The organism is Stutzerimonas frequens (assembly GCF_024448335.1).
GTDB lineage: Bacteria > Pseudomonadota > Gammaproteobacteria > Pseudomonadales > Pseudomonadaceae > Stutzerimonas > Stutzerimonas frequens.
In genome coordinates, this window is record NZ_JAMOHM010000006.1 from 1 (window position 1) to 55,627 (window position 55,627).

Annotated in this window: 56 protein-coding genes and 1 tRNA gene (1 of these 57 cut by a window edge); 31 read left to right on the top strand and 26 right to left on the bottom strand. The window is 61.5% G+C overall.

The genetic code is table 11. The annotated features are described in order from the left end of the window. Positions 1–51: 51 nt before the first annotated feature. Positions 52–528: a DUF4124 domain-containing protein gene (locus tag NAO55_RS10055; RefSeq protein WP_102840762.1), complete on the bottom strand. Its 477-nt coding sequence runs from the start codon at positions 526–528 to the stop codon at positions 52–54. A 340-nt stretch (positions 529–868) separates the two neighbouring features. Between NAO55_RS10055 and mgtE the strand changes: the two genes are divergently transcribed. From mgtE to NAO55_RS10075, 4 genes are all read left to right on the top strand, one after another. Further along, on the top strand, positions 869–2,311 hold the full coding sequence (mgtE, locus tag NAO55_RS10060) for a magnesium transporter (protein ID WP_063541350.1): 1,443 nt from the start codon (positions 869–871) through the stop codon (positions 2,309–2,311). A 140-nt stretch (positions 2,312–2,451) separates the two neighbouring features. Beyond that, the gene (locus NAO55_RS10065) at positions 2,452–2,688 is read left to right on the top strand and encodes an OadG family protein (RefSeq protein ID WP_102840763.1); all 237 of its coding nucleotides are present in this window, start codon (positions 2,452–2,454) and stop codon (positions 2,686–2,688) included. 22 nt (positions 2,689–2,710) lie between these two features. Further along, the gene (gene oadA, locus NAO55_RS10070) at positions 2,711–4,498 is read left to right on the top strand and encodes a sodium-extruding oxaloacetate decarboxylase subunit alpha (RefSeq protein WP_063541352.1); all 1,788 of its coding nucleotides are present in this window, start codon (positions 2,711–2,713) and stop codon (positions 4,496–4,498) included. Positions 4,499–4,508: 10 nt separating this feature from the next. Then, positions 4,509–5,645, top strand: a complete 1,137-nt coding sequence (locus NAO55_RS10075; protein WP_102840764.1) for a sodium ion-translocating decarboxylase subunit beta — start codon at positions 4,509–4,511, stop codon at positions 5,643–5,645. A gap of 618 nt (positions 5,646–6,263) precedes the next feature. On the opposite strand, the gene NAO55_RS10080 is transcribed toward NAO55_RS10075, so the two are convergent. The 3 genes from NAO55_RS10080 to NAO55_RS10090 all read right to left on the bottom strand — a co-directional run bounded on the left by NAO55_RS10080 (position 6,264) and on the right by NAO55_RS10090 (position 7,246). Then, positions 6,264–6,590: an Arc family DNA-binding protein gene (locus tag NAO55_RS10080; RefSeq protein WP_102840952.1), complete on the bottom strand. Its 327-nt coding sequence runs from the start codon at positions 6,588–6,590 to the stop codon at positions 6,264–6,266. Between the two features lie 207 nt (positions 6,591–6,797). Further along, complete coding sequence (locus NAO55_RS10085) at positions 6,798–6,983, bottom strand: PA3371 family protein (protein WP_102840765.1); 186 nt, start codon at positions 6,981–6,983, stop codon at positions 6,798–6,800. 50 nt (positions 6,984–7,033) lie between these two features. Continuing rightward, positions 7,034–7,246, bottom strand: a complete 213-nt coding sequence (locus tag NAO55_RS10090) for a hypothetical protein (RefSeq protein WP_102840766.1) — start codon at positions 7,244–7,246, stop codon at positions 7,034–7,036. Between the two features lie 273 nt (positions 7,247–7,519). Here NAO55_RS10090 and NAO55_RS10095 point away from each other — a divergent pair. Continuing rightward, positions 7,520–7,596 (top strand) — tRNA-Arg (locus NAO55_RS10095). Positions 7,597–7,657: 61 nt separating this feature from the next. Here the strand turns inward: NAO55_RS10095 and NAO55_RS10100 are convergent. The 4 genes from NAO55_RS10100 to flgA all read right to left on the bottom strand — a co-directional run bounded on the left by NAO55_RS10100 (position 7,658) and on the right by flgA (position 10,167). After that, complete coding sequence (locus tag NAO55_RS10100) at positions 7,658–8,404, bottom strand: flagellar brake protein (RefSeq protein ID WP_102840767.1); 747 nt, start codon at positions 8,402–8,404, stop codon at positions 7,658–7,660. 67 nt (positions 8,405–8,471) lie between these two features. Then, positions 8,472–8,942, bottom strand: coding sequence for a flagella synthesis protein FlgN (locus NAO55_RS10105; RefSeq protein ID WP_102840768.1), 471 nt, complete (start codon positions 8,940–8,942; stop codon positions 8,472–8,474). A gap of 42 nt (positions 8,943–8,984) precedes the next feature. After that, positions 8,985–9,311 carry a flagellar biosynthesis anti-sigma factor FlgM gene (gene flgM / locus NAO55_RS10110; RefSeq protein ID WP_102840769.1) on the bottom strand — a complete coding sequence of 109 codons (327 nt, stop codon included), beginning with the start codon at positions 9,309–9,311 and terminating at the stop codon, positions 8,985–8,987. 112 nt (positions 9,312–9,423) lie between these two features. Next, positions 9,424–10,167 carry a flagellar basal body P-ring formation chaperone FlgA gene (gene flgA, locus NAO55_RS10115; protein ID WP_063541359.1) on the bottom strand — a complete coding sequence of 248 codons (744 nt, stop codon included), beginning with the start codon at positions 10,165–10,167 and terminating at the stop codon, positions 9,424–9,426. A gap of 91 nt (positions 10,168–10,258) precedes the next feature. Between flgA and NAO55_RS10120 the strand changes: the two genes are divergently transcribed. From NAO55_RS10120 to NAO55_RS10205, 18 genes are all read left to right on the top strand, one after another. After that, positions 10,259–11,191: a chemotaxis protein CheV gene (locus tag NAO55_RS10120; RefSeq protein WP_102840770.1), complete on the top strand. Its 933-nt coding sequence runs from the start codon at positions 10,259–10,261 to the stop codon at positions 11,189–11,191. Positions 11,192–11,223: 32 nt separating this feature from the next. Next, positions 11,224–12,051 (top strand): protein-glutamate O-methyltransferase CheR, encoded by an 828-nt coding sequence (cheR, locus tag NAO55_RS10125; protein ID WP_102840771.1) that lies wholly within the window; start codon positions 11,224–11,226, stop codon positions 12,049–12,051. Between the two features lie 195 nt (positions 12,052–12,246). Continuing rightward, positions 12,247–12,651: a flagellar basal body rod protein FlgB gene (flgB, locus tag NAO55_RS10130; RefSeq protein WP_102840772.1), complete on the top strand. Its 405-nt coding sequence runs from the start codon at positions 12,247–12,249 to the stop codon at positions 12,649–12,651. A gap of 11 nt (positions 12,652–12,662) precedes the next feature. Next, a complete protein-coding gene (gene flgC / locus NAO55_RS10135; RefSeq protein ID WP_063541363.1) occupies positions 12,663–13,106 on the top strand; it encodes a flagellar basal body rod protein FlgC in 444 nt (147 codons plus the stop codon). Between the two features lie 18 nt (positions 13,107–13,124). Continuing rightward, the gene (gene flgD / locus NAO55_RS10140; protein ID WP_063541364.1) at positions 13,125–13,808 is read left to right on the top strand and encodes a flagellar hook assembly protein FlgD; all 684 of its coding nucleotides are present in this window, start codon (positions 13,125–13,127) and stop codon (positions 13,806–13,808) included. A gap of 30 nt (positions 13,809–13,838) precedes the next feature. Further along, positions 13,839–15,182, top strand: a complete 1,344-nt coding sequence (flgE, locus tag NAO55_RS10145) for a flagellar hook protein FlgE (protein ID WP_102840773.1) — start codon at positions 13,839–13,841, stop codon at positions 15,180–15,182. Between the two features lie 194 nt (positions 15,183–15,376). Next, positions 15,377–16,117 carry a flagellar basal-body rod protein FlgF gene (gene flgF, locus NAO55_RS10150; protein WP_102840774.1) on the top strand — a complete coding sequence of 247 codons (741 nt, stop codon included), beginning with the start codon at positions 15,377–15,379 and terminating at the stop codon, positions 16,115–16,117. A gap of 35 nt (positions 16,118–16,152) precedes the next feature. Then, positions 16,153–16,938, top strand: coding sequence for a flagellar basal-body rod protein FlgG (gene flgG, locus NAO55_RS10155; RefSeq protein WP_013982233.1), 786 nt, complete (start codon positions 16,153–16,155; stop codon positions 16,936–16,938). Between the two features lie 81 nt (positions 16,939–17,019). Continuing rightward, positions 17,020–17,730 carry a flagellar basal body L-ring protein FlgH gene (gene flgH / locus NAO55_RS10160; protein WP_102840775.1) on the top strand — a complete coding sequence of 237 codons (711 nt, stop codon included), beginning with the start codon at positions 17,020–17,022 and terminating at the stop codon, positions 17,728–17,730. 11 nt (positions 17,731–17,741) lie between these two features. Continuing rightward, positions 17,742–18,842 (top strand): flagellar basal body P-ring protein FlgI, encoded by a 1,101-nt coding sequence (locus tag NAO55_RS10165; protein WP_180981650.1) that lies wholly within the window; start codon positions 17,742–17,744, stop codon positions 18,840–18,842. Between the two features lie 10 nt (positions 18,843–18,852). Beyond that, positions 18,853–20,031 carry a flagellar assembly peptidoglycan hydrolase FlgJ gene (gene flgJ, locus NAO55_RS10170; RefSeq protein ID WP_102840776.1) on the top strand — a complete coding sequence of 393 codons (1,179 nt, stop codon included), beginning with the start codon at positions 18,853–18,855 and terminating at the stop codon, positions 20,029–20,031. 3 nt (positions 20,032–20,034) lie between these two features. Then, positions 20,035–22,113, top strand: a complete 2,079-nt coding sequence (flgK, locus tag NAO55_RS10175) for a flagellar hook-associated protein FlgK (protein WP_102840777.1) — start codon at positions 20,035–20,037, stop codon at positions 22,111–22,113. An 11-nt stretch (positions 22,114–22,124) separates the two neighbouring features. Further along, positions 22,125–23,438, top strand: a complete 1,314-nt coding sequence (flgL, locus tag NAO55_RS10180) for a flagellar hook-associated protein FlgL (protein WP_102840778.1) — start codon at positions 22,125–22,127, stop codon at positions 23,436–23,438. Positions 23,439–23,560: 122 nt separating this feature from the next. After that, positions 23,561–23,875: a ComEA family DNA-binding protein gene (locus NAO55_RS10185; RefSeq protein WP_063541489.1), complete on the top strand. Its 315-nt coding sequence runs from the start codon at positions 23,561–23,563 to the stop codon at positions 23,873–23,875. Positions 23,876–24,248: 373 nt separating this feature from the next. Beyond that, on the top strand, positions 24,249–24,695 hold the full coding sequence (locus NAO55_RS10190) for a YkvA family protein (RefSeq protein WP_063541370.1): 447 nt from the start codon (positions 24,249–24,251) through the stop codon (positions 24,693–24,695). Between the two features lie 154 nt (positions 24,696–24,849). Continuing rightward, on the top strand, positions 24,850–25,176 hold the full coding sequence (locus tag NAO55_RS10195; RefSeq protein WP_102840779.1) for a helix-turn-helix domain-containing protein: 327 nt from the start codon (positions 24,850–24,852) through the stop codon (positions 25,174–25,176). After that, positions 25,173–25,550 carry a hypothetical protein gene (locus NAO55_RS10200; RefSeq protein ID WP_102840780.1) on the top strand — a complete coding sequence of 126 codons (378 nt, stop codon included), beginning with the start codon at positions 25,173–25,175 and terminating at the stop codon, positions 25,548–25,550. The genes NAO55_RS10195 and NAO55_RS10200 overlap by 4 nt, the downstream gene beginning before the upstream one ends. Positions 25,551–25,552: 2 nt before the next feature. After that, entirely contained in the window at positions 25,553–26,020 is a 468-nt protein-coding gene (locus NAO55_RS10205; protein WP_102840954.1) for a tetratricopeptide repeat protein, read from the top strand. On the opposite strand, the gene NAO55_RS10210 is transcribed toward NAO55_RS10205, so the two are convergent. Further along, positions 25,987–27,780 carry a bifunctional diguanylate cyclase/phosphodiesterase gene (locus NAO55_RS10210; protein WP_102840781.1) on the bottom strand — a complete coding sequence of 598 codons (1,794 nt, stop codon included), beginning with the start codon at positions 27,778–27,780 and terminating at the stop codon, positions 25,987–25,989. The genes NAO55_RS10205 and NAO55_RS10210 overlap by 34 nt on opposite strands. A 93-nt stretch (positions 27,781–27,873) precedes the next feature. Continuing rightward, positions 27,874–29,961 (bottom strand): carboxy terminal-processing peptidase, encoded by a 2,088-nt coding sequence (locus tag NAO55_RS10215; protein WP_102840782.1) that lies wholly within the window; start codon positions 29,959–29,961, stop codon positions 27,874–27,876. Positions 29,962–30,136: 175 nt separating this feature from the next. Between NAO55_RS10215 and NAO55_RS10220 the strand changes: the two genes are divergently transcribed. Beyond that, on the top strand, positions 30,137–31,099 hold the full coding sequence (locus NAO55_RS10220) for an NAD(P)H-quinone oxidoreductase (protein WP_102840783.1): 963 nt from the start codon (positions 30,137–30,139) through the stop codon (positions 31,097–31,099). Between the two features lie 49 nt (positions 31,100–31,148). Here NAO55_RS10220 and NAO55_RS10225 read toward each other — a convergent pair whose 3' ends face one another. From NAO55_RS10225 to minC, 5 genes are all read right to left on the bottom strand, one after another. Beyond that, positions 31,149–32,438: a M18 family aminopeptidase gene (locus NAO55_RS10225; RefSeq protein WP_102840784.1), complete on the bottom strand. Its 1,290-nt coding sequence runs from the start codon at positions 32,436–32,438 to the stop codon at positions 31,149–31,151. A 92-nt stretch (positions 32,439–32,530) separates the two neighbouring features. Further along, positions 32,531–33,166, bottom strand: coding sequence for an RluA family pseudouridine synthase (locus NAO55_RS10230; RefSeq protein ID WP_102840785.1), 636 nt, complete (start codon positions 33,164–33,166; stop codon positions 32,531–32,533). Positions 33,167–33,226: 60 nt separating this feature from the next. Beyond that, positions 33,227–33,484, bottom strand: coding sequence for a cell division topological specificity factor MinE (gene minE, locus NAO55_RS10235; RefSeq protein ID WP_003301267.1), 258 nt, complete (start codon positions 33,482–33,484; stop codon positions 33,227–33,229). After that, on the bottom strand, positions 33,481–34,296 hold the full coding sequence (gene minD / locus NAO55_RS10240; RefSeq protein ID WP_049340340.1) for a septum site-determining protein MinD: 816 nt from the start codon (positions 34,294–34,296) through the stop codon (positions 33,481–33,483). Before minD ends, minE begins: the two co-directional genes overlap by 4 nt. 95 nt (positions 34,297–34,391) lie before the next feature. Further along, the gene (gene minC, locus NAO55_RS10245; RefSeq protein WP_102840786.1) at positions 34,392–35,117 is read right to left on the bottom strand and encodes a septum site-determining protein MinC; all 726 of its coding nucleotides are present in this window, start codon (positions 35,115–35,117) and stop codon (positions 34,392–34,394) included. Positions 35,118–35,275: 158 nt separating this feature from the next. Here minC and NAO55_RS10250 point away from each other — a divergent pair, with 158 nt between their 5' ends. Further along, positions 35,276–36,220, top strand: coding sequence for a lipid A biosynthesis lauroyl acyltransferase (locus NAO55_RS10250; RefSeq protein WP_102840787.1), 945 nt, complete (start codon positions 35,276–35,278; stop codon positions 36,218–36,220). A 72-nt stretch (positions 36,221–36,292) separates the two neighbouring features. Here the strand turns inward: NAO55_RS10250 and NAO55_RS10255 are convergent, their stop codons facing one another. The 4 genes from NAO55_RS10255 to NAO55_RS10270 form a co-directional block, all read right to left on the bottom strand. Next, positions 36,293–37,135, bottom strand: coding sequence for a pirin family protein (locus tag NAO55_RS10255; RefSeq protein WP_102840788.1), 843 nt, complete (start codon positions 37,133–37,135; stop codon positions 36,293–36,295). Between the two features lie 94 nt (positions 37,136–37,229). After that, the gene (locus NAO55_RS10260; protein ID WP_013982255.1) at positions 37,230–37,985 is read right to left on the bottom strand and encodes an MlaA family lipoprotein; all 756 of its coding nucleotides are present in this window, start codon (positions 37,983–37,985) and stop codon (positions 37,230–37,232) included. A gap of 4 nt (positions 37,986–37,989) precedes the next feature. Further along, positions 37,990–39,282 (bottom strand): alpha/beta fold hydrolase family protein, encoded by a 1,293-nt coding sequence (locus tag NAO55_RS10265; protein WP_102840789.1) that lies wholly within the window; start codon positions 39,280–39,282, stop codon positions 37,990–37,992. Between the two features lie 218 nt (positions 39,283–39,500). Beyond that, entirely contained in the window at positions 39,501–39,722 is a 222-nt protein-coding gene (locus NAO55_RS10270; RefSeq protein WP_013982257.1) for a DUF2061 domain-containing protein, read from the bottom strand. Between the two features lie 279 nt (positions 39,723–40,001). Between NAO55_RS10270 and NAO55_RS10275 the strand changes: the two genes are divergently transcribed. From NAO55_RS10275 to NAO55_RS10295, 5 genes are all read left to right on the top strand, one after another. Continuing rightward, on the top strand, positions 40,002–40,316 hold the full coding sequence (locus NAO55_RS10275) for a DUF485 domain-containing protein (protein WP_023445032.1): 315 nt from the start codon (positions 40,002–40,004) through the stop codon (positions 40,314–40,316). Next, a complete protein-coding gene (locus NAO55_RS10280; protein WP_063541384.1) occupies positions 40,316–41,971 on the top strand; it encodes a cation acetate symporter in 1,656 nt (551 codons plus the stop codon). Before NAO55_RS10275 ends, NAO55_RS10280 begins: the two co-directional genes overlap by 1 nt. A gap of 235 nt (positions 41,972–42,206) precedes the next feature. Next, positions 42,207–43,016 carry an SDR family oxidoreductase gene (locus NAO55_RS10285; RefSeq protein WP_102840790.1) on the top strand — a complete coding sequence of 270 codons (810 nt, stop codon included), beginning with the start codon at positions 42,207–42,209 and terminating at the stop codon, positions 43,014–43,016. A gap of 114 nt (positions 43,017–43,130) precedes the next feature. Then, positions 43,131–44,261 (top strand): MFS transporter, encoded by a 1,131-nt coding sequence (locus NAO55_RS10290; RefSeq protein ID WP_102840791.1) that lies wholly within the window; start codon positions 43,131–43,133, stop codon positions 44,259–44,261. A gap of 112 nt (positions 44,262–44,373) precedes the next feature. Beyond that, positions 44,374–44,802, top strand: coding sequence for a hypothetical protein (locus tag NAO55_RS10295; RefSeq protein ID WP_011912607.1), 429 nt, complete (start codon positions 44,374–44,376; stop codon positions 44,800–44,802). A gap of 12 nt (positions 44,803–44,814) precedes the next feature. On the opposite strand, the gene NAO55_RS10300 is transcribed toward NAO55_RS10295, so the two are convergent. From NAO55_RS10300 to NAO55_RS10320, 5 genes are all read right to left on the bottom strand, one after another. Beyond that, positions 44,815–45,042 carry a YheU family protein gene (locus NAO55_RS10300; RefSeq protein ID WP_063541387.1) on the bottom strand — a complete coding sequence of 76 codons (228 nt, stop codon included), beginning with the start codon at positions 45,040–45,042 and terminating at the stop codon, positions 44,815–44,817. A 43-nt stretch (positions 45,043–45,085) separates the two neighbouring features. Then, complete coding sequence (locus NAO55_RS10305; protein ID WP_102840955.1) at positions 45,086–47,830, bottom strand: hybrid sensor histidine kinase/response regulator; 2,745 nt, start codon at positions 47,828–47,830, stop codon at positions 45,086–45,088. A 195-nt stretch (positions 47,831–48,025) separates the two neighbouring features. Then, positions 48,026–49,225, bottom strand: a complete 1,200-nt coding sequence (locus tag NAO55_RS10310; RefSeq protein WP_102840792.1) for an osmoprotectant NAGGN system M42 family peptidase — start codon at positions 49,223–49,225, stop codon at positions 48,026–48,028. A 118-nt stretch (positions 49,226–49,343) separates the two neighbouring features. Continuing rightward, the gene (gene ngg, locus NAO55_RS10315; protein ID WP_102840793.1) at positions 49,344–51,083 is read right to left on the bottom strand and encodes an N-acetylglutaminylglutamine synthetase; all 1,740 of its coding nucleotides are present in this window, start codon (positions 51,081–51,083) and stop codon (positions 49,344–49,346) included. 135 nt (positions 51,084–51,218) lie between these two features. Further along, the gene (locus tag NAO55_RS10320; protein WP_102840956.1) at positions 51,219–52,991 is read right to left on the bottom strand and encodes an N-acetylglutaminylglutamine amidotransferase; all 1,773 of its coding nucleotides are present in this window, start codon (positions 52,989–52,991) and stop codon (positions 51,219–51,221) included. A gap of 176 nt (positions 52,992–53,167) precedes the next feature. Between NAO55_RS10320 and NAO55_RS10325 the strand changes: the two genes are divergently transcribed. Continuing rightward, a complete protein-coding gene (locus NAO55_RS10325; RefSeq protein WP_102840794.1) occupies positions 53,168–53,641 on the top strand; it encodes a MarR family winged helix-turn-helix transcriptional regulator in 474 nt (157 codons plus the stop codon). A gap of 6 nt (positions 53,642–53,647) precedes the next feature. On the opposite strand, the gene NAO55_RS10330 is transcribed toward NAO55_RS10325, so the two are convergent. Then, on the bottom strand, positions 53,648–55,408 hold the full coding sequence (locus NAO55_RS10330; protein WP_102840795.1) for a S8/S53 family peptidase: 1,761 nt from the start codon (positions 55,406–55,408) through the stop codon (positions 53,648–53,650). A gap of 3 nt (positions 55,409–55,411) precedes the next feature. Continuing rightward, positions 55,412–55,627 carry the 3' portion of an L-histidine N(alpha)-methyltransferase gene (gene egtD / locus NAO55_RS10335; protein ID WP_063541395.1) on the bottom strand. 747 nt of this gene lie beyond the right edge of the window, so only the last 216 of its 963 coding nucleotides appear in the window; its start codon lies beyond the right edge, outside the window — the gene reads right to left on this strand; its stop codon occupies positions 55,412–55,414.

Genomic DNA, 55,627 nt, shown 5'->3' on the forward strand with positions numbered 1-55,627 from the left:
AATCAAGAAAGGGCCTGCAGCGATGCAGGCCCTTTTTTATTTCCGTGTCCCCTATCGTCCGCCCGTTACGCAACCGTGCTCGTCGAAGCTGACTGTGCGCAGCTGGCCGCCGCTGTCGCGGAAGCGCAGGCGTGTCTTGCCGTTGTTGCTGGTGACGCTTTCCGGACTGCCCAGCGCGCTTTCCACGTCACTACGCGTCATGCCTGCGCGGATCTGCTTGCTGATGATTGCGCTGCGCCGCTCGCTTCCTGTCACCCGGTTGCCGCAACCATCTTCCTTCTGCGCAACGATCTCCAATCCTTCCGCCTCCCTACGAGTAGCGCGTTTCCTGGGAACTGCCATGGGCACGGCCTTGCCGGAGCTCGGTGTCGGGCTCACAGCCTTTTGCCGATGCTGACGCTGGTCTTCTGGGCACCCCTGCTGACTGAAGGTCACGTGTCCGGACTGGTCGGTGCAGCGGTACACCATTGCCGAAAAAGCCGGATTTGCCAGCAGAAGCAGGCCCGTACAAATAAACAGTGCTTTCATTTCGTCCTCCTTGACTAAGCAACTGTACTGCAGGCTACTCAATAAAAAGCGCCCTTGGCATCTGTGTCTCCTTGTCTCGTGAAGACGTCGACAGAACGTCGGCTTTGTCGAGTTAGGCGAGCCGTTCATGCGCGTCGCATGCGGATCGCCTGGAATGGCTGTAGTTGAGCGCATCGGCTGCGCCGTCGCGATGTTATGATTGCTGCATCTGCCCTCAGGGTTTGTGGAACAACCTTCCCGTATGGACTTACCCAGTAGTCGCTCACGTTTCCCGATTGCCAATCAGCTATTGATTGAATGATTTCCCCTGGCGCGCTCTCGGCCGGGGGTGGAGTGCGCCATGACAGAAGTAGAAGCAAAAAAGCCTCAAGAAACCCTGCAGGATCGCCTGGCGCAGGTGGTCGAGCTGCTGCAGCGTCATCGGCTTGGTGAAGACGGTGGGGTTCGTCAGGATGGTCAGCCGGCAGTTCTGAGTGAGGATTATGACCAAGGGCTGATTCTTGCCGAGCTGCAGCGCAAGCTCGATGAGCTGCACCCTGCCGACGTCGCCCACATTCTCGAAGCCTTGCCGCTCGAAGAGCGACTGACTGTCTGGCAGCTGGTCAAGGCCGAGCGTGATGGCGACATTCTGCTCGAGGTTTCCGACGCGGTCCGTGAAACGCTGATCGCAGACATGGACGACCACGAGTTGCTTGCTGCGGCCAAGGAAATGGACGCAGATGAGCTGGCGGATCTAGCGCCCGAACTGCCGCGCGATGTCGTTCATGAACTGATGGAAAGCCTCGACGCGCAGCAGCGTGAGCGAGTGCGTTCGGCCCTGTCTTACGAGGAGGATCAGGTCGGTGCGTTGATGGACTTCGAGATGGTCACCATTCGCGAAGACGTCAGTCTGGAGGTTGTGCTTCGCTACCTGCGTCGCCTGAAGGAACTCCCCGGTCATACCGACAAACTGTTCGTGGTCGACTACGACGGCGTGCTCAAGGGTGTTCTGCCGATCAAGCGCCTGCTGGTGAACGATCCAGACAAACAGGTCGCCGAAGTGATGGCAAGTGATCCGGTCACCTTTCATCCGGACGAGGACGCCTATGACGCGGCACAGGCATTCGAGCGCTATGACCTGGTCTCCACGCCGGTTGTCGATAAGGGCGGCAAGCTGATCGGCCGACTGACTATCGACGAGATGGTCGACCTCATTCGTGAGGAGAGTGAAAGCGAAGTGCTCAACATGGCCGGTCTGCGCGAGGAGGAGGATATCTTCGCCTCGGTCTGGAAATCGGTACGCAACCGGTGGGCCTGGCTGGCGGTGAACCTGGTAACGGCGTTCGTCGCCTCGCGAGTGATCGGCCTGTTTGACGGCTCCATCGAGAAGCTGGTTGCGCTGGCGGCGCTGATGCCAATTGTCGCAGGCATCGGCGGCAACTCCGGCAACCAGACGATCACCATGATCGTTCGCGCCATGGCGCTGGATCAGGTGGGTACCGGCAACACTGCGCGGCTGCTGCGCAAGGAAGTTGGAGTCGGGCTGGTCAACGGGCTTGTCTGGGGTGGCGTCATCGGTGCGGTGGCTTGGTGGCTATACGGTAGCTGGTCTCTGGGGGTCGTGATGACCGCCGCAATGACGCTGAATCTGCTGCTGGCCGCCTTGATGGGGGTGCTGATTCCGATGACTCTTGCGCGTCTCGGGCGTGATCCGGCAATGGGGGCAAGCGTGATGATCACAGCCATGACCGATAGTGGCGGGTTCTTCATTTTTCTCGGATTGGCGACGATTTTTCTGCTGTAGCGCGACTTTTCGCGTCTTGTAGGGGTTTGCCTTGTTTCTCTGTTTCGGGCTAAGGTTCGGCCGTTTCGCGTGTCGCGAAACCTGTCCGAACCAACGCAGCGAATAACAAGCAGCTCGAGCTGCTGACAAGGGAACTCCCGATGACCCCCAGCCAACTTCTGCTCGAAGGCGTCGAACTCATGCTATTCGGCATCGGTTTCGTCTTTGCTTTCCTCGTTCTGTTGATCCTCTGCATTCGCCTGATGTCCTACCTCACCGGTCGCTTCGTAAGCGCCCCGGAGCCTCAGCTAGCGGCTGCGCCAGTCACCATCGCGGATGCGGATACGCTCGCGGCGATCAAGGCCGCCATTCATCAACACCGCGCGCGCCGCGGTTGACTCTGGAAAGGGAGTTCCTTCCATGACCATTGCTAAACAGCCACTCGGCATCACCGACGTGGTGCTGCGTGATGCGCACCAGTCCATTCTCGCCACGCGCGTCCGCCTGGAAGACATGCTGCCGATCGCAGCCAAGCTCGACCAGGTCGGGTTCTGGTCGGTTGAGAGCTGGGGAGGCGCTACGTTCGACGCCTGTATTCGCTACCTGGGCGAAGACCCCTGGGAGCGTATTCGTGAGCTGAAGAAGGCGATGCCCAATACGCGTCAGCAGATGCTGCTGCGCGGGCAAAACCTGTTGGGCTATCGTCACTATGCCGACGATGTAGTGGAAAAGTTCGTCGAGCGCGCAGCGGTCAACGGCGTGGACGTGTTCCGTGTATTCGATGCGATGAATGATCCGCGTAATCTGGAAACGGCTCTGCGCGCGGTGAAGCAGCAAGGCAAGCATGCTCAGGGCACAATTTCCTATACCACCAGCCCGGTGCATACGCTGGACATGTGGGTCGATCTGGCTAAGCAGATCGAGGACATGGGTGCCGACTCTGTAGCAATCAAGGACATGGCCGGCATCCTGACGCCCTATATGGCGTTCGAGCTGGTCTCGCGCCTTAAGGCCAGCCTGGCAATCCCCGTCCATATGCAGTGCCATGCCACTGCCGGCCTGTCGTCCGTCGCCATTCTCAAAGCCGTGGAGGCAGGTATCGACAATGTCGACACCGCAATCTCCTCCCTGTCGATGACCTATGGCCACTCCCCGACGGAGTCGGTGGTCGCCATGTTCCAGGGCACCGAGCGTGATACCGGGCTCGACCTGGAACTGCTGGAGGAAATTGCCGCTTACTTCCGTGAGGTGCGCAAGAAGTATGCGAAGTTCGAGGGTAACCTCAAGGGCGTCGACTCGCGCATCCTGGTCGCTCAGGTGCCGGGCGGGATGCTCACCAACATGGAAAGCCAGCTCAAGGAGCAGGGCGCTCAGGACAAGTTCGACCAAGTGCTGGCCGAGATTCCGCGTGTGCGCGAAGACCTTGGCTTCATTCCGCTGGTGACGCCAACTTCGCAGATCGTTGGCACCCAGGCGGTGATCAATGTACTGACCGGTGAGCGCTACAAGTCGATCACCAAGGAAACCGCCGGTGTGCTAAAGGGCGAGTACGGTGCGGCGCCGGCGCCATTCAACGCCGAGTTGCAGGCGCGTGTGCTTGACGGTGCCGAGGTCATAACCTGCCGTCCTGCAGATCTACTGCAGCCGGAGATGGAGCGGCTGGCAGCCGAACTCGAGGGGCTGGCTCGCGAGAAGAACATCAAGCTGGCTGAGGATGCCATCGACGACGTCCTGACCTACGCATTATTTCCACAGATTGGCCTGAAGTTCCTCGAGAATCGCGGCAACCCCGCGGCGTTCGAGCCGGCACCCACCGGCAGCGAACCGCCGGTGCGCGAGCCGGGCAAGCCGGAGGTTTACACCGTCGAGGTCAACGGCAAGTCGTTCGTTGTGCAGGTCAACGACGGTGGTGACATCGAAGGCATCAAGCCGCTCGGTGCTGATCCTGCTACCGGCGCTGCCAGTGCCAACTCGACCGCGGCCGTTCCGGCTGGTGGAGAGCCGCAGCCGGCACCGCTGGCCGGTAACATATTCAAGGTGCTGGTGCAGCCTGGGCAGCTCGTCCAGGAGGGTGACCTGGTGGTGATTCTCGAAGCCATGAAAATGGAAACCGAGATCCGAGCGTTCAAGGCCGGCACTGTTGCTTCGGTCAACGTCAAGGTTGGCGACGCGGTTTCGGTCGGCGACAGCTTGCTGAGCATCGCTTAAGGGGAGTTGCATGGATAAGTTGCTCAAGCTGTGGCAAGGGACCGGTCTCTATCACCTGGAGCCCGGGCAGGCATTGATGATTCTCGTCTGTCTGGGGCTGATCTACCTGGCCATCCGCAAAGGCTTCGAACCGCTGCTGCTGATTCCGATCGGTTTCGGCGGCATCCTGGCGAACATTCCGGTGGCCAACATGGGGGAGGGTGCCGGCATCCTTCACCTGTTCTATGAAGTCGGCCTGCCGACCAGCGTGTTCCCGCTGCTGATCTTCATGGGTGTCGGAGCGATGACCGATTTCGGTCCGATGCTCGCCAACCCGAAGACGCTGTTGCTTGGGGCTGCGGCGCAGTTCGGCATCTTCGCTACGCTGCTCGGTGCGTTGGCGCTTACCGCCGCCGGTATTCCGGGTATGGAGTTCACCTTGCGTGAGGCCGCTTCCATCGCGATCATCGGCGGCGCAGATGGCCCCACCTCGATTTTCGTGACGTCCAAATTAGCGCCTGAGTTACTCGGCCCTATTGCCGTCGCGGCTTACTCCTACATGGCGCTGGTACCGCTGATACAGCCGCCGATCATGCGCGCCATGACGACGAAGGAAGAGCGCGCCATTGTCATGACGCAGCTACGACATGTGAGTCAGGTCGAGAAGATCGTCTTTCCGCTGGTTCTGTGTTTGCTGGTGGGCCTCTTGCTGCCTGATGCAGCGCCGTTGGTCGGCATGTTTGCATTCGGCAATCTGCTGCGTGAGTGCGGTGTCGTTGACCGTCTGGCTGACACGTCGCGCAATGCTCTGATCAACATCGTCACCATCGCGCTGGGTCTTACCGTGGGTTCCAAGCTGTCCTCGGAGGCGTTCTTGCAGCTGAAAACGCTCGGTATATTGGTGCTGGGAATGGTGGCCTTCTGCGGCGGCACTGCCGCAGGGATCTTCATGGCAAAAGTGATGAACCGTTTCAGTGAGAACAAGATCAATCCCCTGATTGGTTCGGCAGGCGTATCCGCGGTTCCGATGGCTGCACGTGTATCCAACAAGGTGGGGCTGGAAGCTAATCCACAGAACTTCCTGCTGATGCACGCCATGGGCCCGAACGTGGCTGGGGTTATCGGCTCAGCCGTGGCTGCCGGCGTTTTGCTCAACTTTGTTGGCTAGCTGACCCCTAGGTAGGTTGTTCATCCGCGGTGGCTGTGGAGGCTTGGTAGCGCGGTCTCCGCAAGTCTTCTAGGCGGCGGATGAACAACCGTAAATCCGACCGCTGCTCCTGGCAGCGGATTCTTTGCGGTGCCTTGGGGGGCGAACAAGTCTCGGGCTCAAGAGCGACCGTCAGCAGAGCTCTGCCGGGAAGACCTTTCGCCGTCTTCTTCGCCGCTTGGGTTTTTCCGTCTCCGGGAGGGCCCTGTCTCTCGCGCACCAATGACTTGGCCGAACACTTCATCCTGGCGCTGCCTGCGCAGAAGGGCTTGCCTAGCTGCGCTCGGTAGTTCGGATCATCATGCTACGTACCAGCTTGGCTGTGTCCTACGATTGCCGTCGGCTATAAGTCAGTCTCGGGCGTAGTGACCTTTTGCCGAGGATCAAGCTTGAAAAATGGTGTGCTGGGCTGGCTGCTTCATGCATCAGCAGGGGGCGATGCATCGCAGTTGCTGGAGTAGTAGAGAAGAGTTCAGGGAGTGGTAGGCGTGGGGGCAGTGTGCGTCGTGTCTGGCGACGTCATGGTGCGTCAGTGAATACCTAGCATCAGGCAGGGCCTGAAGCCCTGCCTGATGCCCGTCAGACTTCTTCCTTGGCCAGCTCAGTGTCCTGAGCGATCAACGCGATAAGGGCGTTTTGCTGGCGGTGAGCGAGCTGCCTGAATCGCTGTAGGAGCTCCCGCTCATGCAGCGATAGCTCTGGACTGTCCAGGCGCATGCTGAGGTCTTCATCGAGCGCACCTTCCTGTAGCAGGCTCTGCTCTAGCCTCGCGATTATCTCGGAATTCATGCTGCGATGATGATTGCGCGCCACTTCAGCGATGCGTTCGCGCATACCGTCGGGAAGTCGTACGACGAATTTGTCAGCCGTGCGGCTGGAATAAACTGCCTGTTTCATAGGGCGCATAATTAACCGGTTAGTCAGGTGGGCGTGCTGGCGTATTGCCGGGGTAGTCACCGGTCTGACAACCACCAGTACCTTGCTGTTCCGTCTGCCGGTAAAAATTATGGAGACGGCTTCATGGCGCCAATTGTACGACGAGCCGGGGATTAGTAAAGACCTTGTGCTGTCAAAGTGCCTTTACTGTGATGCAGTGCCTCATTGGTGCTGCGGTTAGCGTAATACCGGGTCGAATTTGACTCTGCGGCCGATGATCGCGGTGATGAGAAAGAGCACACCGAAGACGCCTAGGCCGGCTTTCAGCGTCGTGCTCGAGATAGCCGTGCTTTCTGGAAACAGGTATGCGCCGCAGGCACAGGCAATCGTTAGCACCAGGCAAGTCAGTGCGGATTTAGACATGAAAGTCCCCCTTCTCTTTTTTGCGGAACCTAGCTGGCTTTTACCAATCACTAGAAGACCCAGCGTTGCGGTTGCGCAGGGATGGCTGTTTCCGTGGCGCTGAGCGTCGTTGCCTGTGCGCTGGGGATGGTGCCGGAGTACTGCAGAGACAGCCGAGATGTCGGCTCGTAGGTCACCTGTGGAAGCTCGGCTGGTGGGAGTTGCAAGGCGGTCAGAGCTGCGAATGCGAATCCTGCACCAAGAAGAAAGGCCGGCTTGATCATGAGCGTTATCCTTCGCGTCACGTTGAGTGTGCCTTACTCTTTGCAGCTGTCATGCCAAAGTTTAATGACAAAAAAGTATTTAAAAATCAATAAGTTAAGTGTGTTGCTATGCTGGTCTGGATTGCGCTTTGCACGGGGCGCAGTTGAGGTCCATGCAAAATGCAATGCACGGTTCCCTGGAGCTGGTGCCGATGGTTTGTCGAGTATGGGCACGCACTGCGTGGGGCATGACAAAAGGCCCTGGTGTCGCTAAGATGCCGCCCGCGTGATCCGGTCCCAGTAGCTCAATTGGATAGAGCATCCCCCTCCTAAGGGGAAGGTTGTGAGTTCGAACCTCGCCTGGGACGCCATAGCGCCCTGTTCGCCGGTAGGGTGTGAGGGCAGCGAGCTCCTGCCATATGAAGGGCGGCGTTAGCCGAATGGGGTAGCGGCGTTATCGCGGCGAGCGTCGCGCTGCAGTTGGTAGACGAGACGTTCTATCTGGCGCTGTGTCTGCCCGCTGAGGCGATGAAAGCGAAAGCCGCACAACGATATGTCCCGCTTCTCATCGATTACGAGATGGCGAAGCTCGACATCGCTCTGGATCTGTCCGATGGGCAGCTTGGCTGCCAGTTCGTATACCTGGCCAGTCTGTAGGTTGCCCTGGTGGTTGCCCTTGATGCTGAGCTTGCACCCTGTGGCTGAAATATCGAGTAGTTGCCCTTCCAGCGCCGTGCGCACCGAAGCGCCGCCAAGCTGCGCGGCCACCGCGGTTTCGTTGAGCTGTGCGCGATATGCATTGCGCCGCTGGTGGTAGGTCAGTTCTGCCGGGGTTGGGATCCAGTAGCAGCGAGCACCGTCAATTTCGCCTAGATGAACCTCTCGGTCGCTCGTCCAAGAGATTCTGGCGCCTTCGTAGAAGCCTTCGATGTTGATCGGCTCGCCCTGAAGCAGTAGGCGCTCGCCGTCATTGGGGATCAGCTCATCCAGTGCGATCCATCCGGTTTCCCGGTTCATCTGCACCAGAAAGCTCTGATAGCGCTGATTGCGCTCATGGAACCTAAGGGTCAGCGCGATGTTGTTATCGAGAAGCGGACGCAGGTTGGCATAAATCTCCAGCGGCGCGGTCAGCAGCTTGGGAGGTTGTGGACCGTCTTCGTCCAGAAATAGGCTAGACACGGTCCTGTGCTCTCCGGTGCGTTGTGCTCACCATCGTGTTGCGTCCTTACTTGTTGCTCTTGTTCGTTCAGGCCTGGCTCAGTGGCCGCTGTTGCTTGTTTTTCGCTGCGCTTCCGCGATTGTCGTAGAGGCTGGGAGTGTCGTCCTTGCCTTGCAGGATCTTCAGCATTTCACCCAGCGTGCTCTGATTGGCTCGTATCAGGCGGCCGTTACGCTCGTTCGCAGAGCGACAGCGTTCGAGTTCGGTTTCGAGAAGCTTGGCCTTTTCGATCAGGGCTTCGCCTTGCTCGATCCGACTCGCCGCGATTTCCAGGCCTGCTCTGTCGGGGCTCAGTCGCTGATCGACAAGCCATTGGCTGCGTTGAGCACTGTGCTGGCCAAGCAAGGCGAGCAGGGGCTGCTTCTTGCTCAGTGTGGCTTCCAGTTCGACCAGGTTGCGATCACCCAGGGCTGCAAACTCCTGATCAATAAGCTCAAGGAGTTGGCGGGCTATGCCGATATCGTCGGTCAGTTGCTCAAGCACTGCAGCGTCATGCATGTCGGAACTCGGGGCGGATTCGTATGAAAAATGGGCCCGGACTTAGCGTTGCGTTTCGAACGCCAGGAGCTTGGCTGCCACGCGTGCACTGTCGACCTGGTAGGAGCCATCGGCAATCGCTTGCCTGAGTTTGGCCACACGCTCCTGATCGACCGCAGGCTGATCGTTCAATTTGTCGGCCGCTTGCTGCAGGCGCTGAGCTTCGGGGCTCAGTTGCACGGTATCACCGGCAGTGTTGGTGCCAGCGGTTTTGCTTGCCTCGCCGGTCGTCTCCTGTTGCGGAGCGGCCGCGCGCTCGTTGCTTTGCACACTGTTACGCCCGGTAGGGGCATTCAGTGGGCTGTTGGGTCGATTGAAGTCGATGACCATGATGCAAACCTCGAAGGAATCAGGACGCTTGCCATGTGTTCGGCAACAATGGACAGAACTTTAGCGTTTTTTTCTTTGGGGCACACGGAAAAGCTACCTGCTGCGGCCTCATCTACATCGCAACTTCGACCTGACCGGGTGCGACTACCCGAGCCTTTACCGTGCGGCCGGAACGGCGGTTCTTTACCGGAATCTGTTTGCCCGGAACACCGTCAGCCATGGCTTCACCGGGCATGCGCACGCTGATCGTGCCGGATCTCGCCGTGATGACGACATGATCGCCCTTGCGCACGGCCTTCGCCAGCTCAATCTGGTTGGGTGCGATCACCTGGTCGGGCTGCACCGGCCGAGTTAGCTTGGTGCCCAGCACTTCATCGAACCGGGTCAGATAGCCCTGGCTAAGGTTCGAGACGTCTCGCTCCGCGATGCTGACGTCGCTTTCGCTCAGTACCGTATCCCGCAGCAGTGATTTGCTGGCCACGATGACATGCCGATACAGTCTCACCTGTGCCGGGACGAAAACCGACCATGGGCTGCTGCCCTGGCAGCTTACCCGTACGGTGACGCGGCCGATGGGGGCGCTCGTACTGGTCAGGCTTGCTGTCAGTGGCTGATCGCACTGGTTTAGTCGCAGGCGTGGATCGAGTCGGCTTACCTTGACCTCATGGCGCGCCTGGATGTCAGTCCGGCTTAAATAGTCGACCACTGAACCCTCAAGAAACTGTTCAGTCACGTCGATAAGCTGTTTGGAATGTGACATGGTTGACGCATGGGCAAGCTGCCCGATCGCGCACAGCGCAACGAGCACCGCTGCGCTTTTTCGCAGTCTCTGGCTATCGCGCCGGAAAATGGTCATATGGACGTTCATATCCCAACCGAAGCAAGGGGCGTGCCGTCACCTTAAGGTCGCCAGCCCCGATAATCTGCACGCAGAGAGGAAGACTGGCATGGCCGGTGTATTGGATTCGGTTAACCAGCGTACCCAGTTGGTGGGTCAGAATCGCCTTGAGTTGCTGCTGTTTCGCCTTGAGGGCGAGCAGTTGTATGGGATCAACGTGTTCAAGGTCCGAGAGGTGCTGCAGTGTCCTCGGTTGACCATCATGCCCAAGTGTGGGCGGGTGGTGCGCGGCGTGGCGAGCATTCGCGGCAGTACCTTGCCGATACTCGATCTGTCTCTCGCTACCGGCAAATCCGCGCTGATGGACGTGCAAAATTCCTTTGCGGTGATTACCGAGTACAACAACCGCACGCTCGGGTTTCTGGTGCGTTCGGTCGAGCGAATCGTCAACCTGAACTGGGAGGCCATCTTGCCTCCACCCAAGGGCGCGGGGCGAAACCACTATCTGACAGCCGTTACGCACATCGACAACAAACTGGTCGAAATCATCGACGTGGAAAAGGTGCTGGCCGAGGTGGCGCCGACCTCCGAGGAGATTTCGCCTAATGTCGTGGATGAGGATACCCGGAATAAGGCGCTCTCCTGCCGCGTTCTGATCGTCGATGACTCGTCGGTGGCGCGCAAGCAGATCACGCGATGCCTGGAGAACCTTGGGGTCGAAGTCATCAAGTTGAACGACGGGCGCGAGGCTCTCAACTACCTGAAGCGGATGGCGGATGAGGGCAAGAACCCAGCTGAAGAATTCCTGATGATGATTTCCGATATTGAAATGCCGGAAATGGATGGCTATACCCTGACTACCGAGGTGCGGCACGATCCGCGCATGCATGGTATGCATATACTGCTGCATACTTCGCTTTCCGGTGTGTTCAACCAGAACATGGTGAAGCGGGCGGGCGCGGATGATTTTCTCGCCAAGTTCCAGCCTGACGATCTTGCAGCCCGGGTGGCTGATCGGATCAGGCAGGCGGATGCAAACTGAGGCTCGGTCCTCTACATGATGGTGAGGCTTTATTGGTGTCAGTCGATCTGGATTTCGAGCAGTTCCGGGTATTCCTTGAAAAGACGTGCGGCATCCTGCTGGGCAGCAACAAGCAGTATTTGGTGTCCAGTCGCCTGAACAAGCTGATGGAGCAGCAGGGCATCAAGACGCTTGGTGACCTGGTCAGGAAGATTCAGGCGCAGCCGCGCAGCGGGCTGCGCGAGTTGGTGGTCGATGCGATGACGACCAACGAAACGCTGTGGTTCCGCGATACCTATCCGTTCGAAGTGCTCAAGGCGCGGGTTTTGCCCGAAATGTTGAAAGGCGCGTCCGGCCAGCGGCTGCGAATCTGGTCCGCCGCATGCTCCTCGGGGCAGGAGCCATATTCGCTGTCCATGGCCATCGACGAGTATGAGCGCGGCAACCCGAGCCAGCCAAAAACTGGGGTGCAGATCGTTGCGACCGAACTGTCCGGTGCCATGCTTGCTGCCTGTAAGGCTGCCGAATACGACAGTCTTGCAATTGCCCGCGGCCTATCGAGCGAACGTCTGCAGCGATATTTCGATGTCAAGGCGCCGGGCCGTTGGGCGGTGAAGCCTGCGATCCGCTCGCGCGTCGAATTTCGCGTCCAGAACCTGCTCGACAGCTACGTGGCTCTAGGTAAGTTCGACATCGTTTTTTGCCGTAACGTCTTGATCTACTTCTCCGCGGATGTGAAGAAGGACATCCTCAAGCGTATTCATGCCACGTTACGCCCTGGAGGCTATCTCTTCCTCGGTGCATCCGAGGCCCTCAATGGTCTTCCGGAGCTGTACCAGATGGTGCAGTGCAGTCCGGGCATCATCTACAAGGCCAAGTGATCGCTCCAGAGAGCGGCAGAAAACTGTCGCGTCTCTGCTCCAAGCGCGGCAAAAAGGCGGTAAGCCCTTGCCGCTTTTGACGCCGAAGGCTCTGCTTCCTCCCTTTATATCCTTGTAAATCAAGCTCTTGATGCGTCTGGCACGACACTTGCTGCTGTGTGCGCAAGCAGACTGTACCCGACAGAGGGCAGATCAATGAGCATAAGTTTCGACAAGGCATTGGGCATTCACGAGAAGGCGTTGGGCTTTCGCTCACAGCGTGCCGAGGTGCTGGCCAACAATATCGCTAACGCTGATACCCCCAATTACAAAGCCCGTGATCTCGACTTCGGTAGCGTGCTTGCCGAACAGGCGGCGCGTAGTCAGGGCAGCTTCGGCGTTACCCGAACCAGCGAAAAGCACATCGCCGCCGAAGGTGTGGAGATCGCTGATGCCTCGTTGCGCTTTCGTACGCCGGCACATCCCTCGCTCGACCAGAACACCGTCGATCTGCAGATCGAGCAATCCAACTATGCGAAGAATGCCGTGGATTTCCAGGCAAGCTTCACCCTGCTCAATAGCAAATTCAAAGGGCTGATGAATGCCCTGCGCGGCGAATAAAGGAGTGCTTCATGTCTCTTAGCAGCGTTTTCAACATTGCCGGTAGCGGGATGAGTGCACAGAGCACTCGCCTGAACACCATTTCCAGCAACATCGCCAACGCCGAGACCGTTTCGTCAAGCGTCGATCAGACTTACCGGGCACGCCATCCGGTATTCGCCACTGTCTTGCAGCAGGCCAACGGCCAGCCCGACCAGTCGCTGTTCGCCGGCCAGGACCAGGCCGGGGTTGGCGTTCAAGTGCTGGGCGTGGTCGAGGACCAGAGCGAGTTGCAGGCCCGCTACGAGCCCAATCATCCAGCCGCCGACGAAAGCGGGTATGTTTATTACCCGAACGTCAATGTGGTGGAAGAGATGGCTGACATGATTTCGGCCAGTCGCGCCTTCCAGACCAATGCCGAACTGATGAACACGGCCAAGACCATGTTGCAGAAAGTGCTGACGCTGGGTCAGTGATAGTTACGAGAGCGCACTATGAGCACTACGAACGGCGTCGGTGGTACCGGCTCGATACTGGATCAGTACCAGTTCGGTGAAAACCGCGAAGCCAAAGGCAACGAGCTTGGCAAGAACGAGTTCCTTGAGTTGTTGGTCGCCCAGATGAACAACCAGAACCCGTTGGAGCCTCAGGAAAACGGCGAATTCATTGGTCAGCTAGCGCAGTTCAGCACCGTGGAAGGCGTCGAGAAGCTCAACTCGAGCATGCAGACAATCCTGTCTGGCTACCAGTCGTCTCAGGCGCTGCAGGCCTCGTCGCTGGTAGGCCGAAAAGTCATCGTGCCGAGCGACAAGGCTGTGGTCGATACCAGCGAGACTTTCAAGGCCAGCCTGGTGTTGCCGACCTCCAGCAGCAACGTTTTCGTGAACATCTATGACAGCACCGGTGCTTCGGTCGGGCGCGTGAACATGGGTCAGCAGGAGGCTGGCAACGTGTCCTTCATGTGGGACGGCAAGGACTCCAGCGGCAATGTCTTGCCGCCCGGTACCTATCGCTTCGAGGCGCAGGCTACCTATCAAGGCGAAACCAAAGGGCTTTACACCTTGCTGCCGGCGAACGTCGACAGCGTGACGCTTGGGCAGAACGGCGGGGAGCTGATGCTCAACCTTGCCGGTATCGGCAGCATCGGCCTCTCCCAGGTCCAGATCATCGGACAATAACCGCCGGCACCTCGGCAAAGGAGCGATTCCATGTCCTTCAATATCGGTCTTAGCGGCCTTCGTGCTGCGAGCAAGGATCTCAACGTCACCGGTAACAACATCGCCAACGCCGGTACCGTGGGCTTCAAGCAGTCGCGCGCGGAGTTCTCCGACGTCTACGCGGCTTCAGTGTTGGGCACCGGCAAGAACCCGCAGGGCAGCGGTGTGCTGATGTCCAACATCTCGCAGCAATTCAACCAGGGCAACATCAACTACACCCAGAATGCACTCGACCTGGCAATCAACGGCAACGGCTTTTTCCAGGTCAGCAACAACGGTGCGGTGAGCTACACCCGCGCCGGTTACTTCGGTACCGACCGCGAGGGTTTTCTGGTCGACAATTTTGGCTACAAGCTGCAGGGCTTCCCGGTCGACGGTAACGGCAATCTGCAGAATGGCGTTGTGGGTAATCTGCAGGTGCAGACGACCAATCAGGCGCCGAAGGCCACCAGTCAGATCGATACGGCGTTCAACCTGAATTCGACGCAAAAGCCGCCAGTTGCTGGGCTAGCCTTCGATCCGGCCGACCCTACTACATACAATAGTTCCACATCGGTGAATATTTACGATTCGCAAGGTAATGCGCATGTCATGACCCAGTACTTCATAAAGACTGATGCGAACAACTGGGATATGAAGGTGTTGATTGATGGTCGTAGCCCTAACGATCCGGAGGAAGATCCGCCGCAGCCGTATGTGATGGGGCTTACATTTGATGCGTCCGGTGCGCTAGAGACCGTGACTGATGATGGTTCCGGTTTTTTCACTGTCGATAATGCAACCAAAAGGGTCACACTCAACGCTGCTAGTAGCCCTTCTGGTGGCTGGACTCCTGCAATCTCCGACGGCGGCTCTCCCGCCACATGGTCACCTAACGGTGCTCTAGCCAACCCCGATGGAATCGTCTTTGACTTTTCCAAATCAACGCAGTACGCCAGTGCTTTTGCCGTCAACAATGTCGCGCAGGATGGCTATACCACTGGTGAGCTGGCTGGCCTGGAAATCGACGATACCGGTGTGATCTTTGCTCGTTACACCAATGGTCAGTCCAAGGTGCAGGGGCAGATCATTCTGGCCAACTTCGCCAACGTCCAAGGCTTGACTCCGGTCGGCAAGACGCAGTGGGTGCAGTCGTTCGAATCCGGTGAGCCGGTGGTCGGCACGCCTGGCTCGGGTACGCTGGGTGCGCTACAGGCCGGTGCGCTGGAAGACTCGAACGTCGAGTTGTCTGATCAATTGGTCAACCTGATCGTGGCTCAGCGCAACTATCAGGCCAACGCCAAGACTATCGAAACCGAAAGCGCGGTGACGCAAACTATCATCAATCTGCGCTGATAGCGGCAACGAATCATTGCCGCTGACGGCAGTATTCCGCCGCTAATAACGAAAAAGGCCCGTGAGGGCCTTTTTCGTTTGTAAAACTTTCTTTGTGATCAGCAGGTTATGGTCAGTTTGTAGGGGTGGCATGCGCCTTGCATTTTCGTTCACAACAGAATCGCTAGTGTCAAACTCGCGTCTCGGAGAAGCCGATGGACAAGATGCTCTACGTGGCCATGACCGGTGCCAGCCAGAATGCGCGGGCCCAGCAGGCTCATGCCAACAATCTGGCGAATATTTCCACAACCGGGTTTCGCCGGGATTTTGAGCAGGCGCGCTCGATGCAGGTTTTTGGTGACAGCCATCCAGCGCGGGTTTATGCAATGTCGGAGCGCCCAGGCACCGATTTCACGTCGGGGACGCTCCAAGAGACCGGGCGCGATCTGGATCTCGCTGTCGAAGGCGAGGGCTGGATTGCCGTCCAGGCTCCGGATGGCAGCGAAGCATATGTCAGGACCGGTAGCCTGAATATTGACGTACTGGGCATGCTGCGTACGGCCGATGGTTTGCCTGTACTTGGCAATGGCGGGCCGATCGCAATTCCTCCAGAGGAAAAGGTCGACGTTGGCCAGGACGGCACCATCAGCATCCGCGCCCTGGGGGAGAACCCGAACATCGTGGTCACGGTGGACCGGATAAAGCTGGTCAATCCCGATCCGCAGCAGCTGGAGAAGGGCACCGATGGTCTGATTCGGCTGAAGGACGGCCAGCCCGTCGAGGCCGATGCCAACGTTCGGGTGGTATCTGGATTCCTGGAAACCAGCAACGTCAACGCGGTAGCCGAGATGACATCCATTCTGGCCTTGTCTCGCCAGTTCGAACTGCACGTAAAGATGATGCGCACCGCCGAAGATGATGCGGCTGCCATGGCGCGCGTACTGCAACTCAGCTAATAGCGTGGCGCCAGCGGCGCACGAGGAGAAAGCTCATGCTTCCAGCACTTTGGGTCAGCAAGACCGGTCTGTCCGCTCAGGACATGAACCTGACGACCATTTCCAACAACCTCGCCAACGTGTCCACCACCGGCTTCAAGAAGGACCGTGCCGAGTTTCAGGACCTGCTCTATCAGATTCGCCGCCAGCCCGGTGGCCAGTCCAGTCAGGACAGCGAGTTGCCGTCCGGCCTGCAGCTGGGTACCGGTGTGCGAGTGACCGGCACGCAGAAGATTTTTACCACCGGCAGCCTGCAGACCACCGAGCAACCGCTGGACATGGCCATCAATGGACGTGGTTTCTTTCAGGTATTGCTACCCGATGGCACTGTTTCCTACACCCGAGACGGTAGTTTCCATCTGAGTTCGGACGGCCAGTTGGTGACCTCCAATGGCTATGCGCTGGAGCCCGCCATCGTTGTTCCGCCGGAAACCCAGACTTTCACCGTGGGTGAAGACGGTACCGTGTCGGTGACCACCGTGGGTAATCCGCAGCCGCAGATCATCGGCAACATCCAGACCGCCGATTTCATCAACCCGGCGGGTCTGCAGGCCATGGGCAGCAACCTGTTCCTGGAGACTGCTGCGAGCGGCGCGCCGCAGGTCAGCACGCCGGGTCTCAACGGCCTGGGCACGGTGCTGCAGAACACTTTGGAGAATTCCAACGTCAGCGTAGTCGAGGAGCTGGTGAACATGATCACCACGCAACGTGCCTACGAGATGAATTCCAAGGTCATTTCCACCGCTGACCAGATGCTGTCGTTCGTCACGCAGCAGCTCTGATCGCGGGTTTGCCGTTGTTTGCGGGTAGGCACCAGCGCTGCCCGTTGTAGTTTCGATGGCCTGTCATGGCTTGAGGTGTTTATGAGCCGTTTGCTGATTGTTGTCTCGCTATCCTCCGCCCTGGCGCTGGCCGGATGTGTCGCTCCTGCGCCTAAACCGAACGATCCGTACTACGCGCCGGTGTTGCCGCGTACGCCGCTGCCGGCAGCACAGAACAATGGTGCGATCTACCAGGCGGGCTTCGAGACCAATCTCTATGACGACCGCAAGGCATTTCGCGTAGGGGACATCATCACGATCACCCTCAATGAGCGTACCCAGGCGAGCAAGAATGCCAGCTCGAAGATTTCCAAGGACAGTAATGTGGAAATGGGCCTTACATCGCTCCTGGGCAATGCGGTGAGCGTGAATAACCCTGCTGCGGGGCTCCTCCGTGACGGCGGTCCGCTTTCGTTGGATACGCAGTTTGGCGGTTCCAGCTCGACCAATGGCGCCGGCCAGGCTGGGCAGAGCAACAGCCTGTCCGGTTCGATCACTGTGACCGTCTCCGAAGTGCTGCCCAATGGAATTCTGGCCGTACGCGGCGAGAAGTGGCTGACCCTCAATACCGGCGACGAGCTGGTACGTATCGCCGGCCTTGTGCGTTCGGATGATATCTCTACCGATAACACTGTTTCCTCGACGCGCGTGGCTGATGCACGCATCACTTACTCGGGCACCGGTGCTTTTGCTGATGCGAGCCAGCCGGGATGGCTGAGCCGTTTCTTCGTTAGCCCGCTTTGGCCGTTCTGAGGGGCCTGAAGATGATTAGAAAAGCCATCGTCTTTCTCGGATTGCTCGCCATCGGTGCGTCAGCTCATGCCGAACGGCTGAAGGATGTTGCGACCATTCACGGTGTGCGCAGCAACCAGCTGATCGGCTATGGCCTGGTCGTTGGCCTGAATGGCAGCGGTGACCAGACCACCCAAACGCCGTTCACCGTGCAAACCTTCAACAACATGCTGGCGCAGTTCGGCATCAAGGTGCCGGCCGGCGGCAATATCCAGTTGAAGAACGTCGCCGCGGTGTCGATTCATGCCGAGCTGCCACCCTTCGCCAAGCCGGGGCAGACCATCGACATCACCGTATCGTCCATCGGTAATGCCAAGAGTCTGCGTGGCGGCAGCCTGCTGATGGCGCCCCTGAAGGGGATCGATGGCAACGTCTATGCCGTTGCTCAGGGCAACCTGGTTGTCGGCGGCTTTGACGCCAGTGGCGCCGATGGATCGCGCATTACCGTCAATTCGCCGTCGGCTGGACGCATCCCCGGTGGTGCCACGGTCGAGCGACCGGTGCCGAGTGGCTTCAATCAGGGCAACACGCTGACGCTGAACCTCAATCGCCCGGATTTCACCACGGCGAAGAACATCGTCGATCAGATCAATGACCTGCTCGGCCCGGGCGTGGCCCAGGCGCTGGATGGCGGTTCGATCAGCGTGACTGCGCCGCTGGATCCGAGTCAGCGGGTGGATTACCTGTCGATTCTGGAGAATCTCGAGGTCGAGGTCGGCCAGGCGGTGGCCAAGGTCATCATCAACTCGCGTACAGGTACCATCGTCATCGGCCAGAACGTGCGGGTCCAGCCTGCCGCGGTTACCCACGGCAGCCTGACGGTCACCATTACCGAGGACCCGCAGGTAAGCCAGCCCGAGCCGTTCTCCGATGGGCAGACCGTGGTGGTACCCAACTCGAAGGTGAAAGCCGAAGAAGAAGCCAAACCGATGTTCAAGTTCGGTCCGGGCACCACGCTGGATGAGATCGTCCGGGCGGTGAATCAGGTGGGTGCTGCGCCCAGCGACCTGATGGCCATTCTGGAAGCCCTGAAGCAGGCTGGCGCGCTGCAAGCCGATCTGATCGTGATCTAAGGAAAGCGACATGGAAAACCGACTCGGCAGCGGGGCGCGCGCCCTCGACAGCGGCAGCTACAACGATCTCAATCGCCTCAGCCAGCTCAAGGTCGGCAAGGACCGCGATGGTGAGGAGAACGTGCGCAAGGTTGCGCAGGAATTCGAGTCGTTGTTCCTAAACGAGATGCTCAAGTCGATGCGCTCGGCTACCGAAGTGCTGGCCAAGGACAACCCGCTGAACAGCCAGGCGACCAAGCAATACCAGGACATGTACGACCAGCAGCTGTCGGTCAGTCTCTCGAAAGAGGGCGGCGGCATCGGGCTGGCGGACGTGCTGGTGCGCCAGTTGAGCAAGCAGACCGAGACGGTGACGCGCAACAACCCGTTCGCCCAGGTGGCCCGGACCGAAGGCACGGCCTGGCCGAGCAAGCCGACAGCGGCTGCCGCGATCGAAACCGGCCGGGATGATTCGCGCCTGCTCAATCAGCGTCGGCTGGCGCTGCCGGGCAAGGCGAGCGATCGTCAGCTGGCCAACGTATCGGCGACCGCTCCGACGGCGGCTGCCGAAGGCGCGCAGCCGCTGGTCAATGTCGACTGGAAGCCCGCCACGGCGTTCGTTCCGCCGAAAGACCGGCCGTTGACGGTCAATGGCGTGGAGAAGAGCGCGCCCAGTTCACCGAGCAAGACGCGCTTCAATTCGTCCGAAGAGTTCATTACCACCATGCTGCCGATGGCCGAGAAGGCTGCCGAGCGCCTGGGTATCGAGCCGCGATTCCTGGTCGCGCAAGCCGCGCTGGAAACCGGCTGGGGCAAATCCATGATCCGCCAGGCCGATGGCAGCAACAGCCACAACCTGTTCGGTATCAAGGCAACCGGCTGGAAAGGTGCCTCCGCAACCGTAACGACCACCGAATACGTCAACGGCAAGGCGACCCGCGAGAAGGCAGGCTTCCGTGCCTACGATTCGTTCGAGCAGAGCTTCGATGATTTCGTCAGCCTGCTGGAAAACAACAATCGTTATCGCACCGCCATTCAAGTGGCGAGCAATACCGGCGATTCGGAGCGCTTCGTCAAGGAGCTGCAAAAGGCCGGCTACGCCACCGACCCCCAGTACGCACGCAAGATCAGTCAGATCGCGCGCAAGATGCAGACCTATCAAACCGTCGCCGATGCGAATTCGGTGCCCGCCATGCGGACCAGAGGCTAAATCATGGCTGACCTATTGAGTATTGGCCTGTCCGGCCTGGCCGCCAGCAAGACCCAGCTGTCCATCACCGGCCACAACATCACCAACGTCAACACGCCTGGCTACAGCCGTCAGGATGCGTCCCAGGCGACCCGTTCGCCGCAGTTCAGCGGTGCCGGTTACATCGGTTCGGGCACATCGCTGGTCGACGTGCGTCGCTCCTACAGCGAGTTCCTGACCAGCCAACTGCGCAGCAGCACATCGCTGAACCGCGACGTCGAGGCATACAAGAGCCAGATCGACCAGCTCGACTCGCTGCTCGCCGGCACCACCACCGGTATCACGCCCTCGCTGCAGAAGTTCTTCTCCGCCTTGCAGACGGCGGCTGAAGACCCGGCCAACATTCCGGCGCGCCAGTTGGTGCTGGCCGAGGCCGAAGGTTTGGCGCGGCGCTTCAATACGGTCTACGACCGGCTCTCCGAGCAGAACAATTTCACCAACAAGCAGATGGCCGCCGTTACCGATCAGGTCAATCGCTTGGCCGGCAGCATCGGTAGTCTCAACGAGGCCATCGCCGTCGCCGCGGCCAACGGCAAGCAGCCGAACGACCTGCTCGACGCGCGCGATGAAGCGGTCCGCCAGTTGTCCGGCTATATAGGCGTGACGGTGGTGCCGCAGGACGACAGCAGCTTCAATATCTTCATTGGTAGCGGCCAGCCGCTGGTCGTGGGCAGCACGGTAGCCAAGCTGGAGGTAGTCCCAGGGCAGGGCGACCCCAACCGTCATGAGGTCCAGTTCATCAGCGGCGGATCCCGACAGGGCATCACCTCACAGATCACCGGTGGCGAGCTGGGCGGGCTGATCCGCTATCGTGAGGAAGTGCTGGATTCGACCATGAACTCGCTGGGCCGTCTGGCGCTGGCGGTTAGCGATCAGGTCAACACGCAGCTCGGGCAGGGGCTCGATTTGAAGGGGCAGGTCGGTTCGGCATTGTTTGGCAACTACAACACCGAAGCGCTAGGCAAGCTGCGTGTCAACGCGTTCGTGGGAAACCAGAGCAATGTACAGCCAGAGTTGAAAATCACCGATAGCAGCCTGCTGACCACTAGCGACTATCGGCTGGAGTTCGACGGTACCAGTTTCACAGCGCGGCGCCTGAGCGACGGAAAAGCAATGACGGTATCGCCTGCAACTCCGGGCTCCTTTCCTACGACGTTGAGTTTCACAGATCCAAATGTCGTGCCACCAGCTCTTCCTCGGGATCAGGGGTTTACGCTGGACCTTGAGTCTGCGCCTGCTGAGGGAGACAAGTTCAGCCTGCAGCCGACCCGGCGCGGTGCTGCCGATATTACAGCGGTGCTAGACCAGGCGGACCAGCTTGCCTTTGCTGCTCCGGTGCGAGCTGAGGCGGGACCACAAAATAGCGGCACGGGGAAAATTACGCAGCCGGACCTTGTATCGGTGCTGGATGCGAACGACTCTGAGCTGGCTGTAGATGCAAAGCAGGCAATGGACGCTCTTCAGACCTACCTTGGTGATGGAATATCGTTCGAATTCGGTGCCGATGGCAACTTCTCATTGCCGGCCGGAGTTACTAGCGTGCCCGATCTAGAGGATGGTGGCTTCAAGTCGGGGCAAACCAATAGCGTCAAGCTAGCATTCGAGACTGGCGGCTATAAGTATGAACTTAGTGTCCAGCTCAGCGGTACGCCAAAGGCTGGAGATGACTTCACGCTTGATTTCAATCAGAGCGGCGTTTCGGATAACCGCAACGCCTTGAAGCTGGTCGATCTGCAAAGCAAGCAGACTGTCGGCGTGTCGTTAGGTGCCGATGGGAAGGTCATATCGGGCGTAAGCTTCACCGACGGTTATGGCGAACTGGTCGAGCGCGTCGGTACGCTGACGGCACAGGCACGGATGGATAGCGAGGCAACGGGCTCGATTCTCAAACAGGCCACGGACAACCGCGATTCACTCTCGGCTGTGAACCTGGACGAGGAAGCCGCCAACCTGATTAAGTTCGAGCAGTACTACAACGCTTCGGCCCAGATCATTCAAGTTGCCCGCTCCTTGTTCGATACATTGATCAGCTCCTTCAGGTAATAGGTCGCCTTATGCGCATTTCCACCCTGCAAGCATTCAATAACGGCGTCGCCGGTCTGCAGCGCAACTACGCCAACGCGACCCGCACCCAGGAGCAGATCAGCACCGGCAACCGCATTCTCACGCCGGCGGATGATCCGGTCGCGTCGGTGCGTCTGTTGCAGCTGGAGCAGCAGCAGAATGTGCTGGGTCAGTACAACGCCAACCTGACTGCCGCGAAGAACAGCCTCACCCAGGAGGAGGTCACACTCAATTCGGTAAACACCATCCTGCAGCGCGTGCGAGAACTGGCCGTGCAGGCGGGCAATGGGGCCTTGAGTACAGAAGATCGAAAATCAATCGCCGCCGAACTGACCGAACGCGAGGACGAGTTGTTGTCGCTGATGAACACGCGCAACGCCCGTGGCGAATATCTGTTCTCAGGCTTTCAGGGAAAGACGCAACCATTCGTGCGCGCAGGGGACGGCAGCTATAGCTATCAGGGTGACGAGGGACAGCGGAAGCTGCAGATTGCCAGTTCGCTCAATATCCCGATCAGCGACAACGGCAAGTCGATTTTTCAGAACATTACCAATGCTGGGCGTTTAACAACCGCTCCAGTGTTTAACGCGAGCGCGCCAGTGACGAGCACCCTAGTTGTCTCTGCGCCGCTAGTAAGTGATGAGGTGGCTTTTTCAGGAGCCGAACCGTTTCCACCAGAGGGCGTCGAGCTCGAATTCCAAGCTGACGGAAAGTACGTGATTTACCGGTTACCCAGGGCACTTAATCCTGCCGACGACGTTGTTTTAAAAGATGATTTGTCGATGGATAACGATCCCAAGAAAAGCGATAAATTGGTTTTTCGCGGCGTTACGGTACACCTTGACGGAACTCCGGCTGAAGGAGACAGGGTTGCGATAGTACCTGGCAGCATTTCAGGCCTTGATGCGGAGGGAAATGTTCTTCGCGATCCCAACGCCACGGTGCAGAACAAGCAAGGCATTCTCGATACCATCGCCAATCTTCGCTCTGCTCTGGAAGAGCCAACTACAAGCAGTGGTGGGGTCCGTGATGCAGTAGCCGTAGCCCTGACCAATCTCGACCACGGCATGATCAGCGTCGATGCGGCTCGCGGCAACATCGGTGCTCGCCTGAACGTCATCGAGACGACTCAGACCGACAACGAGGACGTTACCCTGGTGAACAAGTCCGTTCAGGCCGAGCTGCGTGAGTTGGACTACGCCGAGGCGCTTTCGCGTTTGTCGTTCCAGACAGTGATCCTCGAGGCTGCGCAGCAGAGCTACGTGAAAATCAGCGGCTTGAATCTGTTCAACGCCATGCGCTGAATAGTTTTGACGAGGTTCGCATAAACGCGGCTTGGTTTTGACATCGTCTGTGGGGTGGCTAGATTGGTTGGCGCGGAGCAGGAAGTCCCGCATAGCCACTTCAATTTCATAGGGATATGAACATGCGCAAAGCTTTTCTTGCTGCGGCTGCCTTCGCCGCCCTCTCCAGCGCCACTTTTTGCAGTTATGCCGCAACCCAATCGTCCCCCGTTGAGCAGGAGCAGGCCGTCGCCGTTCAGGCGCCGGTGAATCTGAACAGCGCCGATGCGGAGACGCTGGACCGTGAACTCAAAGGTATCGGCGCCACCAAGGCGCGGGCCATCGTCGCCTATCGCGATGAACATGGACCGTTCAGTTCGGTCGACGAGCTGCTTGAAGTGAACGGCATCGGCTCTGCAACTCTGGAAAAGATCCGCAGCCAGCTCAGTCTTCAATAAGCGAGACATCGGAGGGCCGGCTATCCAGGTTGGCCTTCCGTTTCCCTGCCGTGCGGCCGACACTCTTAAGGCCGAACGCTCTACTCAGCCGTCAGTCGAAGTGTGCATGCAGCCATTGACAACCGGTGGTTATGCACATTCGTAATAGGCTGCTCATGGTTCGCTGCCTCTTATTCCCAGCTGCCCTTCGCTTCGTCCTAAGTCATTGATTTTCAATGCTTTGGTTCGTTGGGTAAAAAAACACCGATCTGTCTGATGCCCCCGTAGATAGGGCTTTTGCGGCAGTCATCCATAAACTGTTCACAAGGTTATCCACAGGTTCGGTGGATAACATCCTGAACGTCAGGGATGACGCAGGTTGGAGGCGAAGCATATGAAAGCTCCCTGGAATCTGATGCGTTACTTCCCGCTCGCGCAACGCTTGATCAGGGCGGGCAAAATACCTGCGCTTTTACTCGCCGTGGCCCGCAAATCATCGCGGCGGGGTCTGGTGAAGGGGCTTCGTGAAGACCTGAAGCTGTTTCAGGCGCTCTGCGTGGCGTGGTGGCGCGGCGAATACCGAGCCGTCAGTCCGCAGGCGCTGGTAGCTGTGGTGGCAGGGCTGCTCTATTTCATTACACCTATTGATGCCATTCCCGACTGGCTGCCGGGCCTCGGCTTCATAGACGACCTGGCGGTACTGGGCTGGATCATGCGCAAGTGGTCAACCGAACTGGATGCGTTCCGTAGCTGGAAACAGGCGCAGACGCCCGCGCATCAGGCAGAGATGGACCGCCTGCCGAGCCTGGATGAGTCCCGAGCAGATCATGCGGTCCGCTAAGGTCGCTGTCTGCAAGCGGCCCGCTGGTCGGTCGCGACCATGCAATTGCGGCATTGATCCCGATTCACCGCCTAGCGCACCGGCAGGGTAGCTTCAACCAGCTCCGCAGGCTGTTAAGATTCCGCCTCTGATTGCACAAGCCTGGGGAAAACGGATGAATGTTCAGGTCATCATGCGCGACGGCTCGCCGGAGTATGCCGTACTGCCTTGGGACGAATATCAGGCGCTTCTGAGGGCAGTCGGTGCACGCGCGCCGGCTGATTCCGGTCAAACCTCCGGTCCCGAACAGGCGCCCTCTCTCAGCCGGCTGACCACACTGCGAGAGGCCAAGGGCATGAGCGTAGAGCTTCTGGCCCGAGCGGTCGGTATCAGCCCGGCCTATCTGGATCTGATTGAAGCTGGCGAGCGTGAGCCGGGTGGAGCGATTCGGCGAGCGCTGGCCAGGGCGTTGGAAATCGCTGGCTGGGAGGATGACGCTTGAGCCAGAGTGCCACCGTATCCATCAGCCGGCAGCACTGGCAGGCATTGCTCGACGAGCTGGATGATGCACGTCACCAGCGTTATCTGGTGACCTATCGCGCCCTGGTCGAACGGCTCCAGTTGCCGACTCCAGCGATGCAGACGCTAACCGCCGCGCTGGAGTATCTGGCTGCGCTCGATGCGCGCTCGGAGCGTCCGTTGCGCAGCGCACTGGTCATCAGCCAGGGGGCGAGCCGCCTTCCGCGAACCGGCTTTTTCGAATGTGCCGCACGGCTAGGACGCTTTAACGGACCCGCCGATGGCTCTGCCGCCGCCTCCTGGCATGCAGGCGAAGTGGCCCGGGTGTTTGAATTCGACTATCCGGAGGTTCCCTGATGCTGTTGTGGAAGCTACGCGCAAGGCTTGGCTACTTCACGGCTCGCAAACTGATGGTCTCGCGCAAAGCCGTACAGCAGCCCAAACTCTGGCGCTGGATGGAAGGGCAGTTCGCCCGTATGGCGTCGCTGGGTGACGTGGGAGCTCAGAGCTTCTATGGGCATATCCTCTATTTTCGTGGACGAGGGTTCGGTGCCAAGCAGGAAGGGGTACGCTTGTTACGTCTGGCCGCCAAGGCCGGTGACGTAAAGGCCGCCTACCAGATGGGGGTCATCAGCCTGAGCGAAGACGCGTCTCATGGCCCTGATGGCAGCGAGGCTGCGCGCTGGTGGAAGCAGGCGGCCGAGGCAGGGCATCCGCTGGCTGCGGTAAGACTCGAACAGCTCTTCCGGGCCGGGGGACATGGCTTAACTGCCGACCCGATGGAAGCTGATCGCTATAAGACCAGGGCCGCAGAGCTGGGGCTATGACTGCCTGCCAATACCGCCGTGTCGATGAGGTGATAGCTCGGCCCACTGATCTTCTTCGCGTGGCGCTTGGCCTCCGATGCCAGCGCTGCAAGCCTGCCGGCATCCAGATGGTCGGTACATTCGGGCCTTACCTTGACGACGCCGATCGACAGGGTTGGCAGGGCATAGCGCTGCTCCTGGCCATCGCGACTGGTGGCAGTAAAGAAGCCCTCTGCCACATGCTCACGTTTGTAGTAAGCCCCGCTGCGGCACTGAAAGTCCCGCTGTAGCTGCTCGATGCGGTGCTCCCAGTCGTCGCCGCCGAGCACCAGCATGAAATCGTCACCACCAATGTGGCCAACGAAGTCCAGCCGGCGGTCGATCCGCTCATTCAGGCATTGAGCCAGGCAAAGAAGTACCTCGTCGCCCTTCGCGTACCCGTAAAGGTCGTTGAACGGCTTGAAGTTGTCGATATCCACATAGCAGACCAGCGCTGGCCGACGTTGCAGCAGCAGGCGTGTCAGCGACTGCTGGATCGGAACGTTGCCGGGCAGCAGCGTCAGTGGATTGGCATGCCTTGCCTGTCGGATCTTCAGTTCGGTTATCAGCCTCAGCACGTCAATCACTCGGCCCAGGCCGTGGTAACGCCCGGCCTGGGTGATGACGAAGTCTTCCTCGATGCGCTGGCGGGCTCGGCTGGTGAGCAGCCGGCTGACTTGTTGCAAGGACTGTCCAAGTTCCACGGCAAGGAAATCGGTACTCATCAGGCGGCTGACCGGCTTGCGGGCAAGCAGCTCGGTCGCGAATGGTTTGAGCAGAGCATCCGAGATGAGATTGCGATGCACGATACCTACCGGCCGGGCTTCATCATCCAGCACAGCGATGGAATTCAGACTGGGCTGGAGGCGAAAGGCCTCGAGCAATTCGGCCACCGGCCGCTCCGCTGACATGGCAGGCTGACGCATAAGCAGGGCGGACAGGTCGCAGGTCTCGTCGCTGAAGCCCGTGTGCTGCGCTTCCGCCGAGGGCAGGACTTCTTCGATGTCCTGGGCCGGCAGCTCCTGCGGACGGCCGAGCAGATAGCCCTGCACCAGGTCGATACCCATGCTGGCCAGCACGGCCAGCTCCTCACGAAGCTCGATGCCCTCGGCGATGACCTGAGCGCGCGCGGCGCGGGCGATCTTCAGTATCGATTCGACGAACTCGCGTTTTACCGGGTCGAGGTGGATGCCGTCGATGAAATAACGATCGATCTTCACGTAGTCGGGGCGCAGCTGAGACCACAGCCGCAAGCTGGAGTAGCCTGCGCCAAGATCGTCCAGGGCAATGCTGAAGCCCATCGAGCGATAGTGATGAAGCGCCTTGTCCAGCAATTCGAGATCATCGGCGGGGGCCTGTTCGGTCAGCTCGATGACCACCTTGTCCGCCGGGATGCCGTAAGTCTGTAGCAGTTCGAGCGTACGTCCAGGCTTGTGACTGGCTTCGAGCAAAGTTTCTGGTGAAGCGTTGAGGAAGAGTTTGCCGCGCAGCGCTCCCTGGCTGTAGCGTCGGCAGGCCGTTTCCCGGCAGGTCATTTCCAGCTCATTCAGCCGCCCGGCATGGCGGGCAGTGGCGAGCAGGTTGATAGGCGAGTGCAGCGGACCGTTGGAAGGGCCGCGGCTGAGCGCCTCATAACCAAGAATGCGCCGCTCCGAGAGCGAAACGATCGGCTGAAAAAGGGTGGCGATGTCCCCGTGAGCAAGGATATGTCCCAACGAGCTCAACTGCTCGGTGACTGTCATGGCGTTCTCTGGATGGAAAAAAGAAGGGCCACGATGGTGGCCCTTTCATTTCACGCTTGCGTCATGTCAGTTTGATGACATCGAGGCTGTTGGTCAGTGCTTGGCCATGGCCGAACTCAGGCCGAGATAGTCGAGCAGGATGCGCCCGCTTTCGGAAAGGTAGGCGTCGTCCTCGGGCTTGGGTTTGTCCATGTCGTCATGGGGCGCTGTGTTTTCGTCTTCGCTTTCAAGCTTGGCTAGCGGCTCTTCGCCCTTGGCCAGACGCAGCGCATTTTCCAAGGCCAGCTGACGCTTTTCGATATCCGCCTGCTGCGCGCGACGCTTTTCCTCGTTGAGGCTGACAGTGGTTTCGTGCATTAGCTCTTGCGCTAATGCAAGGCGGTCGCGGGTAAAGACGAAGTCCGGATTCTCTCCGGTACGTGCTTCATGGCGCGCCTTGAGCTCGGCGAGGAACGGCTTGAACGGATTCATTTCCGGGTTGATCGCCGCACGAATGCTGTCCCATGGCAGCGCTTCCGGCAGTGCACTTTCTCCGATTTCCTTGGTGTCGACATCGGCTGGATAGGCGATGTCCGGGATCACCCCCTGATGCTGGGTGCTCTGCCCGGATACGCGGTAGAACTTGGCCAGGGTGAGCTTCAGTTCGCCATGGTTCAGCGGCTGGATGGTTTGCACGGTGCCCTTGCCGAACGTCTGACCGCCGAGAATCAGTGCGCGGTGATAGTCCTGCATGGCACCGGCGAAAATCTCGGATGCAGATGCCGACAGGCGATTCACCAGCACGGCCAACGGCCCTTTGTAGAATGCGCCGGTCTGCTCGTCGGCCAGCACGTCGACACGCCCGTCGCTGTTGCGCACCAACACCGTCGGACCCTGGTCGATGAACAGGCCGGTGAGCTCGGTGGCTTCCTGCAGCGAGCCGCCGCCGTTGTTGCGCAAGTCGATCACCACGCCGTCGACCTTTTCCGCTTCCAGCTCGGACAGCAACTTCTTCACATCGCGCGTCGTGCTCTTGTAATTCTGATCGCCGGCACGCAGCGCCTTGAAGTCGAGGTAGAACGCGGGAATCTCGATCACGCCGAGCTTGAAGTTCTGGCCCTGATGCGCGAGGTTCAACACCGACTTCTTCGCCGCCTGTTCTTCGAGCTTCACCGCCTCGCGAGTAATGGCGACAACCTTGCTGTTCTGATCGTTAGGAGCGTTGCTCGCCGGAATCACCTCCAGGCGGACGACCGAGCCCTTCGGGCCACGGATCAGCTTGACCACCTCATCCAGACGCCAGCCGATGACATCGATCATCTCGTCTTCGCCCTGAGCGACGCCGATGATCTTGTCGGCTGGGGCAAGCTGCTTGCTCTTTTCTGCCGGGCCGGCCGGCACCAGGCGTACGATCTTGACGTGTTCATTGTCGCTTTGCAGCACCGCGCCGATGCCTTCCAGCGACAGGCTCATATTGATGTCGAAATTCTCGGCGTTGTCCGGCGACAGGTACTGCGTGTGCGGATCATAGGACTGGGCGAAGGCGTTGATGTAGGTCTGGAACACGTCTTCACCGCGCGTCTGGTTGAGACGCGCTAGCTGATTCTTGTAGCGCTTGGTCAGCAGCTCCTCGATAGCCTTGGGCTCTTTGCCGGCGATCTTCAGGCGCAGCACTTCGTCCTTGACCCGCTTGCGCCAGAGATCGTCGAGCGCGGCCGCATCCTTGGCCCAGGCGGCCTTCTCCCGATCGACTAGCAGCTCTTCGTCGATGGTGAAGTCGAAGTGGTCGACGCCCTTGTCGAGCAGGCTAAGCGCGTAGTTCAGACGATTCTGCAGGCGCTCGAGATGGCGCTTATAGATCGTGAATCCTGGCTCGAGATTGCCGCGCTTGAGAAAGTCATCGAACTGGCTGCGCCACTTGCCGAACTCCTCGAGGTCGGATGCCAGGAAGTAGCTACGCGATGGATCGAGCATCTGGATGTAGCTGTCAAAAATCTTCGCCGAGCGTGCATCGTTCAGCGGTGGCTTGTTGTAGTGGTGGCGCTTGAGCAACTCGACGACGTTGAGGCTGGCGATCACCTGGTCGCGGTCGGGTTGCAAGTACTCCCAGCTCTCTGGCGTACTGACCGCTTTGGCCATCGCCAGGGATGCTTGAAGGCCGAAGAGAACGGCGAGAACGGTGCAGGTCAACGTACGTTTCATGGCGTGGGGGCGACGAGATGCAAGGGAATAACGCATATTAGGCCATCTACAGTAAGCGCCGGTTCGGTTTTCCGTCCGGCGGTGGAAAGCACGAGCCCGATGGTACAGGTGGTCAAAAGAAGGCCAGCGAGTGATCGGTCGGGTGGGCATAGATAGGAACCACTATGGAGGCAGCATGAAGGCATTGCAAGGTATCGAGGGTCATCTGGAGTGGGCAGAGCGACCAGCCCCGAGCTGCAGCGAGGGCGAGGTGCGCATTCGCGTGGCCGCCGCTGGGCTGAACCGGGCCGACCTGCTGCAGCGTGCCGGACATTACCCACCGCCTGCAGGTGTAACCGACATACTCGGGCTGGAGTGTGCCGGCGTGATCGCCGAGGTTAACGGACGCAGTCGCTGGAAGGTGGGCGATCGTGTCTGCACCCTGCTGGCCGGCGGTGGCATGGCCGAAGAAGTGGTCGTCGATGCCCGCCACGTGCTGCCGGTGCCGGAAGGCATGTCGCTGCACGAAGCGGCCGCGGTTCCGGAGGTGTACGCCACCGCCTGGCTCAATCTTTACCGCCTCGGCGCGTTGCTGGCTGGGGACAAGGTACTGCTGCATGCCGGCGCCAGTGGTGTCGGCTCGGCGGCTATACAGCTGTGCAAGGCATTCGGCAATCCCTGCTGGGTCAGCGTCGGCTCGGCCGAGCGTCTGGCCTACTGCGAGTCGCTGGGCGCGCAGGGCGGCGTGCTGCGTGGTGATTCGCTGGAGGCGTTGCGTGACTTCGGCCCGTTCGACATGATCCTCGATCCGGTCGGCGCCAAGTACGCCGCGCTGAACATGCAGCTGCTGGCGATGGATGGACGCTGGGTGATGATTGGCCTGATGGGCGGGCGCAAGGCCGAGATGGACCTGGCGGGGCTGCTGGCCAAGCGTATCCAGCTGATCGGTTCCACCCTGCGCAGCCGCGACGCCGACTACAAGGCCGGCTTGCTGGCGGAGATGGAAGAGAAGGTCTGGCCGCTATTCACCCAGGGCAAGCTGTCGCCGCGCCTGGAGCGAACCTTCGCCATTGGCGATGTCGAGGCCGCATTCGACGCGCTGGCCAGCAATACCGTGTCCGGCAAGCTGGCCCTGGTGGTCGACAGCGCGCTGTCCTGACCGAGTACTCCGGCAGGCTCGCGGCGATCGCGGGCCTTGCCGGGAAGGCTCAAGGCAGCTGGCTGCTCGCAAAGAAAGCGGTCAGCACCTTGACCAGGTGCGCCAGGTCCTGGCTTCCTGCGAGCTCGCGAATCGAATGCATGGCGAAGGTCGGCAGGCCGATGTCGACGGTGCGCACGCCCAGCTGGCTGGCGGTGATCGGGCCGATCGTAGAGCCACAGCCCATGTCGCTGCGAGTGACGAAGCTCTGCACCGGCACTTCGTTTTCCAGACAGAGATGACGGAAGAACCCGGCGGTTTCGCTGCTGGTGGCGTAGCGCTGGTTGTTGTTCACCTTGATCACCGGGCCGGCGTTAAGCTTCGGCCCGTGATTGCCGTCGTGCTTGTCCGCATAGTTCGGGTGAACCGCGTGGGCATTGTCCGCGGAGATCAGCAGCGAATGGCTGACCGCACGCTGGAAATCGTCCTCGTCCGGTAACAGGCGACGCAGTACCTGCTGCAGGAACGGACCGTCCGCGCCGCACATGGAAGTGGAGCCGACTTCCTCGTGGTCGGTGCAGACCAGCACGCAGGTATGTTCGCGCTCGGCCGCGAGCAGGGCCTGCAAGCCGGCAAAGCACGACAGCAGGTTGTCCAGCCGTGCCCCCGCGATGAAATCCCCATGCAGGCCGATGACCGCGGCGCTCTGGGTGTCGTAGAAACTCAGTTCGAAATCCAGCACCACATCGGCGACCAGCCCATGCTCACGGCCAAGCTGATCGGCGAGCAGTGCACGGAAGTCCGGGCTTTCCTGGCTGGCAATCTGCGCGAGGATCGGCGGTAGCTCATTTTGCGCGTTGATCGCCCAACCCTGATTGGCTTCCCGGTTGAGGTGAATTGCCAGGTTGGGGATCGTTGCGATCGGCAGCTTGAAATCGATCAGCTGGCTCTCGATGCGACCATCCCGGCTGTAGGTCACCCGTCCGGCCAGGGACAGATCGCGGTCGAACCAGGGGGCCAGCAGGGCGCCGCCGTAGACTTCGACTCCTACTTGCCAGAAACCCTGGCGCTGCAGTTCCGGCTGTGGCTTCACACGCAGACAGGGGCTGTCGGTGTGGGCTCCGACCAGACGCAGGCCGTGCTCGACCAGCGATTTGCTGCCCAGCTGAAACGCCACGATGGCCGAATCGTTACGGGTGACGTAGTAGCGTCCACCAGGTTCGGTGTGCCAGACCTCGCGCTCATCCAGCGCACGGTAGCCGGCCGCCTGCAGCGCCTGGGCGAGATTTTGGGTGGCATGGAACGGGGTGGGCGATGCCTGGAGGTACTCGATCAGGCCTTGGTTGAGAGCTTTGCGCATTTCGGACTCCAGACTGCAAGGTCACGAAGTCTATCGCATTCACCTGCCGGTAATAAGCGCAGTGTCTGGCTCGCAGGTGTAGTGGATCGCTTCTAGAACGGCGCGGGACACTCGAAGCGCAGGCGCTCGCCTGTCTGCGGATGAGTCAGGGTAAGCATGCTGGCGTGCAGGCACAGCCGCTCATGCGCATGCAGCGCCTGTTCATGCGCGTAAAGCCGGTCGCCGAGCAGCGGATGGCCGATCGACAGCATGTGCACTCGCAGCTGGTGGGAGCGGCCGGTGATGGGGGTCAGCTCGACGCGGCTGTAGTCGCCGCAGCGTTCAAGCACGCGCCAGAAGGTCAGTGCGTGCTTGCCGAGCTCGTGATCGACGACGTGGCGCGGTTTAGTCGGCGGATCGTAGCGCAGCGGCAGGTCGATGCTGCCACTGTCCTGCTCCGGCTGGCCCCAGCACAGCGCGGTATAGGCCTTTTCCGTTTCGCGGTCATGAAACTGACGGGACAGCTCGCGGTGCGTATCGGCGTCGCGGGCGAGCACGATGAGCCCGGAGGTTTCCCAGTCCAGGCGATGCACGATGCGGGCTTCGGGGTAGCCGTTCTCCTGCAGGCGGGTCACCAGGCAGTCGCGATTGTCTTCGGCCCGCCCTGGCACGGAGAGCAGCAGGGTCGGCTTGTTGATCACCAGCAGGGCGGCGTCCTGGTGAATGATCTGGATGGTGCTAAGAGGCATTGTTCTTCCCACAAACGAAGACGGCGACCCGTGGGCCGCCGCTTCTGTACGCCGTGCCGCTCAGCGATCCGGCAGGGTAATGTTCAATTCGAGAATCGAGCAGCTGCCCTGATCCTCGAGGGCCACCTGAACCTGATCGCTGTCGATGTTGACGTACTTACGGATCACTTCGACCAGCTCCTTCTGCAGCGCCGGCAGGTAGTCCGGCTCGGTGCGCTGGCCGCGTTCGTGGGCGACGATGATCTGCAGGCGTTCCTTGGCAATGGCGGCCGGTGTTTCCTTCTTCTTGCGTTCACGGAAGAAGTCGAAGAGGTTCATTCGCGGCCTCCGAAAAGTCGTTGCAGGAAGCCAGGCTTCTTGACGTCGAGGAAGCGGTGCGCCACTTCCTTGCCCAGCAGGCGATCCACCGCGTCGCTGTAGGCCTGGCCGGCATCGCTCTGGTCATCGAGGATCACCGGGATGCCCTGGTTGGACGCCTTGAGCACAGCCTGCGACTCGGGGATCACGCCCAGCAGGCGGATGGAGAGGATTTCCTCGACGTCTTCGACGCCGAGCATCTCGCCCTTGGTGACGCGCTCAGGGTTGTAGCGGGTCAGCAGCAGGTGCTCCTTGATCGGCTCTTCGCCGTTTTCGGCGCGACGCGACTTGCTGGCCAGCAGGCCGAGCATGCGGTCGGAGTCGCGTACCGAGGAGACTTCCGGGTTGGTCACGACGATAGCTTCGTCGGCGAAGTACATGGCCAGATGCGCGCCTTTCTCGATGCCCGCCGGGGAGTCGCAGATGACGTATTCGAAGTTCTTGCCCAGCTCGTCGATCACCTTGCCGACGCCTTCCTGGGTCAGGGCGTCCTTGTCACGCGTCTGGCTGGCGGCCAGCACGTAGAGGTTCTCCAGACGCTTGTCCTTGATCAGCGCCTGAGTCAGGGTGGCGTCGCCGTTGATGACGTTGACGAAGTCGTAAACCACCCGGCGCTCGCAGCCCATGATCAAGTCGAGGTTCCGCAGACCGACGTCGAAGTCGACGATGACAGTCTTGTGGCCGCGCAGAGCGAGGCCGGTACCGATGGCGGCGCTGGTGGTGGTTTTACCAACGCCACCTTTGCCGGAAGTGACTACGATGATCTTGGCCAAGGTGATTCACCCTAAAAATTGAAAAATCGGGACCTTCCGCCGGTTTTGGCGTCAGGATTGCCCGTTTGGTCCTTGAAAATTCGCGGCAGTATCCGTTAAAGGCGGGTGATGTTCAACACGTCGCCGGAGAGGCCGATGCGTACCGCTTCAGCCCAGAGAGGATCGCGTCGCAGGTCCTCGGCGACCTTGTATTGGCCGGCGATGGAGACCATTTCCGCTGCGAGCTGCTGGCAGAAGATCCGCGCCGAAGTATCGCCCTTTATGCCTGCCAGGGCGCGACCGCGAAGCGGACCGTAGACATGGATGTTGCCATCGGCGAGAAGTTCCGCACCGGGGCTTACCGGCGCCAGTACGATGAGGTCGCCGCCCTGTGCATAGACCTGCTGGCCGCCGCGGATGGGCGTGGTGACCACGCGGGTCGGGCGGTAGACCGGTTCGGCTGGCTTAGCCGGTGCCTTCGATGCCAGGTCGACCTGGCGCTCGCGAGCCCCCGAAGGCGGCAACACCGGTAGATCCAGCGCCGCCGCTGCTTCGATATGCGCCGGCTCGCTGGCGCGCAGGGCCAGGGTGCGCAACCGATGCTTGCGGCAGAGTGCGACCAATGCCTTGATGTCGATTTCCCGCGCCGCCTCGGGCAACTTGTCCAGTGCCAAGACCAGCGGCGTATTGTTGAAAAAGTCTGGGGCCTGCTCGACCTTGGCCGCGAGCTGCTCGTCGAGGCGTTCGATGTCGTTGCTAGCCAGCTCCAGCACGGTGATGGCGAGCATGCTGCCCTTGAGCTGGAAGGCTGGGGTCAGGTCGGGGAGGTCGGCTTGGCTCATGGTCTGCCTGCTGCGGTAAATGGCGAGGACTTATAACGAGCTGTGCCGCTGCCTGCAACCCGCCGCGTGTGTCCCGGACGATCGCTGGTGCGCCGAGGCTCGGTCAACCACGGCGTTTGCCGCTAGAATGCGTCGCTTCATCGGTTGTCGAGCTATTCATGGACCGTCCTCAGTTTCGTGCGTACTTCCTGCATCCGCGCTTCTGGCCGCTGTGGCTGGGGCTTGGACTGCTCTGGCTGCTGGTGCAGTTGCCGTATCCGCTCTTGCTGCAACTGGGCCGTGGGCTCGGCGCGTTGATGTTCCGATTCGCCGGTTCCCGGCGCTATATCGCGCGACGTAATCTGGAGCTGTGCTTTCCCGAACTCAGCCAGGCGCAGCGTGAACGCCTGTTGCGCGAGAACTTCGCGTCCACCGGCATTGCTTTCTTCGAGATGGCGATGAGCTGGTGGTGGCCGCAGGCGCGCCTGCAGCGGCTGGCAAAGATCGAGGGACTGGAGCATCTGCAGCAGGCCCAGGCGGCCGGGCAGGGGGTGATCCTGATGGCGCTGCATTTCACTACGCTGGAAATCGGCGCCGCATTGCTCGGTCAGCGCCACACCATCGATGGCATGTACCGCGAGCACAAGAATCCGCTGTTCGACTATGTACAGCGCCGCGGACGCGAGCGGCACAACCGCGACGCCACCGCCATCGAGCGGGAAGACGTGCGGGCCATGCTCAAGGTGCTGCGTGCCGGCCGCGCCATCTGGTACGCGCCGGATCAGGACTATGGCCGCAAGCAGAGTCTGTTCGTACCGCTGTTCGGTATCCAGGCCGCCACGGTGACCGCCACCACCAAGTTCGCTCGGCTAGGCAGGGCCAAGGTCGTACCGTTCACGCAGGAGCGCCTGGCGGATGGTTCAGGTTATCGGCTGGTGATCCATCCACCGCTGGAGGATTTCCCTGGCGAGAGCGAGGAGGCCGATTGTCTGCGCATCAATCAGTGGGTCGAGGAGGCCGTCAGCGCCCTGCCTGAGCAGTATCTCTGGGCGCACCGGCGCTTCAAGACCCGGCCGGACGGCGAGCCGGGGCTGTACAAGAAAAAGAAGCGCAAGGCAGCGTAGTTGGCGTTTCGCCTCACCGGCAGTGCTTCGATGGCGGGACTCGGCGGGGCGGGCCTTGGCCCACCATATCGGTCACGCCAAACTTCCATCGCGGAAATCTCGCAGCGCCTGCTCGATCTCCTCGCGGCTGTTCATCACGAAAGGGCCGTACTGCACGATGGGTTCGCCCAAGGGGCGTCCGGCCAATAGCAGCACTCGCGTGTCCGACCCGCTGTGCAACCGCAGCTCGCCATGCTCGGACAGGCGCGCCAGCTGACCCTTGGCCAACGTTTGTTCGCCAACGCGCAGCGCACCCTCGTAGACGTAAAGCAGCAGCCGATGGCCTTCCGGCACCTGCGGGCTGAGACCGCTACCGGCCGGCAGATGCAGATCAAAAAGCTGCGGCTCGGTATCCGGACGCTGCACGACGCCCGGCTGCTCGATGCCGTCGCCCTTCAGCGTGCCGGCGATGACTTTCGCCTGTACGCCACCTGGCAGCGTCAGCTGTGGAATTTCCGCCGGTGCGAAGTCACGGTAGCCCGGCTCGCCGAGCTTGGCGTGGGCGGGCAGGTTCAGCCACAGCTGGAAGCCGCGCATGAGGCCTTGCTCCTGCTCCGGCATTTCGCTGTGGATTACACCGCGCGCTGCGGTCATCCACTGCACGCCGCCACTTTCCAGCCGCCCGACATTGCCCATGTGATCCTCGTGACGCATGCGCCCCTCGAGCATATAGGTGATGGTTTCGAAGCCGCGGTGCGGATGTGGCGGAAAGCCGGCGATGTACTCGTCGGGATCGTTGGAGCCGAACTCGTCGAGCATCAGGAACGGATCGAAGCGTTCCGGCGCGGCGCCGCCAAATACGCGCGTGAGACTGACGCCGGCGCCATCGGAAGTCGGGCGGCCGGTGGTGATGGAAAGGATTTCACGCTGGGACATATCGAATGCCTCTCGGTCTGGAATGTCTCCAGCGTAAACGTACGGCTTCGATTAACGGTTGCGCATTATCGCTATAACCAATCAATTAGTTGGATCATTCCTCCACCATCAGATCCCGCGCACGGCTATACACATAGCGCACCTTCTCGTACTCGAACGGCGAGTTGAGCTGGCCGTAACGGAAGCTGGTGACGTGGCGGGCGTTGATGGCGCGCAACGCGGTCAGGCTCAACTCGCCACCGGTGGTCTCGGCGTACTGGAGGAAATCGACCTGTCGCTCGACGGCGAAATCGGTGACGCGGCCGGTGGCATCGCGCAGGTTGGAGGGGCCGAGAGCCGGAATGATCAGGTAGGGCCCCTGGGGAACGCCCCAATACCCGAGTGTCTGGCCGAAGTCCTCGCTCTGGCGCACCAGACCCATGCGCGTGGCCGGGTCCCAGAGTCCGCCGACGCCCAGAATGCTGTTGAACAGAAAGCGGGCGGTGGCATTCGCCGCACGCTGTCCCTTGAGCTGCGCGACGCTGTTGAACAGCGTCGGAATCTCCCCGAGGTTGGCGAAGAAGTTGCTCACGCCGGTGCGCACCGGTTGCGGCGTGACATAGCGATAGCCTCGCACCACCGGCAGCATCACCCATTGATCGAGCCGGTAGTTGAAGTGGTAGATGCGCCGGTTGACCGATTCGAACGGGTCGTAGACGTCCAGCGCCTGAAAGGTAGCGCGCTCGAACTCACGTTGGTCCAGCCCCGGATTGAACTCCAGGTTGCGTAACGGATGGGTGAAACCATCCTCGTCGACCGCCGGTGTGTCGGCGAAGGCCAGACCACTGAGCAGCAGCAGTGGCAACAGCATTCCTTTAGCCACGGAAGAACTCCAGCATGTGTCGGGCGTTGACGCGGTAGGTGAGATTGCCGCAGTGGCCGCCGCGCGGGTACAGCGTCAGACGGTCGCCGAAGGTGCGGCGCAGGAAGCCGATATCACCGGCACCGAGGATCAGGTCGTCTGCATTGTGCATGACCGCGATCTTCAGGCTCTGGCGCAGATAATCCTCGAGGGCGTAAAGGCTGACCTGCTGGATCAGCTGCGGCAGGCTGCCGCCGTCGTGCTGCGCCCGCCACATGGGGATCAGCTGCTCAGTGATGTAGCAGTCGAAATCGCAGAGCAGGGCGCGCTTGAAGAATGGCTCCAGACGCGTGCCCTCGTTGATCGGATAGTCCTGCGGCACGATCAGCCCGCGACGGTTGATCAGGTCCGAGGTGAAGTTGATGTCGGCGGCGGAAAAACGGAACACCGAGCCGATCAGCATGGCCATCTGCTCGTCGCTGAGCTTCAGCGCCGACTGCTGGAAGTCGTAGAGCATCGCCTCGTCGAGGTCGATGTAGCCGCGCTGCTGGTAGTAGCGGGTGAGCTTTTCCAGCACCACCTCATAGAAGGTGGTGTGGTCGTCGATGCCTTCGACGCGGGTCTGCACCAATTTGTCCAGGTTGCCGACCGAGGTGTAGAGGTTCACCGGCGGGTTGAGCAGCAGCACGCGCTTGAAGTTGAAGCTGCGGCGGGTTTCGTCCAGCTGGCTGACGAACGCGGCGTTCAGCGCGCCGAGGCTGTAGCCGGTGAGGTGGAACTCGGTGACCGGCAGCTTATGGTGCCTGGCGCGAATGGCCTGCATGACCCGATAGAGATCCTTGGCATCGTCGGCACTGATGCCCGGTGTGGCATAGCGCGAGGCAGCGGACATGAAGTCGTAGCTGGTCGGTGAAGACAGCTGCACCACGTGGTAGCCGGCGCCGTAGAACAGCCGCTTGAGGGCCTCGGTCTTGCCCGCCGAGTAATGCGCACCGGTGCCGGAAATGATGAAGATCAGCGGCGCCGGCCCGCGCTGGCGTGCCAGGCGATAGCGCAGCTGTTTGACCGGCCAGAAGTTGTCCGGCAGGGTGAATTCGCGCTCCGGCCGCAGACGCAGGCTGTAGTCAGCCTGGTCGATGGCGTCGTCACTGGGAACCTCTGCGCGCAATGCGCTCGGCGTGCCGGCGATGGTCGCCTCGAAAGGGTTGCCCAGGGGGTAGCCGTACTCTTCGACGCTGAGATCGGCCGCATGCAGCGGCGTAACGATCAGAGCGAGCAGGGTGGTCAGGCACAACAACAGCTGCATGGTGTATCTCCGTAGCCAGGCCATCGCGGCCTGTAGCGAGGCGGCAACCGATGCATCGTGCCGCCTGTCCCATCAGAACTGCATTGGCAGCGCAGAGCAAGCCAACATCACTATGGCAGCAGCGCGGGGAATTCGATCCCTTGTGCGGGAATGGAAAATGTCGACGACCGACGGTCGCTGGCGAACCGCCGGGCTAAGTGGCTCGTCTGCCGCGGTCATCACGCCTGATGATGCAGCCAGGCATGCTTAGGAATCGCTGCGCTGCGTCTACTGCGTTCGAATCGCTGCCAGACCTTCTCGTGGAAGTAGAAACCTACTGAATTGCACAGCGGCTCGATGGCGGCGACCAGTCCGCCGATGGCGATGCTGCCGGTCAGCGCGTAGGTCACCGAAAAGGCGATGCAGAAATGCATCAGGGTGAACGTCACGGTCTTGAGCATGGCCTGTCTCCTTGTGCAGTCGAGAATCGTTCTCGCGACAAGGAGAGTCTGGTCCAGGTCGAGCAATGTCTGAAATCAACGTTCTGCATGTGCGACATAGCGCCACACTATTTGTGTTTGGAATTGTTGCCAGGCGCCTATTCGCGCGGTTCGAGGGCTCTATGTCGGGCCTTTCGCAAGCCGCATTCAGACCAAAGTCGGGTGGCGTTCGCCCGACCCACGCCTAAAGTAGCCGCCCCTGCTCCCACCGGGGGGTAGCGACCGTGGAGACAGATTCCAATGCACAATGAAAATGTTTACCGGCAGATATATGCCAATCCGCGTTTCCAGGAGCTGGTGGCCAAGCGCGGGCGTTTCGCCTGGCTGCTGTCGGCCGTCATGCTCAGCGCCTACCTGGCGTTCATCCTGTTGATCGCCTTCGAGCCGAAGATCCTCGGCATTCCGCTGTCCGCCAATACCGTGACCACCTGGGGCATTCCGGTGGGCGTCGGAGTGATCTTCATGGCGTTCATCCTGACCGGTGTCTATGTGCAGCGTGCCAACGGTGAGTTCGATCGCATCAACCAGGAAATCCTCAACGAGGCACAGAAATAATGATCCTGCGTTTCCTGATGACTGCCCTGCTGTTGGCAGTCTCGCCCGCGCTGCTCGCCGATGCCATTACCGGCGAAGTCCAGAAACAGGCCACCAACTACACCGCCATCATCATGTTCGTGGTGTTCATCGTGTTCACCATGGGCATCACCAAGTGGGCGGCCAAGCGCAACACCTCGACCGCTGACTACTACACCGCCGGCGGCAGCATCACCGGCTTCCAGAATGGTTTGGCAATTGCCGGCGACTTCATGTCGGCGGCGTCCTTCCTGGGCATCTCCGCGCTGGTCTACACCAGCGGCTATGACGGCCTGATCTACTCCATCGGCTTCCTCGTCGGTTGGCCGATCATCCTGTTCCTGATGGCTGAACGCCTGCGCAACCTGGGCAAGTTCACCTTCTCCGACGTGGCGTCCTATCGCCTCGGCCAGACGCAGATCCGTCTGCTCTCGGCATTCGGCTCGCTGATCGTGGTGGCCTTCTACCTGATCGCGCAGATGGTCGGTGCCGGCAAGCTGATCCAGCTGCTGTTCGGCCTGGACTACTACGTGGCTGTGGTGCTGGTCGGTGTGCTGATGGTCATGTACGTGCTGTTCGGCGGTATGCTGGCGACCACCTGGGTACAGATCATCAAGGCGGTGCTGCTGCTGTCGGGCGCCAGTTTCATGGCCATCATGGTGATGAAGACGGTCGGCTTCGATTTTGGCAGCCTGTTCGCCGAGGCGGTGAAGATTCACGACAAGGGCGCGCAGATCATGAGCCCGGGCGGCCTGGTCTCCGACCCGATCTCGGCGATCTCCCTGGGCCTGGCGCTGATGTTCGGTACCGCCGGCCTGCCGCACATCCTGATGCGCTTCTTCACCGTGTCCGACGCCAAGGAAGCGCGCAAGAGCGTGTTCTACGCCACCGGCTTCATCGGCTACTTCTACATCCTGACCTTCATCATCGGCTTCGGCGCGATCCTGCTGGTCAGCACCAACCCGGACTTCAAGGACGTGACCGGTGCCATCGTCGGCGGCACCAACATGGTCGCCATCCACCTGGCCAGCGCCGTGGGCGGCAACCTGTTCCTCGGCTTCATCTCCGCGGTCGCCTTCGCCACCATCCTCGCGGTAGTGGCCGGCCTGACCCTGGCTGGTGCCTCGGCGGTTTCCCATGACCTCTATGCCTGCGTGATCAAGCAGGGCAAGGCGCGGGAAGAGGACGAGATGCGTGTGACCAAGCTGACCACCCTGACCCTGGGCGTGGTGGCGATCCTGCTCGGCATCATCTTCGAGAAGCAGAACATCGCCTTCATGGTCGGCCTGGCGTTCTCCATCGCCGCCAGCTGCAACTTCCCGGTGTTGTTCCTTTCCATGTACTGGAAGGGACTGAGCACCCGAGGGGCGCTGTTCGGCGGTGCGCTGGGTCTGATCACTGCGCTGGTGCTGACCATTATCAGCCCGACCGTATGGGTCGACGTGTTCGGTTATGCCGAGGCGATCTTCCCCTACAAGTACCCGGCGCTGTTCTCCATGGTCGCCGCCTTCGTCGGCATCTGGTTCTTCTCGGTCACCGATAAGTCCAAGCGGGCAGGGGAGGAGCGCGAGCGCTTCTTCGCCCAGTTCGTCCGCTCGCAGACTGGTCTGGGCGCAACCGGCGCCGTCGCTCACTAAGGCGAACGCTAGTAGGAAAAGGGCAGCCCTCGGGCTGCCCTTTTTCGTTCTCGGTGAAGACTCGAGGGCTGCAACAGCCCCATCCTGCGCCCATAGTGCCTGCCTGGAACCGCGCGGTCAGCCCCATGAGCCAAGGGTTTGCAAGGGGCATTCATCAATCTGATGGATGCCAGTGCGCCCTCGTGCATTCGCTAGACTCGCTGCCACTACCCGAACAACAAAAGGCAGTAGAACGATGCACAATCGCATGATGATCACAGGCGCCGGTTCTGGACTCGGGCGGGAAATCGCCCTGCGCTGGGCACGTGATGGCTGGCAGCTGGCGCTTTCCGACGTCAATGTAGCTGGTTTGACGGAAACCCTGAAAATGGTTCGCGAGGCGGGTGGCGATGGCTTCACCATGCGCTGTGACGTGCGTGACTACAGCCAGCTGATCGCCTTCGCCCAGGCCTGCGAGGAGAAGCTCGGCGGCATCGATATCGTGGTCAACAACGCCGGCGTGGCATCGGGCGGCTTCTTCGACGAGCTGTCGCTGGAGGACTGGGACTGGCAGATCGCGATCAACCTGATGGGCGTGGTCAAGGGCTGCAAGGCGTTCCTTCCGCTGGTGCAGAAGAGCAAGGGCAAGATCATCAACATCGCCTCCATGGCGGCGCTGATGCAGGCGCCGGGCATGAGCAACTACAACGTGGCCAAAGCCGGCGTGGTGGCGCTCTCGGAAAGCCTGCTAGTCGAGCTGCGCCAGGCCGAGGTCGGCGTGCATGTGGTCTGCCCTTCGTTCTTCCAGACCAACCTGCTGGACTCCTTCCGCGGGCCGACGCCGAACGTCAAGGCGCAGATCGGCAAGTTGCTGGAATCCTCGCCAATCACCGCGGCGGACATCGCTGACTACATCCATCAGCAGGTTGCCAAGGGCGAGTTCATGATCCTGCCGCACGACGAAGGACGCATGGCCTGGAAGGTCAAGCAGCAGAATCCGCAGGCGATTTATGACGAGATGGCGCTGCTCGCCGAAAAGAAGCGGGCCAAGAGCAAGGCTGTCTGAAACCGCCCGGCCGCTGTGGTTGCCTCCAGAGAGGGTCGGGAGTAGGGTTGCCTGTCCGGTTTCGTACCGTAACCCTATGGAACGCTTGTGAATTTCTCCTCCCGCGGACTGTTGATGCTGGCCTTGGTGCTGGCAGCGATCAACCTGCGCCCTGGCATCACCTCCTTCGCCCCGCTGATCGAACGCATCGCCGAAGAGCTGGCCCTGTCCCGTGGCCTGATCAGCCTGACCACTGCCTTGCCGGTATTGCTGATGGGCCTGCTGGCGCCGCTGGCACCGCGGCTGGCGGTGCGCTTCGGGCTGGAGCGCAGCATTGCCCTGTGTCTTGGCCTGATCGCCGCGGCACTGGTGCTGCGTCTATTCGGCCACAATGCCGTGTTGCTGATCGTCACTGCCGGCCTGGTCGGTGCCGGCATCGCCGTTGCCGGTCCGCTGCTGTCCGGCTTCATCAAACGCTACTTCCTCGAACGCATGGGCAAGGTCGCTGCCTGGTACTCGCTGAGCATGGCGGTGGGCGGGACCCTCGGCGTGGTGCTGACGGCGCCTGCGGCCCAGGTGCTGGGCGAGCGGTGGACGGCTGGCCTGGCGATCTGGGCGCTGCCGGCAGTGACGGCGCTGCTGATCTGGCTGCGTCTGCCCAATCAGCCGGAAGCCGCCAGTGAAAGCGCTGCCGGCCTGCCCTGGAAGGAGCCGCGGGCCTGGCTGCTGAGCATCTATTTCGCGCTGCAGGCCGGGCTGTTCTATGCGCTGGCCACCTGGCTGGTGGCGCGTTATCACGAGGTGGGCTACAGCCTGCTGCAAAGCAATGCGTTCTTCAGTGGCTTCATGCTCATCGGCCTGCCGAGCGCCTTCGCCATGCCCTGGCTGGCGCAGCGCCTGGGCAACCGTCATCGCATCATGGCGACCTGCGGTGTGCTGGCGACGCTGTGCCTGGCGCTGATCGCGCTGCGACCCGGCTGGCAGCCGTTGGTGGTCTGCATGCTGCTGGGCGTTGCACTCAATGGCACCTTTTCCCTGGCGCTGATCTCGCCGATGTACGAAGCCGGTACGCCGCTGGCCGTCAGTCGGCTCACCGCGATGATGCTTTGCACCGGCTACTGCCTGGCCTGCCTGACCCCGGTGCTGGCCGGACTCGGCCGCGATCTGGCCGGGGACTACCGCATGCCGTTCCTGGTGCTGACCGGCATGGCGGCGTGCATGTCGCTGCTCGCGATGCGCCTGCGGCCGCGCCATGTCGAGCGCTGAGTGGTCCTGCTGTGGCCTGCGTCACCGCTTGCCGTGCCGCGGATGACCGGCTCGCCATGCTGTGCTAGAAAGCTCGCCGTCCCTGTCCCAACCTAGCGCGCCGGAGTTCTGCTTGGAGTCTGAATCCATCGTTTATGGCTGTATCCGCGATTGGCCGTCCGCCGACCTCGAGCAGTGCCGCCAGCGCCGGGCGCACAATCTCGCCGCCGTGCAGGCGTTGCCGCAGGGTGAGGCCTGGCCGTTCATCGGCCGCGAGATGTTTTCCTTCTGCCGTGACGAGGACCTGGGCTTGTACCAGACCCAGGTGATCCATTTCGGCGCCAGCTATCGCGCAGTGGAGTACGAGTGGGCGCTGTGGGTGCAGCGTTTCGAGGCGCTGCTCAAGCAGCTCTACTGGACCAGCGCCGTGGTGCATCTGGAGACCGAACTCAATGGCACCCACACCTTTCGCTGGGAAACCGAAACGGGCAGTCACAGCCCGCAGCACAGCGATATGCGCATGCGGTGCGCCTGGGAGCGGGAAAGCGGGTTGCTCGGCTGATGCGCTGAGGCGTCAGTCCAGCCATTCCTTCGGCACGTCGCGCTTCAGTGCGAGCTGGCATTGCTGACTGTCAGCGTCGAAGACGATCACGGCTTCGCCCCTGTCCAGCGCGCGGCGGACCCGCGCGACCCGGGTGTCCAGCGGGGTTTCGTCGCCGTTGTCGGTGCCGTCACGGGTGACGAAGTCCTCGATCAGGCGGGTCAGGGTGTCCGATTCGAGCTGGTCGTGGGGTATGAGCATGGGTCGTCTTCGTCGGCATCGGGCTGGCCACGAGGGATGCGGCCTAGAACGCGACGTCCTGTAGGTAGTTGTCCAGGCAAGCATACAGCTGTTGGCTTTCCAGCGGTTTGCCAATGAACTCGTCCATTCCAGCCTCGAGGCCTCGCTGGCGATGTTCGGCCAGTACATGGGCAGTTACTGCGATGATCGGCACCGCGGGTAACTGGCGGTCCGCCTCGAACTTGCGTATCTGCCGGCTGGCCTCGAAGCCGTCGAGTTCCGGCATCTCGCAGTCCATCAGGATCAGCTGCACCGCTGCGGGATCACGGCGGTAGAGATCGACCGCCTGGCGGCCATTGTCGGCCAGCTGCACGGCGTAGCCCCGCTTCTTGAGCAGCCCGCGCACCACCATCTGGTTCACCGGGTTGTCCTCGGCGACGAGGATGCACGGTTCGTCGTGCCGAGGTGCGACGGCTGCAGAGGCAGGCTCACCGGTCAGCGGAGGCTCTTGCGCATACAGCGTCTGCAGCGCTTCGCGTAGCGGCGTGCTCTGCAGCGGCAACGCCAGGCTGATGAGACGTATCCCAGGCGAGGGCGGCGGCGGCTCATGGATCGGTGAATAGAGCATCAGCACGCGCTGATTGGGCTCCAGATGCGGGCGCAAGCGCGCCAGCCACTCGGTGGGGCTACCGGGCCAGGGCGCGAGCAGCACCAGCAGCGGCGGTGCGGTGAAATCGCAGAGATAGTCGGGCAGCCGTTCCGGCGTCTGGCATCGCTCGGTGCGCATGCCCCAGCGGCGCAGCAGGTGGCTCAGCGCTTCCAGGCCCTGTGCATCCTGAGACGCGAGCAGGGCGGGGCGGCCGGCGAGCAGCTGCGCCAGGGAATCTTCTCCATCCGTGGCGGCATGCAGCGGTATCTCGAAACAGAAACGACTGCCGCGGCCCGGCGTACTCTGCACCTCGATATGGCCGTTCATCATTTCCACCAGCTCCTTGCTGATCGCCAGCCCGAGGCCGCTGCCACCGTAGCGGCGCGTCGTGCTGGAGTCGCCCTGGGCAAAGGATTCGAACAGCTGTTCGAGCACTTCCTGGCGCATGCCGATGCCGCTGTCGCTGACGCAGAACACCAGGCGAGGCTCACCGTCTTGCGTCCGGCGGCAGGAAACCTCCAGCACCACGTGACCGTGCTCGGTGAACTTCAGCGCATTGCTCAGCAGGTTCATGAGGATCTGCTTGAGGCGTGTCGGGTCGCCGCGAATGCGCCGCGGCACGCCAGGCTCGAGGCCGACGTGCAGGCTCAGCTGCTTTTCCAGTGCCTGTGCGGTGAATAGCCGGATGGTTTCGGAAATCAGTATCTCCAGATCGAAGTCGATGTCCTCGAGGCTCAGCTTGCCCGAGCCGATGCGGGCGTAATCGAGGATGTCGTTGATCACCGCCATCAGCGAGTTGCCGGAGCTGGAGATGGTGTCCAGGTAGAACTGCTGGCTGCGGTCCAGCGGCGTCTCGCGCAGCAGTTCGAGCATGCCGAGCACGCCGTTCAGCGGGGTGCGAATTTCGTGGCTCATCTTGGCCAGGAAGCGGCTTTTCGCCTCGTTCTCGCTGGCGGCCCGCTCGGCGGCCTCGCGCGAACGGTAGCCTTCTTCCTTGAGCAGGTTGATGCGGTCGGCGAGGCCGATCGACAGGGTGATCAGTTCGAAGGCGACGCTGGCCTTGACCACCGCCGAGCCGTACAGACCGAGCAGCTCGAAGCCCAGGGAGCCAGCGGTGACCAGGATGAAGGAAGCGAGGAGCACGCCCCAGGCCAGGGTGTAGTACACCCCGTAACGCACGCCGCGGCGCCAGACGAAAGCGCCGGTGAGCAGCAGGCCGGTCGAGGTGACGATCACGGTGATGCTGGCCAGAATGCTCCAGGTCTGCACGTCCAGCAGCAACCCGGAAAGCATGCTGCCGAGCGCCACCAGCAAGGTGCAGCGCAGTACCAGGTCGAGCCCGGGGAACAACTCGCGGGTATGCAGGAAGTGCCGGCTGAACTGGATGGCAATCAGGCAGTGGCTGAACATCAGCACGTAGATGCCCTGTGCGACCAGCCCACCGTCATCGGCCAGCCATTTGACCAGAAAACCGTCGAACGACAGGGCGAACAGCCCGACATTGACCGTGTAGATCAGGTACCAGAAATAGGCCGGCTCGCGCAGCGAAGCGAACAGGAACAGGTTGTAGCAGAACATCGCGAACAGCACGCCGTAGAACGCGCCGCTCAGGCCGCTCAGCTCTTCATGCTGTGCAGCACTGGAGTTGTAGGTGCCAAAGTACAGCGGGACGTAGAGGGTGCTGGTGGTCTTGATGCGCAGCAGCAACCGAGTGTCGCCGGGCGGCAACTCCACCGGAAACCAGAAGTTGCGCACCTTCACCGGTCGGTCGACGAATGGGTAGCGATCACCGGTGAGCTGTTGGCTGAGGCTGCCGTCGGGGTACTGCAGATACAGCTCGATATGGTCCAGCAGAGGATAGTTGATCTCGATGAAACCGCTCAGCGGCTGATCCAGGCGATTGTCCAGCGTCGCCTGCAGCCACCAGGTCGATGTGTTCTTGCCTTCATTGACGTGCCCGCCCTTGACCTCGCGGAAGCGGTCGTCGGGCAGGGCCAAGACCTCCTCGACGTGCAGCTCGCCGTTCGGGTCTTCCAGGTAGAGGGTCCCGTTACCCAGCGGCTGGCGCGTGTCGAGCGAATCGAGAACCACGGGCGCGAACGCCCACGCCTGAAGCGACAGGCAAAACAGCAGCAGAGCCAGGCATGAACGCGGCAACATGATCTGATCCGGCAGGGTGCTGCCCGGAAGCGGGCAGCACATATTAGTAGAGCGATGTGACGGTACCGATTCCTTGGGCTCTACATGGCGCCTCAGAGTGCCGCACGTCCTTGTCCAGCTAACTTTGCCGAGTTAAACGTCGAGCGGCAAGCCTTGGCTGCCGGAAGAAAGCGCCTCGTCACGTAAGCCTTTGGCTCAGCTGTCGCGCTCGTTGGCATGACGGCCGACAAGGGTATCGACTGGCGGCACGCGGGTGTCATTCTCCATCTGCGCTTCGTGCTCCAGCTGGTGACTGAAGCGTTCGAGGGAGTCCTGGGTGTGATGGGCGTCGCTGGCGAACACCGGCGCGCTCAGCATGTAGCTGCAGAGCAGCCGGCTCATTGCCGCAAGACTGTCGATATGGGTGCGCTCATAGCCGTGGGTGGCGTCGCAACCGAAGGCCACGAGTGCGGTGCGAATGTCGTGACCTGCTTCGATCGCCGACTGGGCATCACTGTGGTAGTAGCGAAACAGATCGCGGCGCACCGGGATCTCGTGTTCACCGGCCAGCTTGAGCAGATGGCGCGACAAGTGGAAATCATAAGGGCCGCCGGAATCCTGCATGGCCACGGTCACCGCATGCTCGCTGGAGGCCTGGCCCTTGGCCGCCGGAGCAATATCGATGCCGACAAACTCGCTGACGTCCCAGGGCAGGGCGCCGGCCGCACCTGAGCCGGTCTCTTCGGTGATGGTGAACAGCGGATGTACGTCGATCGGCGGCTCGCGACCGCTTTCGACGATGGCCTTGAGGGACGCCAGCAGGGCGGCGACACCAGCCTTGTCGTCGAGGTGGCGAGCGCTGATATAGCCGCTTTCGGTGAATTCCGGCATCGGGTCGAAGGCGACGAAGTCGCCGACGTTGACCCCCAGCGCGCAGGTTTCGGCGTGGCTGTAGGTATAGGCATCCAGGCGCAGCTCGACGTGATCCCAGCTGACCGGGGCCTCGTCCACTGCTGTGTTGAAGGCATGCCCGGAGGCCAGCAGTGGCAGCACACTGCCGCGGATCACGCCAGTATCGGTGAAAACGCTGACGCGGCTGCCTTCGGCGAAGCGGCTCGACCAGCAGCCGACGGGGGCCAGGCCGAGGCGGCCGGAGTCGTGAACCTCGCGGACGATCGCGCCGATGGTGTCGAGGTGCGCGGCGACTGCGCGGTCTGGGCTGTAGCGGCGACCCTTGAGCGTGGCGCGGATGGTGCCGCGGCGGGTCATCTCGAAGGGGATGCCCAGTTCGGTCAGGCGCTCGGCGACGTAGCGCACAATGGTGTCGGTGAAACCGGTGGGGCTGGGAATGGCGAGCATTTCCAGCAGTACCCGTTGCAGGTAGTTGAGGTCGGGTTCGGGTAGTTTTGCGGTCATGGAAACCTCCCGTTGGGCGGCGGCTCGCAGCCAGCCAATGAGATGAATGGGGAAAAATCGAAGGGCACCAGGGTGCCCTGGATCGACTGCCTGCCCGGCGCGAGGCCGGGCGGGTCGCTCAGCCGGCGACGCTGAGCGGAAAGAGCAGGTCGATGAAGCGCTCGGCGGTCGGCTGTGGCTCGTGATTGGCCAGGCCGACGCGCTCGTTGGCTTCGATGAAGACGTACTCCGGCTGGTCCGGCGCCGGCACCAGCAGGTCCAGGCCGACCACCGGGATATCCAGCGCACGGGCGGCGCGCACCGCGGCATCGCTCAGCTCCGGATGCAGCTGAGCGGTGACATCCTCCAGCGTGCCGCCGGTATGCAGGTTGGCGGTACGGCGCACGGACAGGCGCTGGCCGGCGGGCAGCACGCTGTCGAATTCGAAACCTGCGTCGCGCAGGCAGCGCTGGGTTTCCTCATCCAGCGGAATATGGCTCTCGCCGCCGGTGGCGGCCTGGCGTCGCCGGCTCTGCTTCTCGATCAGCGCGCCGATGCTGGTGCGACCGTCTCCAATGACTTCCGCTGGCCGGCGGATCGCCGCAGCGACCACCTCGTAGCCGATGACCACGATGCGCAGGTCCAGTCCCGGGTGGAAACTTTCCAGCAGTACGCGGCTGTCGAACTGCCGCGCGCGCTGGATGGCTTCCTCCATCTCGACGGCGTCGCGCAGATCCACCGCCACCCCCATGCCCTGTTCGCCGTCCACCGGCTTGACCACCACGCTGCCGTGCTCGGCAAGGAAAGCCGCGTTGTCTGCCGGTGTGCCCGCCAGCTGCTGCGCCGGGAGGCGGATGCCTGCGTGGGAGAGGGTTCGGTGAGTCAGGCGCTTGTCCTGGCAGAGGGTCATGCTCACCGCCGAGGTCAGGTCGGAAAGCGACTCGCGGCAGCGCACCCGCCGGCCGCCCTGGGTCAGGGTAAACAGCCCGGCTTCGGCATCGTTGATCTCGATCTCGATGCCACGCCGGCGAGCTTCGTCGACGATGATCTTGGCGTACGGGTTGAGCTTGGCCTCCGGCCCCGGACCGAGGAACAGCGGCTGGTTGAAGCTGTTCTTGCGCTTGACGGTGAAGGTCTGCAGATCACGAAAGCCGAGCTTGGCGTAGAGCGCCTTGGCCTGCTGATTGTCGTGCAGCACGGACAGATCCAGATAAGCCAGGCCACGGCCCATGTAGTGCTCGATCAGATGGCGCACCAGCGCCTCGCCGACGCCGGGCCGCGGGCAACTGGGTGAGACTGCCAGGCACCAGAGGCTCGAGCCGTTCTCCGGATCATTGAAGGCGCGGTGGTGATCAATGCCCATCACGCTGCCGATGATCTGCCCGGAGGTTTCGTCCTCGGCCAGCCAGTACACCGGGCCGCCCTTTTCTCGAGGCGTGCAGCGCTCCGGGTCGACCGGCATCATGCCGCGCGACTGGTACAGGCCGTTGATCGCATGCCAGTCCGCCTCGCTCTGTGCGCGGCGTACGCAGAAGCCGCGGAAGGGCTTCTGCGAGGGGCGATAGTCGCTGAACCAGATGCGCAGCGTGTCCGAGGGGTCGAGGAACAGCTGTTGTGGTGCGTAGGACAGCACCTGATGCGGCGCTGCGACATACAGCGCGATGTCACGCTCGCCGGCCTGCTCGTTGAGCAGTTCGGCCGCCAGCTGCGCCGGATCGGAATAAGTGTGGCCAACCAGGATGCGGCCCCAGCCGCAGTGCAGGGTCACCGGGCCGCAGGGCTCCTCGTGGCCGTCCTCCGCGAAGCGTGCCTGCAAGCGCTGGTAGGTCGGTGCCTGCCCGCGCAACAGACGCTGACCGTAGGCTTGGGACTTCTGCATGGTACGTTCCTTGATGCTAGGTCACGAAGCAGCGGGTCGCGGGGCGAAGTGTCCGCCCCTTGATGCAAGCCAACCGCAGCCGTTCGTGAGCGGGTTATCGGGGCTTTCGCGACAAGGCGAACTCATCGGCGGCCCCTAAAGGCCTTGCTCGCTCAACCATAGGTTGACCGCCGCCAGCTGCCAGAGTTTTGAACCGCGCAGCGGGGTGAGCTGGCCATCCGGATCGGCGAGCAGCTTCTCCAGCATCTGCGGGTTGTACAGCCCGCGCTCCTGGCTGGGGTCGAGCAGCATTTCGCGCACCCAGTTCAACGTGGCGCCCTGCAGGTGCTTGAGGCCCGGCACCGGAAAATAACCCTTGGGTCGGTCGATCACCGCGGCGGGGATCACCTGGCGTGCGGCTTCCTTGAGCACGTACTTGCCGCCTTCCGGCAACTTGAATTTCGCCGGGATGCGTGCCGACAGCTCGGCCACGCGATAGTCGAGGAATGGCGTGCGTGCCTCCAGACCCCAGGCCATGGTCATGTTGTCGACGCGTTTGACCGGGTCGTCGACCAGCATCACCGTGCTGTCGATGCGCAGCGCCTTGTCCACCGCAGCCTCGGCCCCCGGCTGGGCGAAGTGCTGACGGACGAACTCGCCGGAGAAATCGCCCTTGACCCACTGCTGCTGCATGGTTTCGGCGTATTCCTCGTAGCTGCGGTCGCGGAACGCAGCGAGGTAGGCCGCCACCGGGTCCTCGGCGCCATCCACCTGCGGATACCAGTGGTAGCCGGCGAACAGTTCGTCGGCGCCCTGACCGCTCTGCACCACCTTGCAGTGCTTGGCCACTTCCCGCGAGAGCAGGTAGAAGGCGATGCAGTCGTGGCTGACCATTGGCTCGCTCATCGCCTGGAAGGCGGCCGGCAGCTGCTCGAGGATTTCCTTTTCCTGGATGCGCAGCTGATGATGGCGGGTGTTGTAGTGCTTGGCGATGAGGTCCGAGTACTTGAACTCGTCGCCGCGCTCGCCGCCGGCGTCTTCGAAGCCGATGGAGAAGGTCAGCAGGTTGTCGTCGACACCGGCCTCTCGCAGCAGGCCCACCAGCAGGCTGGAATCGACGCCGCCCGAAAGCAGCACGCCGACGTCCACTGCCGCGCGCTGACGGATCGCCACCGCCTCGCGCATGGTGTCCAGGGTCAGGCTTTTCCAGTCCTCGAAGCTGTAGTCGCGTTCCTCCTCATGCGCGCCGAAGCGCAGGTTCCACCAGCGTTCGGTGGTGGTCGTGCCGTCGGCGTCGATGCGCATCCAGCTGGCCGGCGGCAACTTCTCGATGCCGGCAATCAGCGTGTCCGGCGCCGGCACCACTGCGTGGAAGCTCATGTAGTGGTTCAGTGCCACCGGATTCAGCACGCCGGCGATATCGCCGCCCTTGAGCAGCGCCGGCAGCGAAGAGGCGAAGCGCAGGCGCTGGTCGGTGCGCGACAGGTACAGCGGCTTGACGCCGAGGCGGTCGCGGGCAATGAACAGTTGCTGGCGGTCGCGCTCCCAGATGGCGAAGGCGAACATGCCGTTCAGACGCGGCAGCAACGCCTCGCCCCAGGCATGGAAGCCTTTGAGCAATACCTCGGTGTCTCCTTCGGAGAAGAAGCGATAGCCGAGATTTTCCAGCTCGGCACGCAATTCGGGGTAGTTGTAGATGGCGCCGTTGAAGACCATCGACAGGCCGAGGGCCGAGTCGATCATCGGCTGGCCGGAGGCCTCGCACAGATCCATGATCTTCAGGCGTCGATGGCCAAGCGCCAGCGGCCCTTGGCTGTGAAAACCGCACGCGTCGGGGCCGCGCGCAGTCAGGTGTTGGGTGATGCGTTCAACCGCGGCCAGGTCGGCCGGGAGGTTATCGAAACGAAGTTCTCCAGCTATGCCACACATAAAGTCCTTACCGGTTTTGCCGTTGGGGAGTGTGACTGACCCGTCATCATCGAAGTTCAGCTTTTCGGACCAGCGCAGCGGCGCTGGTTCAGGCTCGATCGGGTCAGTCATCTTTTTACACCAAAGCAAAATAATGCTTTGATGTCAAAGTTAATGAGCCACATGAAAGCGTATTCATGGCTGAAGAAACCGTTTCAAATGAAAATAATCTTGCCGGGCTTCAGGCCTTCGAGATGCCGCTGTTCCAGGCCATGCGCCGACTGCAGCAGGACGCCGAGGTGCATGCCAAGCGGCTCGCCCGTTTCGGCGGCTTGAGCCCCGTGCAGTTGATGATCCTGCAAGTGCTGGCCAGCGAGGGACAGATGACCGCCAGCGCCCTGAGCCGGCGCGTGAGCTTGACCGCCGCGACGCTGTCCGGTCAGCTGGATCGGCTCGAGGAACGCGGGCTGTTGCAGCGTCAGCGTGACGATCAGGATCGCCGCCGCCAGTGGCTGCTGCTCAGCGACAGCGGCCGGGAACTGCTGGAGGACGCGCCAGCCTTGCTGCCGCCGGAATTCCGCGCGCGGTTCGCCGCACTGCCGCAGTGGGAACGCCATGCGCTGACTGCCGCTTTGCTGCGCGCCGCCGAGCTGTGCGGCGACATGGAGTGAGGCGACCTAGCGCGGGTTCTCCAGGCTCTTCACCGTCAGTTCCAGCGCCTTGCGCATGTCCAGTCGTGCCGAGCGGCCGACATCGTTGTCATCCAGCCGATAACCGCGCTCGGACGGCAGGATCGGCGCCGTCAGGTCGTCCGCCTCGGCCGGCTCGAAGTCCGAATCGCGGCCGATGGTCATGGCGCTGCGGCGCAGCAGTTCACGCACCTGATCGGGGGTGAGTTCCGGATTGACCGACAGCATGGCCGCTACCGCGCCGGCCACCAGTGGCGTGGCGTAGGACGTGCCGCAGTGCACGTCGCCGCGCTGTTTCGGATCGAGCGTGGCGGCGCGCGTACAGGCTGCGGCGGTGATGTCCACACGCATGTCGACATTGGATGACTTGCGCTTGCGCACATAGTCCGGGTGTTCCACCGAGACATCCTTGTCGTTGCGCTCATGGCCACCGACCACCAGCAGCTGCTCAGTGATGAAGGAGGAGGGCAGGCGGTAGTCGTCGCGGCTCGAGTGAGCGGAGCCGTTGCCGGCGGAATTGATCACCAGCACGTCGGGGTGCTCGCGGCGCAGCCAGAGGAAGAACTCTTCCAGCAACTCCTCGTAGCCGCTCATGGCGATGCCCGAGCGCAGCAGCGAATCCACCGGCTCGCCTTCCACGTCCAGCGTGCCGATGCGATGGATGCCCCAGCTCCAGTTGAGAATCCGTGCGCCATCTTCGACCAGATTCACCGAGGCCGCGACGTTGGCGGTGATGCCGGCATCCGAGTTGCGCTCGACGATCACTTCGAAGCCCGGTCCGGTGCCGTCCAGCGAGGCGAGAAAGCCCTGGTCGCGGGCGTCGCTGGCGTGCGCGGCGAGAATGCCGGTCACGCTGCTGCCATGGTTGTCCGGCTTGTCGGCGTCGCGGGCGTAGAGGCAGGTGCGCTGCTGCTGCGGATCGCAGGGCTGCAGGTATTCGGCGAAGTGCGGCGCGTCGAAGTCCACCGCACGCTCGATGATGCCGATGCGCACCGGCTTGCGCTCCGCGGCGCGCTGGCCGTCCGGGATGCGTTCACGGTAGTAGTCGACCGCATCGAGGAAGCGGTTGGCGGCCCATTCGCGGTTCTGTTGAGGCTGCTGCCTCGGCTGTTCCTGCTCCTCGTTTTCCGCCGCGGATTCCTCGATCACCACCGCATCTACGCCTTCCTCGCTGCCCAGGCGCAACACCATGGCATCGCGCTCGATCAGGTTGTCCACGGGCAGGCGCAGCTGATAGGTATTGAGCGGGGGGATGGCGCCGACCAGCTTCGCCCCATACTTCTCGGCCAGCTGCTGTGCCTTCGCCAGGCCTTCATGGTCTTCCTCGATGATCAGGCTGACCAGATCGACATAGGTGGTCAGCCCGTCCATGTTGCGCGTCACCTCATCCGCCCTGGCCGCGACCACCTGGCTACGTCCGGCCGACAGCCAGACCGGATTGCTGCGCCGGCCGCCGTGCTCCAGCCACAGCGGGCCGCTGCGTAGCTCGTCAGGCGCGAGGGTCAGGCGCATGCGCTCGCCGTCGCGGCGGATCTGCTCGGCACGCAGCGGGCGACCGTCGAGCTTAAGCTCCACCTCGCTTTCCGGAAGTCCGCGGGTTCGCAGGCACCAGCTCAGCGCCTGCTTGGAGAACAGGTCACCGCATCGCTGCAGCTGGGTGATACGCATGTCCTGATCGGCTGTAGCGGCTTGTGTCAGCAAGGCGCCCAGTAGGCTCAGGGCGATGATGGTCGAGCGGTATGCAGTCATGGTTCAGCGTCGTTGCAGGTAGTTCACGCTGAACAGTTCGCGCCGATCGGTCCACTGGCCACGGCAGTCGAAGCCGGCTGTGTCCGCCAACGCGACGAAGGATTCCAGCGTGTACTTGTAGGAGTTTTCCGTGTGCAGGCTTTCCCCGGCGTCGAAATGAAAGCGCCGGCCTTCGATGGTCACGTCCTGGGCCTCGGGGCTGATCAGATGCATCTCGAT

Bases quoted from the DNA above. Each gene is read 5' to 3' on its own strand.
- NAO55_RS10055 (WP_102840762.1), bottom strand. From the start codon at position 528: ATGAAAGCACTGTTTATTTGTACGGGCCTGCTTCTGCTGGCAAATCCG.
- mgtE (WP_063541350.1), top strand. From the start codon at position 869: ATGACAGAAGTAGAAGCAAAAAAGCCTCAAGAAACCCTGCAGGATCGC.
- NAO55_RS10065 (WP_102840763.1), top strand. From the start codon at position 2,452: ATGACCCCCAGCCAACTTCTGCTCGAAGGCGTCGAACTCATGCTATTC.
- oadA (WP_063541352.1), top strand. From the start codon at position 2,711: ATGACCATTGCTAAACAGCCACTCGGCATCACCGACGTGGTGCTGCGT.
- NAO55_RS10075 (WP_102840764.1), top strand. From the start codon at position 4,509: ATGGATAAGTTGCTCAAGCTGTGGCAAGGGACCGGTCTCTATCACCTG.
- NAO55_RS10080 (WP_102840952.1), bottom strand. From the start codon at position 6,590: ATGCGCCCTATGAAACAGGCAGTTTATTCCAGCCGCACGGCTGACAAA.
- NAO55_RS10085 (WP_102840765.1), bottom strand. From the start codon at position 6,983: ATGTCTAAATCCGCACTGACTTGCCTGGTGCTAACGATTGCCTGTGCC.
- NAO55_RS10090 (WP_102840766.1), bottom strand. From the start codon at position 7,246: ATGATCAAGCCGGCCTTTCTTCTTGGTGCAGGATTCGCATTCGCAGCT.
- NAO55_RS10105 (WP_102840768.1), bottom strand. From the start codon at position 8,942: ATGCATGACGCTGCAGTGCTTGAGCAACTGACCGACGATATCGGCATA.
- flgM (WP_102840769.1), bottom strand. From the start codon at position 9,311: ATGGTCATCGACTTCAATCGACCCAACAGCCCACTGAATGCCCCTACC.
- flgA (WP_063541359.1), bottom strand. From the start codon at position 10,167: ATGACCATTTTCCGGCGCGATAGCCAGAGACTGCGAAAAAGCGCAGCG.
- NAO55_RS10120 (WP_102840770.1), top strand. From the start codon at position 10,259: ATGGCCGGTGTATTGGATTCGGTTAACCAGCGTACCCAGTTGGTGGGT.
- flgB (WP_102840772.1), top strand. From the start codon at position 12,247: ATGAGCATAAGTTTCGACAAGGCATTGGGCATTCACGAGAAGGCGTTG.
- flgC (WP_063541363.1), top strand. From the start codon at position 12,663: ATGTCTCTTAGCAGCGTTTTCAACATTGCCGGTAGCGGGATGAGTGCA.
- flgD (WP_063541364.1), top strand. From the start codon at position 13,125: ATGAGCACTACGAACGGCGTCGGTGGTACCGGCTCGATACTGGATCAG.
- flgE (WP_102840773.1), top strand. From the start codon at position 13,839: ATGTCCTTCAATATCGGTCTTAGCGGCCTTCGTGCTGCGAGCAAGGAT.
- flgF (WP_102840774.1), top strand. From the start codon at position 15,377: ATGGACAAGATGCTCTACGTGGCCATGACCGGTGCCAGCCAGAATGCG.
- flgG (WP_013982233.1), top strand. From the start codon at position 16,153: ATGCTTCCAGCACTTTGGGTCAGCAAGACCGGTCTGTCCGCTCAGGAC.
- flgH (WP_102840775.1), top strand. From the start codon at position 17,020: ATGAGCCGTTTGCTGATTGTTGTCTCGCTATCCTCCGCCCTGGCGCTG.
- NAO55_RS10165 (WP_180981650.1), top strand. From the start codon at position 17,742: ATGATTAGAAAAGCCATCGTCTTTCTCGGATTGCTCGCCATCGGTGCG.
- flgJ (WP_102840776.1), top strand. From the start codon at position 18,853: ATGGAAAACCGACTCGGCAGCGGGGCGCGCGCCCTCGACAGCGGCAGC.
- flgK (WP_102840777.1), top strand. From the start codon at position 20,035: ATGGCTGACCTATTGAGTATTGGCCTGTCCGGCCTGGCCGCCAGCAAG.
- flgL (WP_102840778.1), top strand. From the start codon at position 22,125: ATGCGCATTTCCACCCTGCAAGCATTCAATAACGGCGTCGCCGGTCTG.
- NAO55_RS10185 (WP_063541489.1), top strand. From the start codon at position 23,561: ATGCGCAAAGCTTTTCTTGCTGCGGCTGCCTTCGCCGCCCTCTCCAGC.
- NAO55_RS10190 (WP_063541370.1), top strand. From the start codon at position 24,249: ATGAAAGCTCCCTGGAATCTGATGCGTTACTTCCCGCTCGCGCAACGC.
- NAO55_RS10195 (WP_102840779.1), top strand. From the start codon at position 24,850: ATGAATGTTCAGGTCATCATGCGCGACGGCTCGCCGGAGTATGCCGTA.
- NAO55_RS10210 (WP_102840781.1), bottom strand. From the start codon at position 27,780: ATGACAGTCACCGAGCAGTTGAGCTCGTTGGGACATATCCTTGCTCAC.
- NAO55_RS10215 (WP_102840782.1), bottom strand. From the start codon at position 29,961: ATGAAACGTACGTTGACCTGCACCGTTCTCGCCGTTCTCTTCGGCCTT.
- NAO55_RS10220 (WP_102840783.1), top strand. From the start codon at position 30,137: ATGAAGGCATTGCAAGGTATCGAGGGTCATCTGGAGTGGGCAGAGCGA.
- NAO55_RS10225 (WP_102840784.1), bottom strand. From the start codon at position 32,438: ATGCGCAAAGCTCTCAACCAAGGCCTGATCGAGTACCTCCAGGCATCG.
- NAO55_RS10230 (WP_102840785.1), bottom strand. From the start codon at position 33,166: ATGCCTCTTAGCACCATCCAGATCATTCACCAGGACGCCGCCCTGCTG.
- minE (WP_003301267.1), bottom strand. From the start codon at position 33,484: ATGAACCTCTTCGACTTCTTCCGTGAACGCAAGAAGAAGGAAACACCG.
- minC (WP_102840786.1), bottom strand. From the start codon at position 35,117: ATGAGCCAAGCCGACCTCCCCGACCTGACCCCAGCCTTCCAGCTCAAG.
- NAO55_RS10250 (WP_102840787.1), top strand. From the start codon at position 35,276: ATGGACCGTCCTCAGTTTCGTGCGTACTTCCTGCATCCGCGCTTCTGG.
- NAO55_RS10255 (WP_102840788.1), bottom strand. From the start codon at position 37,135: ATGTCCCAGCGTGAAATCCTTTCCATCACCACCGGCCGCCCGACTTCC.
- NAO55_RS10260 (WP_013982255.1), bottom strand. From the start codon at position 37,985: ATGCTGTTGCCACTGCTGCTGCTCAGTGGTCTGGCCTTCGCCGACACA.
- NAO55_RS10265 (WP_102840789.1), bottom strand. From the start codon at position 39,282: ATGCAGCTGTTGTTGTGCCTGACCACCCTGCTCGCTCTGATCGTTACG.
- NAO55_RS10270 (WP_013982257.1), bottom strand. From the start codon at position 39,722: ATGCTCAAGACCGTGACGTTCACCCTGATGCATTTCTGCATCGCCTTT.
- NAO55_RS10275 (WP_023445032.1), top strand. From the start codon at position 40,002: ATGCACAATGAAAATGTTTACCGGCAGATATATGCCAATCCGCGTTTC.
- NAO55_RS10280 (WP_063541384.1), top strand. From the start codon at position 40,316: ATGATCCTGCGTTTCCTGATGACTGCCCTGCTGTTGGCAGTCTCGCCC.
- NAO55_RS10285 (WP_102840790.1), top strand. From the start codon at position 42,207: ATGCACAATCGCATGATGATCACAGGCGCCGGTTCTGGACTCGGGCGG.
- NAO55_RS10290 (WP_102840791.1), top strand. From the start codon at position 43,131: ATGCTGGCCTTGGTGCTGGCAGCGATCAACCTGCGCCCTGGCATCACC.
- NAO55_RS10300 (WP_063541387.1), bottom strand. From the start codon at position 45,042: ATGCTCATACCCCACGACCAGCTCGAATCGGACACCCTGACCCGCCTG.
- NAO55_RS10305 (WP_102840955.1), bottom strand. From the start codon at position 47,830: ATGTTGCCGCGTTCATGCCTGGCTCTGCTGCTGTTTTGCCTGTCGCTT.
- NAO55_RS10310 (WP_102840792.1), bottom strand. From the start codon at position 49,225: ATGACCGCAAAACTACCCGAACCCGACCTCAACTACCTGCAACGGGTA.
- ngg (WP_102840793.1), bottom strand. From the start codon at position 51,083: ATGCAGAAGTCCCAAGCCTACGGTCAGCGTCTGTTGCGCGGGCAGGCA.
- NAO55_RS10320 (WP_102840956.1), bottom strand. From the start codon at position 52,991: ATGTGTGGCATAGCTGGAGAACTTCGTTTCGATAACCTCCCGGCCGAC.
- NAO55_RS10325 (WP_102840794.1), top strand. From the start codon at position 53,168: ATGGCTGAAGAAACCGTTTCAAATGAAAATAATCTTGCCGGGCTTCAG.
- NAO55_RS10330 (WP_102840795.1), bottom strand. From the start codon at position 55,408: ATGACTGCATACCGCTCGACCATCATCGCCCTGAGCCTACTGGGCGCC.